Annotated in this window: 49 protein-coding genes and 2 pseudogenes (2 of these 51 cut by a window edge); 29 read left to right on the top strand and 22 right to left on the bottom strand. The window is 60.6% G+C overall.

Features of this window, described 5'->3' with window-relative positions; translation table 11 throughout:
• Both puuE and A8B82_RS08820 read left to right on the top strand, forming a co-directional pair.
• On the top strand, positions 1-906 hold the 3' portion of the coding sequence (puuE, locus tag A8B82_RS08825; protein WP_067290931.1) for an allantoinase PuuE. The gene continues 507 nt to the left of window position 1, outside the view; only the last 906 of its 1,413 coding nucleotides appear in the window; the start codon falls outside the window, past its left edge; its stop codon occupies positions 904-906.
• A complete protein-coding gene (locus A8B82_RS08820; RefSeq protein ID WP_138069715.1) occupies positions 903-1,385 on the top strand; it encodes an ureidoglycolate lyase in 483 nt (160 codons plus the stop codon). The genes puuE and A8B82_RS08820 overlap by 4 nt, the downstream gene beginning before the upstream one ends.
• A gap of 71 nt (positions 1,386-1,456) precedes the next feature.
• On the opposite strand, the gene A8B82_RS08815 is transcribed toward A8B82_RS08820, so the two are convergent.
• From A8B82_RS08815 to A8B82_RS08775, 9 genes are all read right to left on the bottom strand, one after another.
• Positions 1,457-2,485, bottom strand: a complete 1,029-nt coding sequence (locus A8B82_RS08815) for a histone deacetylase family protein (RefSeq protein ID WP_067290928.1) — start codon at positions 2,483-2,485, stop codon at positions 1,457-1,459.
• The gene (locus A8B82_RS08810) at positions 2,482-2,964 is read right to left on the bottom strand and encodes a GNAT family N-acetyltransferase (RefSeq protein WP_067290926.1); all 483 of its coding nucleotides are present in this window, start codon (positions 2,962-2,964) and stop codon (positions 2,482-2,484) included. The genes A8B82_RS08815 and A8B82_RS08810 overlap by 4 nt, the downstream gene beginning before the upstream one ends.
• A complete protein-coding gene (locus A8B82_RS08805; protein ID WP_067290924.1) occupies positions 2,961-3,887 on the bottom strand; it encodes a 3-keto-5-aminohexanoate cleavage protein in 927 nt (308 codons plus the stop codon). Before A8B82_RS08805 ends, A8B82_RS08810 begins: the two co-directional genes overlap by 4 nt.
• A 9-nt stretch (positions 3,888-3,896) precedes the next feature.
• Entirely contained in the window at positions 3,897-5,234 is a 1,338-nt protein-coding gene (locus A8B82_RS08800) for an aminotransferase family protein (RefSeq protein WP_067290921.1), read from the bottom strand.
• Positions 5,235-5,996 (bottom strand): amino acid ABC transporter ATP-binding protein, encoded by a 762-nt coding sequence (locus tag A8B82_RS08795; protein ID WP_067290918.1) that lies wholly within the window; start codon positions 5,994-5,996, stop codon positions 5,235-5,237. It lies immediately after the preceding gene.
• 14 nt (positions 5,997-6,010) lie between these two features.
• Complete coding sequence (locus tag A8B82_RS08790) at positions 6,011-6,667, bottom strand: amino acid ABC transporter permease (RefSeq protein WP_067290917.1); 657 nt, start codon at positions 6,665-6,667, stop codon at positions 6,011-6,013.
• 30 nt (positions 6,668-6,697) lie between these two features.
• The gene (locus A8B82_RS08785; protein WP_067290914.1) at positions 6,698-7,345 is read right to left on the bottom strand and encodes an amino acid ABC transporter permease; all 648 of its coding nucleotides are present in this window, start codon (positions 7,343-7,345) and stop codon (positions 6,698-6,700) included.
• Between the two features lie 12 nt (positions 7,346-7,357).
• Positions 7,358-8,149, bottom strand: a complete 792-nt coding sequence (locus A8B82_RS08780) for a creatininase family protein (protein WP_067290912.1) — start codon at positions 8,147-8,149, stop codon at positions 7,358-7,360.
• Between the two features lie 61 nt (positions 8,150-8,210).
• A complete protein-coding gene (locus A8B82_RS08775) occupies positions 8,211-8,999 on the bottom strand; it encodes a transporter substrate-binding domain-containing protein (protein ID WP_235604649.1) in 789 nt (262 codons plus the stop codon).
• Between the two features lie 144 nt (positions 9,000-9,143).
• Between A8B82_RS08775 and A8B82_RS08770 the strand changes: the two genes are divergently transcribed.
• From A8B82_RS08770 to A8B82_RS08765, 3 genes and pseudogenes are all read left to right on the top strand, one after another.
• Positions 9,144-10,103: a LysR family transcriptional regulator gene (locus A8B82_RS08770; protein WP_067290910.1), complete on the top strand. Its 960-nt coding sequence runs from the start codon at positions 9,144-9,146 to the stop codon at positions 10,101-10,103.
• 92 nt (positions 10,104-10,195) lie between these two features.
• Positions 10,196-10,432 carry a hypothetical protein gene (locus A8B82_RS23920; RefSeq protein WP_138069714.1) on the top strand — a complete coding sequence of 79 codons (237 nt, stop codon included), beginning with the start codon at positions 10,196-10,198 and terminating at the stop codon, positions 10,430-10,432.
• A pseudogene (locus A8B82_RS08765) lies at positions 10,429-10,978 on the top strand (DDE-type integrase/transposase/recombinase). Before A8B82_RS23920 ends, A8B82_RS08765 begins: the two are co-directional and overlap by 4 nt.
• A gap of 53 nt (positions 10,979-11,031) precedes the next feature.
• Here the strand turns inward: A8B82_RS08765 and A8B82_RS08760 are convergent.
• Complete coding sequence (locus A8B82_RS08760; protein WP_067290908.1) at positions 11,032-11,859, bottom strand: DUF305 domain-containing protein; 828 nt, start codon at positions 11,857-11,859, stop codon at positions 11,032-11,034.
• 259 nt (positions 11,860-12,118) lie between these two features.
• Between A8B82_RS08760 and A8B82_RS08755 the strand changes: the two genes are divergently transcribed.
• On the top strand, positions 12,119-12,718 hold the full coding sequence (locus tag A8B82_RS08755; protein WP_067290906.1) for an exopolysaccharide biosynthesis protein: 600 nt from the start codon (positions 12,119-12,121) through the stop codon (positions 12,716-12,718).
• A 37-nt stretch (positions 12,719-12,755) separates the two neighbouring features.
• On the opposite strand, the gene A8B82_RS08750 is transcribed toward A8B82_RS08755, so the two are convergent.
• Positions 12,756-13,784 (bottom strand): sodium:calcium antiporter, encoded by a 1,029-nt coding sequence (locus A8B82_RS08750; RefSeq protein ID WP_067290904.1) that lies wholly within the window; start codon positions 13,782-13,784, stop codon positions 12,756-12,758.
• Between the two features lie 60 nt (positions 13,785-13,844).
• Entirely contained in the window at positions 13,845-14,459 is a 615-nt protein-coding gene (locus A8B82_RS08745; protein WP_235604648.1) for an MgtC/SapB family protein, read from the bottom strand.
• Here A8B82_RS08745 and A8B82_RS08740 point away from each other — a divergent pair.
• The 7 genes from A8B82_RS08740 (at position 14,458) to A8B82_RS08710 (ending at position 23,977) form a co-directional block, all read left to right on the top strand.
• Positions 14,458-16,917 carry a membrane-bound PQQ-dependent dehydrogenase, glucose/quinate/shikimate family gene (locus A8B82_RS08740; protein WP_067290899.1) on the top strand — a complete coding sequence of 820 codons (2,460 nt, stop codon included), beginning with the start codon at positions 14,458-14,460 and terminating at the stop codon, positions 16,915-16,917. The two genes, A8B82_RS08745 and A8B82_RS08740, sit on opposite strands and share 2 nt — an antisense overlap.
• A 67-nt stretch (positions 16,918-16,984) precedes the next feature.
• Positions 16,985-18,385 (top strand): APC family permease, encoded by a 1,401-nt coding sequence (locus tag A8B82_RS08735; protein ID WP_067290897.1) that lies wholly within the window; start codon positions 16,985-16,987, stop codon positions 18,383-18,385.
• A 13-nt stretch (positions 18,386-18,398) separates the two neighbouring features.
• A complete protein-coding gene (locus A8B82_RS08730) occupies positions 18,399-19,400 on the top strand; it encodes a cytochrome c oxidase subunit II (protein WP_235604647.1) in 1,002 nt (333 codons plus the stop codon).
• Positions 19,397-21,961, top strand: a complete 2,565-nt coding sequence (gene ctaD / locus A8B82_RS08725) for a cytochrome c oxidase subunit I (RefSeq protein WP_067290894.1) — start codon at positions 19,397-19,399, stop codon at positions 21,959-21,961. Before A8B82_RS08730 ends, ctaD begins: the two co-directional genes overlap by 4 nt.
• Entirely contained in the window at positions 21,958-22,359 is a 402-nt protein-coding gene (locus A8B82_RS08720; protein WP_067290892.1) for a hypothetical protein, read from the top strand. The genes ctaD and A8B82_RS08720 overlap by 4 nt, the downstream gene beginning before the upstream one ends.
• A complete protein-coding gene (locus A8B82_RS08715; protein ID WP_067290889.1) occupies positions 22,350-22,934 on the top strand; it encodes a cytochrome c oxidase assembly protein in 585 nt (194 codons plus the stop codon). The genes A8B82_RS08720 and A8B82_RS08715 overlap by 10 nt, the downstream gene beginning before the upstream one ends.
• A complete protein-coding gene (locus A8B82_RS08710) occupies positions 22,931-23,977 on the top strand; it encodes a c-type cytochrome (protein WP_067290886.1) in 1,047 nt (348 codons plus the stop codon). The genes A8B82_RS08715 and A8B82_RS08710 overlap by 4 nt, the downstream gene beginning before the upstream one ends.
• 276 nt (positions 23,978-24,253) lie before the next feature.
• On the opposite strand, the gene A8B82_RS08705 is transcribed toward A8B82_RS08710, so the two are convergent.
• Positions 24,254-25,957 carry an ABC transporter ATP-binding protein gene (locus tag A8B82_RS08705; protein ID WP_067290884.1) on the bottom strand — a complete coding sequence of 568 codons (1,704 nt, stop codon included), beginning with the start codon at positions 25,955-25,957 and terminating at the stop codon, positions 24,254-24,256.
• A 190-nt stretch (positions 25,958-26,147) separates the two neighbouring features.
• Here A8B82_RS08705 and A8B82_RS08700 point away from each other — a divergent pair, with 190 nt between their 5' ends.
• The 6 genes and pseudogenes from A8B82_RS08700 to A8B82_RS24485 all read left to right on the top strand — a co-directional run.
• Positions 26,148-28,397: an acyl-CoA dehydrogenase gene (locus A8B82_RS08700; protein WP_067290881.1), complete on the top strand. Its 2,250-nt coding sequence runs from the start codon at positions 26,148-26,150 to the stop codon at positions 28,395-28,397.
• Positions 28,394-29,677: an acetyl-CoA C-acetyltransferase gene (locus tag A8B82_RS08695; protein WP_067290878.1), complete on the top strand. Its 1,284-nt coding sequence runs from the start codon at positions 28,394-28,396 to the stop codon at positions 29,675-29,677. The genes A8B82_RS08700 and A8B82_RS08695 overlap by 4 nt, the downstream gene beginning before the upstream one ends.
• Positions 29,677-31,737, top strand: coding sequence for a 3-hydroxyacyl-CoA dehydrogenase NAD-binding domain-containing protein (locus tag A8B82_RS08690; protein WP_201120772.1), 2,061 nt, complete (start codon positions 29,677-29,679; stop codon positions 31,735-31,737). The genes A8B82_RS08695 and A8B82_RS08690 overlap by 1 nt, the downstream gene beginning before the upstream one ends.
• Positions 31,730-33,541 (top strand): acetyl-CoA hydrolase/transferase C-terminal domain-containing protein, encoded by a 1,812-nt coding sequence (locus A8B82_RS08685; protein ID WP_067290874.1) that lies wholly within the window; start codon positions 31,730-31,732, stop codon positions 33,539-33,541. The genes A8B82_RS08690 and A8B82_RS08685 overlap by 8 nt, the downstream gene beginning before the upstream one ends.
• Before the next feature lie 107 nt (positions 33,542-33,648).
• Positions 33,649-35,295, top strand: coding sequence for an FAD/NAD(P)-binding protein (locus A8B82_RS24770; protein WP_067290872.1), 1,647 nt, complete (start codon positions 33,649-33,651; stop codon positions 35,293-35,295).
• Positions 35,296-35,298: 3 nt separating this feature from the next.
• A pseudogene (locus tag A8B82_RS24485) lies at positions 35,299-35,545 on the top strand (IS3 family transposase); the annotation flags it as partial.
• A 123-nt stretch (positions 35,546-35,668) separates the two neighbouring features.
• Here the strand turns inward: A8B82_RS24485 and A8B82_RS08670 are convergent.
• The gene (locus A8B82_RS08670; RefSeq protein WP_067290867.1) at positions 35,669-36,577 is read right to left on the bottom strand and encodes a LysR family transcriptional regulator; all 909 of its coding nucleotides are present in this window, start codon (positions 36,575-36,577) and stop codon (positions 35,669-35,671) included.
• A gap of 169 nt (positions 36,578-36,746) precedes the next feature.
• On the opposite strand from A8B82_RS08670, the gene wrbA reads away from it, so the two are divergent.
• The 5 genes from wrbA (at position 36,747) to A8B82_RS08645 (ending at position 41,511) form a co-directional block, all read left to right on the top strand.
• The gene (wrbA, locus tag A8B82_RS08665; RefSeq protein ID WP_067290864.1) at positions 36,747-37,358 is read left to right on the top strand and encodes an NAD(P)H:quinone oxidoreductase; all 612 of its coding nucleotides are present in this window, start codon (positions 36,747-36,749) and stop codon (positions 37,356-37,358) included.
• Between the two features lie 55 nt (positions 37,359-37,413).
• Positions 37,414-38,265, top strand: coding sequence for a pirin family protein (locus tag A8B82_RS08660; protein WP_067290863.1), 852 nt, complete (start codon positions 37,414-37,416; stop codon positions 38,263-38,265).
• A 141-nt stretch (positions 38,266-38,406) separates the two neighbouring features.
• Complete coding sequence (locus tag A8B82_RS08655) at positions 38,407-40,011, top strand: GMC family oxidoreductase (RefSeq protein ID WP_067290860.1); 1,605 nt, start codon at positions 38,407-38,409, stop codon at positions 40,009-40,011.
• Positions 40,012-40,075: 64 nt separating this feature from the next.
• A complete protein-coding gene (locus A8B82_RS08650) occupies positions 40,076-40,852 on the top strand; it encodes an SDR family NAD(P)-dependent oxidoreductase (protein ID WP_067290859.1) in 777 nt (258 codons plus the stop codon).
• A 56-nt stretch (positions 40,853-40,908) separates the two neighbouring features.
• Positions 40,909-41,511, top strand: coding sequence for an NAD(P)H-dependent oxidoreductase (locus A8B82_RS08645; protein WP_067290856.1), 603 nt, complete (start codon positions 40,909-40,911; stop codon positions 41,509-41,511).
• 394 nt (positions 41,512-41,905) lie between these two features.
• On the opposite strand, the gene A8B82_RS08640 is transcribed toward A8B82_RS08645, so the two are convergent.
• From A8B82_RS08640 to araD, 4 genes are read right to left on the bottom strand one after another with little or no spacing between them, the layout of a single operon-like run.
• Positions 41,906-43,432 carry an aldehyde dehydrogenase (NADP(+)) gene (locus A8B82_RS08640; protein WP_067291122.1) on the bottom strand — a complete coding sequence of 509 codons (1,527 nt, stop codon included), beginning with the start codon at positions 43,430-43,432 and terminating at the stop codon, positions 41,906-41,908.
• Positions 43,433-43,446: 14 nt separating this feature from the next.
• Positions 43,447-44,172: a ribonuclease activity regulator RraA gene (locus A8B82_RS08635; protein WP_067290854.1), complete on the bottom strand. Its 726-nt coding sequence runs from the start codon at positions 44,170-44,172 to the stop codon at positions 43,447-43,449.
• A gap of 10 nt (positions 44,173-44,182) precedes the next feature.
• Entirely contained in the window at positions 44,183-45,082 is a 900-nt protein-coding gene (locus A8B82_RS08630; RefSeq protein ID WP_067290851.1) for a dihydrodipicolinate synthase family protein, read from the bottom strand.
• On the bottom strand, positions 45,082-46,824 hold the full coding sequence (araD, locus tag A8B82_RS08625) for an L-arabinonate dehydratase (RefSeq protein ID WP_067290848.1): 1,743 nt from the start codon (positions 46,822-46,824) through the stop codon (positions 45,082-45,084). The genes A8B82_RS08630 and araD overlap by 1 nt, the downstream gene beginning before the upstream one ends.
• 124 nt (positions 46,825-46,948) lie before the next feature.
• Between araD and A8B82_RS08620 the strand changes: the two genes are divergently transcribed.
• From A8B82_RS08620 to A8B82_RS08600, 5 genes are all read left to right on the top strand, one after another.
• The gene (locus tag A8B82_RS08620; protein WP_201120770.1) at positions 46,949-48,103 is read left to right on the top strand and encodes a hypothetical protein; all 1,155 of its coding nucleotides are present in this window, start codon (positions 46,949-46,951) and stop codon (positions 48,101-48,103) included.
• A gap of 61 nt (positions 48,104-48,164) precedes the next feature.
• Entirely contained in the window at positions 48,165-48,584 is a 420-nt protein-coding gene (locus tag A8B82_RS08615; protein ID WP_067290843.1) for a tripartite tricarboxylate transporter TctB family protein, read from the top strand.
• 11 nt (positions 48,585-48,595) lie between these two features.
• A complete protein-coding gene (locus A8B82_RS08610) occupies positions 48,596-50,098 on the top strand; it encodes a tripartite tricarboxylate transporter permease (protein WP_067290840.1) in 1,503 nt (500 codons plus the stop codon).
• A 31-nt stretch (positions 50,099-50,129) separates the two neighbouring features.
• On the top strand, positions 50,130-51,167 hold the full coding sequence (locus A8B82_RS08605; RefSeq protein ID WP_235604646.1) for a LacI family DNA-binding transcriptional regulator: 1,038 nt from the start codon (positions 50,130-50,132) through the stop codon (positions 51,165-51,167).
• Positions 51,130-51,534, top strand: a complete 405-nt coding sequence (locus A8B82_RS08600; RefSeq protein ID WP_138069711.1) for a hypothetical protein — start codon at positions 51,130-51,132, stop codon at positions 51,532-51,534. Before A8B82_RS08605 ends, A8B82_RS08600 begins: the two co-directional genes overlap by 38 nt.
• A 169-nt stretch (positions 51,535-51,703) precedes the next feature.
• On the opposite strand, the gene A8B82_RS08595 is transcribed toward A8B82_RS08600, so the two are convergent.
• The 4 genes from A8B82_RS08595 to A8B82_RS08580 all read right to left on the bottom strand — a co-directional run.
• Complete coding sequence (locus A8B82_RS08595) at positions 51,704-54,808, bottom strand: efflux RND transporter permease subunit (protein WP_067290836.1); 3,105 nt, start codon at positions 54,806-54,808, stop codon at positions 51,704-51,706.
• Between the two features lie 18 nt (positions 54,809-54,826).
• Positions 54,827-56,032, bottom strand: a complete 1,206-nt coding sequence (locus tag A8B82_RS08590; protein ID WP_082899201.1) for an efflux RND transporter periplasmic adaptor subunit — start codon at positions 56,030-56,032, stop codon at positions 54,827-54,829.
• 90 nt (positions 56,033-56,122) lie between these two features.
• Positions 56,123-57,391 carry a multidrug effflux MFS transporter gene (locus A8B82_RS08585; RefSeq protein WP_235604645.1) on the bottom strand — a complete coding sequence of 423 codons (1,269 nt, stop codon included), beginning with the start codon at positions 57,389-57,391 and terminating at the stop codon, positions 56,123-56,125.
• A protein-coding gene (locus A8B82_RS08580; protein ID WP_067290834.1) for a MarR family winged helix-turn-helix transcriptional regulator crosses the window boundary here: on the bottom strand, positions 57,388-57,671 show its 3' portion. Its footprint extends 190 nt past the window's final position; 284 of the gene's 474 nt are visible here — the last part of the coding sequence; its start codon lies off the right edge, out of view; its stop codon occupies positions 57,388-57,390. The genes A8B82_RS08585 and A8B82_RS08580 overlap by 4 nt, the downstream gene beginning before the upstream one ends.

The following is a 57,671-nucleotide window of genomic DNA, read 5'->3' as shown; positions in this document are numbered from 1 at the left end:
GTGCGACTGGCCGCTGAAACGGGGCAGTTCGATTACGTTGCCGACAGCTATGCAGACGATCTTCCATACTGGATGACCTTCGCAGGCCGACACCAGCTGATCGTCCCCTATACGATGGACTGCAACGACATGCGGTTTGCCATACAGGCCGGTTTCACCAACGGAGATCAATTTGAATCCTATCTGAAGGACAGCTTTGACATCCTCTACGAAGAGGGTGAAAGCGGTGCGCCGAAAATGCTGTCCATCGGCCTGCACTGCCGGTTGATCGGACGGCCTGGGCGTGCCGCTGCTTTGCGCCGTGTCATTGAATACATGAAATCGCACGACGGCGTCTGGTTCGCGACACGCCATCAAATTGCACAACACTGGATCAAGGAGAACCCTCCTGTGATATTCAACAGACCGTCAGAGATGGACCGCGCCACCTTTATCTCTGAGTTCGGGGGCATTTACGAACATTCCGCATGGATCGCCGAAGCTGCCTTTGACGGTGAGCTTGGTCCGACCCATGACACAGCGCAAGGTGTGCATCAGGCCCTTTCCAGTGTGTTTCGTGGTGCATCCGAGCAGCAGCGCCTGAGCGTGCTCACGGCGCACCCTGATCTTGCCGGGAAACTTGCAGCAGCGGGACGGTTGACGCCCGAAAGCACTGCCGAACAAGCGGGCGCAGGTCTTGACAAGCTCACGGATCAGGAACGCGCCAATTTTACGGAACTGAACGAAACATACACCGCCAGGTTCGAATTTCCATTCATCATTGCGGTCAGGGACAATACCAAGGCCAGCATCGAGGATGCCTTCAAACGGCGCATCGGCAACGACTGGGAGACGGAATTTGGAGAAGCCTGCAGCCAGGTTGAACGCATTGCGGAATTGCGGCTTCTTGAGTGGTTCGGATCATGACCATTCACCTCAAACTCGAGAAGCTGTCAGCAGTTTCCTTTGAACCCTATGGTGACCTCTTGGATGCTTCCGGCGCGCCTGACAAGATCATCAACCGAGGCAAGTGTGGACGCTACCATGACAGGGCGCACCTCGATTTTTCCGACGGGCGCGCGGGCATAAGCATCTTCAAGGGCGAAATGGAATCCTTGCCCCTGAAACTGAAGATGGTCGAACGCCACCCGAAGGGCAGCCAGGCCTTCGTACCGATGTCAGCCAATTCCTTTCTGGTCGTGGTCTGCCAGGATGACAATGGCATTCCGGTGGACCCAAAGGCGTTTTTGACCGAGCCAGGCCAAGCCATCAATTTTCACAGGGGGATTTGGCATGGCGTTCTGGCCCCGCTATCGGAAACCGGTCTTTTTGCTGTCATTGACCGTATCGGTGAGGGCACGAACCTGGAAGAATACTGGTTCGAGCAAGATTATCTGATCGAATAACCGCCAGGCTCCGACGTCGTGAAAGTCCAGGTTCCCTTGGTTATCTCCACTCCCGTCGGGGGCTGACCCGGTCAGTGGGATTTTTCGCTGAAACCGCCAAGAGTAGCGGTCAGGTTGTCACCCAATTCATCACACAGATAACCGCCTTCCTGCACAAAGAGGGTGGGCAGGCCCAACCGGGCGATGGCCCCGCCGATTTGGGCAAACCCTTGGGTTGTCACGGCAAACCCCTTGAACGGGTCACCTTTGAAGGCATCAAGGCCAAGCGCCACAACCACCACATCGGCCCCAAAGGATTTGATCCGTTGCAGGGCGATGTCGAGGGTGGACAGAAACTCTGCGTCAGTGGTGCCGCGGGGCAGGGGCAGGTTGAGGTTATAGCCCAGCCCGGCACCTGCGCCACGTTCATGCGCCTGCCCCCAGAAGAAGGGGTAGAACCGTTCAGGATCGGCGTGCAGGGAAAGAGTCAGCACGTCATCGCGGTGGTAAAAGATACCTTGGGTGCCATTGCCATGGTGTACGTCCACATCCAGAATCGCAGACCGCAGCCCTTGGGCGCGCAGGCGTTCGGCACCGATGCCGGAGTTGTTCAGAAAGCAAAATCCCCCGGCCATATCACCAAAGGCATGGTGCCCCGGCGGGCGGCAAAGTGCATAGGCGGCCCCGGCACCCGCAGCCACGGCATCGGCGGCGGTGATGGCGGATTGGGCGGACCAATAGGCGGCCTCCCATGTACCGGCGGCGATGGGGCAGGCGGTGTCGGCCTGGTGAAACCCTGCCTGGCCAACGGCGGATTTTGGATAGCTGTCGGTGCGATTGGCCGGGTGGATATTGGGGATCACCTCTTCGCCGCCGCCCTCTATCCGCATCCAGCGGGGGTGGATGTTTTCCAGAAAGGTCAGGTATTCGGGGGAATGGATCGCCGCGATGGGGCCTGTACCTGCGTCTATGGGGGCGGCCACATCACAACCAGCGGAGCGTGCTCCTGCCAACAGGCGGTCGATGCGTTCGGCCTGTTCGGGGTTTGGCATTACGGTGCCATTGGCCATGAAGTGACGCGGCTGGTGTTTCCATTGGCGGTCGTCAAAAAACGCTTTCAAGACTGTCCTTTCAGCTGATCCAGGGGCGGTCCCGTGATCAACATGGCTGTTTCGCTGTCCTGCGCGGCAAAGCCCATGCGCAGATAGGCGGCGTGGGCTGCCGCGTTGTATTTATAGACCGCCAGGCGGATGAACTGCACGTGCCCCCACGCCGGTTTGGCGTGCAGGGCTTCGGCCAGCAGGCGACGCCCCAACCCTTGGCCGCCCGCGGGTTCGGCAACCCAGAGATCAGAGACGAAAAGCCCCGGCCCACCGCGTGATGTCGAAAAATACGGGGCGGCCAGCAGTGCGCCAAGCGGTTGGCCGTCGTCCTGTGCAAGCAGGGCAAGACACCAACTGTCCGCGGTTGTGATCGCCAATTTCAGCCCTTCGGGATCGGCGCGGTAGGGGTCGCCCAAATGTTCGGCCAAAGCACGCAGGCCATGTTCGAACATCGGCAAGGTATCGGGGGTGACGGGGGCGATGGTGATATTGCTCATATCGAGGTGCAGTCCGCGCCCTTGAGGTGCAGCATCTCTCGCGCCTCGGCAGGGGTGGCGACGGTGCGTCCCAGATCCTCGACGATGCGGCGAATCTTGGCGACCTGTTCGGCGTTGTCGCGGGCCAGTGTCCCGCGCGAGATCATCAGACTGTCCTCAAGTCCGACGCGCACATGACCGCCCATGATCGCAGACATGGTAATCAAGGGCATCTGGTGGCGTCCTGCGGCCAGCACGGAAAAGGTGTAACCATCGCCAAAGAGCTTATCTGCGATCCGTTTCATATGGGTCAGGTTTTCCGGGTCCGGCCCGATACCTCCAAGCACACCAAAGACAAACTGGATGAACAGCGGTGCCTGCACCAGACCGCGATCCATGAAATGGCGCAGCATGTAGAGGTGGCTGACATCGTAGCATTCAAATTCAAAACGTGCGCCGCGTTTGTCGCCCATTTCGTGCAACACATGCGCCATGTCGCGCGGCGTGTTTTTGAACACCAGATCATCGGACCCTTCGAGAAAAGGTTTTTCCCAGTCGTATTTCCAGTCGCCGATCCGCTCCGCCGCCGGGTAAAGCGCAAAGTTCATTGTGCCCATGTTCAGCGAACACATCTCCGGTTCGGCCAGTTTCGGCGCGGCCAGGCGGGCTTCAAGCGTCATTGTGGCGCTGCCGCCTGTGGTCAGGTTCAGCACCGCATCGCTGCGTTGTTTGATCTGTGGCAGGAAGGCCATGAAGTGATCGGGCTGCGCCGAGGGCCGCCCATCGTCGGGATCACGCGCGTGCAAGTGCAGGATGGCGGCCCCGGCTGCGGCGGCGTCTATGGCGTTGTCGGTGATTTGCGTGGCTGTCACGGGCAGATGGGGCGACATCGACGGCGTGTGGATTGACCCGGTGATGGCGCAGGTGATGATGATTTTGGACATGAAGCCTCCTCAGCTTGCGCGTGACAGGTCGGGGATTTCGGCCATGTAGGTGGCGAGCGAGCGGTCGAGGATGTCTGCCATTTCGTCCAGTTGATCGGTGGTCACAAGCATCGGAGGGCAGATCATGAAATGATCCCCCGATGTACCGCCGCGCGTGCGCCGGGAATATATGATCAAGCCGTTGTCATAGGCGATGTCGACCAGCCGTGCATGGGCGTTCAAAGTGGCGGGCAGGGGATTTTTGCTGGTGCGGTCGGCCATCAGTTCAAACGCCATAAGCAGCCCTTTGCCGCGCACATCGCCTATCATGGGATAGCGTTGCATCAGGCCACGGAGGCGGTCCGCCAGCGCATCACCCAAACGTGCGGCGTTGCCCGTGAGGTCGTGTTGTTCGATCTGGTCCAGCACCGCACAACCAGCGGCACAGGCCAGCGGGTTGCCGGCATAGGTAAAGCCGTGAATGAACCCCCCTGCGTTCATCACCGCCTCGACAATGTCATCCCGTGCGATCATCGCCCCCAGCGGCACGTAACCGCCGCCGAAACCCTTGGACAAGGCGATTAGATCGGGGGTGACATCCCAGTGCTCCGCCCCGAAAAAGCGCCCGGTGCGTCCGCCACCTGTCATCACCTCGTCGTGGATCAGCAGCACCTCGTATCGGGTGCAAATCTCGCGGATGCGTTGCATATAGCCCGCAGGCGGCACCAGCGCGCCAGTCGATGCCCCGCCGACAGGTTCGACGATAAAGGCCAGCACGGTATCGGGGCCTTCCTCCAGTATCTTGGCCTCAAGCATATCTGCATAGTGGTGGCCCGTGGCCGGGTCATCGGCATCCAGCCCATCCAGATAGGCACGCGGTGCCGGGATTTTGGGCATGGCGCGCATCATCGGGTCGAAGGGTGCGGTCATCGTTGCGGTGCCGGTCAGGGCCAGCGCGCCCAGGGTGCAGCCATGATAGCTGGGAAAGCGCGAGATCACCTTGCTGCGCTGCGCCTGACCCTGGGTCAGGGCGTATTGGCGGGCCATCTTGATGGCGCTTTCAACCGCCTCTGATCCGCCGGAGACAAAGAAGACCTTGTTCAGGCCAGCAGGGGCCAGGGCCGCCGTGCGTGCCGCTAGCTCTTCGGAGGGTTGGGTTTGGAAATGCAGGCGATACCCGAAGGTGGATTTGTCCATCTGGGCCCGCATCGCGTCCAGAACGGCGGGATTGGAATGGCCGATATTGCTGACCATCGCGCCGGATGATCCGTCGATGTAGCGTTTGCCGGAGGTGTCCCACATGTAAATCCCGTCTGCCCGCTCCAACACGGGGCGCGGGGATTTGGTCTGATAGAACAGGTTCGACATTCAGCGGCTCAGGTGTTTGCGCAGAAAGTTGCGGGTGCGTTCGTGTTCGGGTTTTTCAAAGATCACTGAAGGCGGGCCTTCTTCAACCACCACGCCCTGATCCATGAACAACACTCGGTCGCAGACAGAGGCGGCAAAATCCATCTCATGGGTGACGATGATCATGGTCATGTGTTCTTCGGCCAGTTGTTTCATCACGAGGTTCACTTCGTCGACCAGTTCCGGGTCGAGGGCCGATGTGGCCTCGTCGAACAGCATGACCTTGGGTTTCATCGCCAGCGCACGGGCGATGGCGACGCGCTGTTTCTGGCCACCGGACAGGCGCGATGGGTATTCGTCAATCTTTTCCGACAGCCCCACCTTGGCGAGTTGTTCCTCGGCCAGCGCATTGGCATCGGCGTCGGACAGCCCTTTGAGCATCGTGGGGGCCAGCGTGATGTTGCCGCGCACGGTAAGATGCGGGAACAGGTTGAAGTGTTGGAACACCATGCCGATGTCCTGGCGCACTTGGTTCACATGGGCCTCGTACTGGCGGTGGGGCAGCTTCTTGTTAATCTGCACCCCTTCGAGCCAGACCTCGCCCGAGGTCAGCGGGTCAAGTTCGTTGATCGCGCGCAGCAGCGTTGATTTGCCAGACCCCGACGGGCCGATGATGGCAACGATCTGGCCGCGTTCGACGGTCAGGTTGATGTCACGCAAGACCTCCAGTTTGCCAAAGCTTTTGGCGGCGTTCTTGATGGTGACAAAGGCTTGGTCAGTCATGGTATTCTCCCGGCTCAGCGCGATGCGGCGATGCGGCGTTCCAGACGGCGCAATCCCGCCTCGAGCGCGAGGTTGATGATGTAATAGCAAAAGGCGGCCGCGAGGTAGAATTCGAACGGCCGGTAGGTGCGGCTGATGGCCTGCTGCGCGGCGAGCGTCAGTTCCATCACCCCAATCACGGAGACCAGCGCGGAATCCTTGAGCAGCGCAATCATGTTGTTGCCCATCGGCGGGATCACGGCGCGCACCGCCTGCGGGATCACGATGCGGCGCAGGGTCTGGCCGCGCGACAGGCCAAGGGTGCGCGCGCCCTCGTACTGCCCCTTGTCCACAGCAAGGATCGACGCCTGGATCAGTTCGGAATTATAGACCGCAAAGTGCAAACCCAGCCCGATCACCCCCGCTACAAAGGCGGGCAGGTCGATGCCGATCTGGATCAGGCCAAAGTAGATCAGGAACAGTTGCAACAGCAGCGGCGTGCCCATGAACAGAAAGGCAAATCCACGCACCGGCAGGCGCAATGTCCAATGGCCATAAAGGGCGATCACCGCAAAAATGATGCCACCGAAAAAGCTGAGCAAACCGGCGCAGACGGTGATGGAAATGGTCCAGCCCATCCCCATCAAAAGGATGCCGAAGTAGCCGGGGACCACGGTGAAATCAAGACCCATGTGGACCTCCTGTTATGATGCGCGCGCCGCTCATGTGATCCGCGCCCGGCGGTCCAGCCAGTTGATGCCATGGCCCACCACATAGATGATCACCATGTAAAGCAGCCCCGCGATGAGGAACATTTCAAACGGTTTGTAGGTCGATCCGATAAAGCGCTGCGCGGTATAGGTCAGTTCAACGACCGAGATCGGCGCAACCAGTGCCGTGCCTTTGATCAGCGCGTTTATGTTGACGCCAAGCGGGCGGATCATCAGGCGTGCAGCCTGAGGCAGGATGACCTTTCGCATGGTTTCCCAGCGGCTCATGCCCAGGGTGCGGGCGGCCTCGGTCTGGCCCTTGTCCACCGACAGGATCGCGCCGCGGATGGTTTCGGTCATATAGGCCCCGATGTTGACGCCAAGGGCGATTGTCCCCGCCTCGAAACTATCAAGCTGGATACCGATCTGGGGCCCGCCAAAGTAGAGAATGAAAATCTGGATCAGCGCCGGGGTGCCGCGCCAAAGGCTGACGTAGACCGCACCGATCCAACGGAATACCGCCAGGCGAGACATGCGCGCGGCGGCCCCCAGGGCACCACAACACAGTCCCAGCAGCGCCGTAAGAACGGAAAGTTGGATTGTCACCCATGCCGCTTCGAGGAAGAACGGATAGACGCGCAGGATTAGATCAGTGTCCAAATCGGCTGCCTTTCAGTGATGATCTTGTCGCTTGCCGATCGGCAGCGCGCGGATTTCGTGGACGAGGGCGGTGGTCTCTTCGATTGCGGCCTCAAGGAACCGCTTGCCGGTTTCGGGGGTGGCCAGGGTCGGGTCACCCATGGTGCCATCCGGCGACACTTCGGACCACCAGCGCATCAGCATGGCCCCGCCACCGCCACCTGCCAGATCGAGGTTGAAGAATTTGCTTTTCGGGTCGTGGATATTCTGGGTAGATGATCTTTCCAGACTTACCCGATTGGGGTGCAGGTACATGTACATCGCCGCCTCAAACTCACCCGCATGTGCAATGCCGCCGATGTCCGATTTACGGATCTCGTTGATCCGCGCAGAACACAGGTTCCAGTAAGATGCCGAAACACAGATGATACCGGTTTCAATCACGGTCTTGCGCGCTGCCAGATCCAGAACCGGGTGGTTTGACCCGTGGCTGTTCAGCAGCAGGATGCGGCGAAAGCCGTGGTGCGCCAGTGATTTGGTGATGTCGGTGACGAAGGCGATCAGCGTTTCGGGCTGTATCCAGATGACACCGGGAAAGTCCTTGTGGTGTTCATTGAACCCATAGGGGACCGGGGGCATGACAAAGACCTCTTCTGGGGCTGCGGCGGCCACACCGTTGGCCACGGCCATGCCCAGAACCGTATCGGTGTCCAGCGGCATATGGGGCCCGTGGTCTTCGGTGGCAGAGACATTGAGGATGACCACGCGATCCTTGTCGGCGTCGCGCACATCCTCCCATGTCAGATGACCATAGGTCGTTGTCACTGGCGCAATCCTTGGCAAGTGGTGACCAGCCAGGCACGGGGCCCGGCTGACAACAGAGGGGTTAGCGGATGTCGCCGCCTACCCATTCCTCAGCAATGGAGAGATAGGTGCCATCTTCCATCATTGCGTCCAGCGCCTCTTGCATGGCGGCGGACAGATCAGGGTTGCCTTCGCGGATCGCAATGCCTGCGCCAAAGGGTTCTGCCGACGGATCATCAATCACGGCAAGCTCATATTGGCCGGCCTTCATGGCAAGCATGACGGGGATGGAATCGTTCACAATGGCATCGACCCGGCCATTGTTCAGCTCAAGCAGTAGTTCGGGCAGACCTTTGTAGGTGCTGACGTTATAACCCTGCGCGCGCGCCCATTCTTCGTGGGTTTCACCCAATGTCACGCCGACTTTCACATCGTCGAGTTGTGAGACATCGGTGAGGTCAGACCCCGATTTGGTAAAAATGGCGCGTTTGGTGCGGTAGTAGGGGCCAACAAAATCAATCACCTTGTCGCGTTCCTCGGTGATGGTCATGGAGCCGACAACGGCGTCATATTTATTGGCCAGCAACCCGCCGATGATCCCGTCCCAGGCGGTTGTCACGATTTCGACCTCAAGGCCCATGCGTTTGGCAATTTCTGTGCCGATGGCCGGGTCAAAGCCGACGACCTTGTTTTCTTCGTTCACAAAGTTGAAAGGCGGGTATTGGCCGCTCATCGCGATCTTAAGTACACCACGTTCCTTGATTTCCGCCAGTTCATCCGCGCTGGCGGCCACAGGGGACAAACCAACCCCCATGAGGGCGATCGAGCCCGCCAGAAAGCCGCGTCGCAGCACGTTCATCGATTTCATCATTTAATATACTCCCGTTTTTGTCGTCAGGCGTGCGTTCTACCCCGCCAAAGGCGCAGCGGGGCATGTGCCTGCTCAGGGGCAGGTTGCAACTTGCTCGGTCATAGGGCAAATAGATATTCCGAATAGCTGTGATTGATCATATCTATGCTTAAATCTTATCAACTGCGCTTTCCCTGGAATCTGGATTGGAACCTTCTGCGCACCTTCATGGTGATAGTGGACGAGGGCGGGATCACAGCGGCCGCACATTTTCTGGGTCTGAAACAGCCCACCATCAGCGCGGCGCTGATGCGGTTAGAAGATGCGACTGGGCACAAACTGGTCAATCGGTCGCCCAAGCATTTCAGCGTCACTCCGGCAGGTAAGGTGCTCTATGCCGAGGCCAGTTCAATTTTCGGCGCGGTGGCGCAATTGCCCGACCTTGTGAGCGGGCTGGAAGACCAGGTCACGGGCCAAATCAGCATCGCGGCGGCAAGCCATGTTGTGTCGCCTCATTTCGACGCGGTGCTGGAGCGGTTCAATGGGCTGTATCCAGAGGTGACATATGTCATTTCAACCATGGACAGCCCGGATATCATCGCGCATTTGCAGCAGAACCGCGCGACATTTGGAATTTGTTTGCTGAATGGCATCCCAGATGGGTTGGACACGCGGGTGATCTACCGGGAATATTTTGGCTTCTTCTGCGGCCCTTCGCACCGTCTATTTGGCTGCGATGACATCGACCTTTCGGAACTGAAAGATGAAAACACCGTCTCTTTCCAGACCGATGAGCTTGGCGGACCATTGTCGGATGTCGCGCGGTTGCGCCGACGTTTGCGGATGCGGGTTGTTTCAAAGGGGATATCGCCGAACCTGCCCGAAGTCCGTCGCATGATCATGTCCAACATCGGGATCGGGGCCTTGCCGGTGCATGTGGCACTAAAGGATGTGCATCTGGGCCGATTGTGGCAACTGCCGCCCTATAAATCACTGCCTGCGGTGGATATTCACATGTTGACCAACCCCAAGCGCAGCATGAACCGGGCGGAACTGACGCTATTGGATATGCTCAATGCTGAGATGGACAATGTGTCGATTGCAGACCGCACATATAGCGTTTGACCGACGGCATTTATTTGATCCTTTCGTAAACTGGGTACTGCCAAGTTGGTGCCCGCATCTGATCTGGCTTTGGGAGTCTGATGGGGACGGCCATGCCCGATGCCAAACCGCCGGATCAGGAGCAGAAAATCCACCAAACTCAACTGTTCAGACTTCCCGGACCACCTCTTTTTTTCGATCAAGGTGGAAAGCGTACGCGATCTGCAGAGAGCATTCACGATACTCACGAGTTTTCTGGCGACGGCGGTAACGACGACCTCGTGAGGCTTTTGGATCTGTCGCGGTTCGATGCCGCTTCTTCGAACTGCCGGCTGCGTCCCAGATCGTGACGATTAGCTTCAAAGGCAGCCACTATCGCAAATCCATCATCCTTTACGCGGTATTTTCTATTTTCGATATGCCGTTTCCTACCGTTATCTGGAGGAGATCATGGCCGCACGGGGAGCCAAGGTGGACGATGCTACCCTGAACCGTGGGGTAGTAAAGTATACGCCACTGATCGTCGCGGCAAGGCTGCGGCGCTGCGGCGCTGCGGTTTTTCAAGGGCGCGATCGGGACCAATGGCGTGCCAAATTGAGTTGTCATCGACAAGAGCGGCGCTAATCTGGCAGCACTGAAATGTGTCAACATCTTCCTGCAGTTCACGAATTCTGGTAGCAAAATCAAGATCTTTCAGCTCAAATACATCAATCATCTTATGGAACAGGAACACCGCTTCATACCGCGGCTCACGCGGCCTTTGCTTGGCTTCAAGGCCTTTCATTCAGCCGACGCAGGCGCTGGCTGGGATCGAGACCGCCCACATGATCCAAGTGGGCCAACGCGACGGCAACGAATTCTCCGCATTCCAGCAGTTTGCGGCACTCGCAGGATAAACGTGTCCAGAGAAAGGTCGTATTCGACCGTCAAATAGTTTGCGACAGAACCGTCAGCAAGACCAGAAGCCCCGATAAATACCCACTGGACCCGGCTCAAGCGTGAAGGTCAAAACACTGTCTGCGCGCCAATCGTCGACCGGAGCAACCGTTACGCTCAGCCCGTCCGTGCCATAGCCCCCATCTTCGGCTTCCAGCGGCAAGATCACCCCATTCAGGCTGGTAACAGCAGAGCTGCCATCGGCTGCGGCGATCAGGATCGGAATTTCGGTGCGAGTCCGGCGAAAAACACAGATGTCCCCCTCGGGAGCCAAGCTGCCTGCCTGATCCGCCGTCAGCGGCGCAAGGTCAAGTTTGGACAGAAGAGTATTGTTTAGCGCATCCTCCAGCGTGCCGACTTGCGGCGCAGGGTCTTCGTAAACCTGGGCGACAGTGCGACCGGCGTCCAGCTCCGCGATCAGCGCCCGCATCTCGGAAATTTCCTTTTTCTGCGCGCCACTGATGCTGCGTGCCAGCTTGGCAACGCGCGCATCCTCTATATGCGCACGCTCCGAGGTCATGATGGCGATGGAATGGTGCGGAATCATCGCCCGCATATAGCTCTCCCCGCCCACTGTGATCTGGCTGCGCACCAACCACAACGAAATACAGAAGATCACGATGCTGCCTGCGAAAATCCCGATATTGACCCTGCGGCTTGGATACTTCGGTGCCATAAAAGCAAGCATGACAAAAGCCATTGTGGCCCCCATCAGAAGAGCCATGAAAACTCTGGTTTCGCTGAAGAAGATATGTTCGGCTGCGTAAGTGTTCAGATACATCAACACGAACATGACCACGGTAGAGGTAAGGATCATTAACGTAAAACGGGCATAGGTCATCACTTTCTCCTTTGTCATGCGATATTGGAACAACAGTCCATCAGAACTGCTGGTCGCATTTCGCGCAAATCTGGGGTGGGAACGGGGAAGCCCCCCGATTGTTCCGGCGCGCAGGCCTGGAAGACCGACTTTGTCTTCGGCAAGCCGCCGGGGTTGCCATTGCGCGGCGCCTTCACATCGCCGCGTCTTATGGAACAATTTTGCACCGGCGCTGTTCCAGTTTCATGTGCACACGGAGGAACAACAAGGACCCCCACACATGGCAAAACACGATGCAACGGTGAATGCGATTTTCGACGAATTGTGCGAGGCTGGCGAAACCGGCGACAGCGTGACCCTGGGACAACTTATGGAGGCAATGAGGCATAGGGGGTTCGGCCCGTTCCTGATCATCCCTGCGCTTATCGAAATGTCGCCGATCGGCGGGATACCGGGGGTTCCGACCCTGTTGGCCTGTATCATTGCGCTTTTCGCGGCGCAGATCGCAATGGGCCGTCGCCACATGTGGTCGCCGCAGATACTCAAAAATCAGGCCATTCGGTCCAAGACTTTGCACACTGCACTGTCAAAGATGCGCCCTGTGGCAAACTGGCTGGACAAATGGTTCCACGGCAGGCTGACGCGCTTTGCCGGACCCGTTGCCACACGCATGGCCGCTTTTTTCGTCATGGCCCTGTGCCTGACGGTTCCCTTTCTGGAGCTTGTTCCGTTTGCCAGCACGGCACCCATGGCTGCCATCGCCCTCGTGGGGCTGGCAATTTCGGTCCGGGATGGCGCATTGATGCTGGCGGCCCTAACGACGGCGGTTGTCGGACTGGGTGTTGCGGTGAGCATATCGTTTGGCGGACCGTTGGGCTGACCCCAAAGATTGCGCGTTGTTGCATCTCGGCCGCGGATCACAGGATAACCAGCGCGACCGATAAACAATAAAGTCCAAGGACGATGACGCTTTCAAAACCGATGTTGCCCGGCCCGTGCTTCTGACGGCGCAGCATTCCCAAAAGCAGAACGCCGGTCATGGTCATAGCGATCAGCGCGGTGCCGCGCTGGGTGGCATCGATCTCATGGTAGATTGCTCCGTCATAGACCAGATCGGCGGCCGCCAGAAACATGACCTCGAACGCATTGCCACCAATGATGTTGCCCATTGCTAGGCTGACGGCTCCGATGCGAACGGCTGCGATGGCGGTCACAAGCTCGGGCAACGAATTGGCCACGCCCGCGAAAATCGTACCAACGCCCGTGCCGTCAAGCGGGGTCAGTTCAACCAGGCCGATCGCACTTTCGCCAATCGTGTATCCCGCCACCGCCGTGATGGACGCAAAACCGACAAACCGCAGCCAGAGCCCGCGCATGTGCCCGGTTGGCTTGTCTTCGATGTCGGAGATTTCTTCGCGGGTTTCGTCTGTCTGTACCGGGTTCCACATTGGAGTATCCTGAATTTGCCCCAACAGGCGCAACCCGAAACCGTAGGTTACAGGAATTACCAGCGTGGCGGGGTGGATACCCCAGAACGTCCAATCCGGAGCAGAGGCGGCGATCAGCGGGACCGTCAGCAAGGTGATGAGCAACGCCCCCTGAGCCAGACCCGTGGGGCTGGCTGCGGCATGTTCCAGATTGGCGCGGCGGTAAAATAGATCGGCCACCGCGATGAAAGCGGTCTGCGCGGTCAGCCCTCCAAACGCGTTGCCGACAGCCAGGTCCGCGGCCCCCTGCGCCGCGGTCGAGACGGATGTGACCGCACCGGGAAGAGAGGTAGCGGCACCCACAAACAGCGCACCTGCCACCACCTCACCCATGGCGGTACGATCGGCCAGTTCATCCGCCACGCCGGACAGCCGCCAGCCTGCGATCCCGATAGCAAGAGTCGAGGCCAGAAAAATTAGCGTTGTGGGCCATAAGGAGAGGGATGACAGATCAGGCATTCGGATAAGTCCTTGGTTCTGTGCCGTGAAATTAGGGCGCTCTCTCCGGCCCGGGCGGGCTCACTCTGTCCGTTTTTCCAGAGACTTGAGCACACCCACAATGAAAAGAGCGAGACCGGTGGCCAGCAAGGCGATCAACCATACCCCCAGGCCTGCTGCCGTACCGATGGCCGCAACCAGCCAGAGGCTGGCACCGGTTGTGAGACCTTTGACCTCGCCGCGTGTAAATACGATCAAACCCGCTGCCAGAAACGCCACGCCACCTGTCACGGCTTCGATCATGCGGATCGGGTCGAGGCGCACGTTGTCCCCGAAATCTCTGCCGACAAGATCAAGTGCCAGCAGGCAGTAACATGACGCCGCAAGGCCGACCAACATGTGCGTCCTAAGGCCGGCCGCATGATCCTTGCTTTCGCGTTCAAACCCGATGAGGGATGACAATATCACAGCGCCGATGATCCGAAAAACCACGACAGGCCATGCCAGCAAGCTGTGACCCGCGATTTCGGTTGAAAGTTCATTCAAGATTTCCGCCATGGCGAAGCAACACTCCAGCACCGCTTTCAGTTCCCCACCACACGCCACAGGGGAACCAAACGCAAAGCCGTGCGTTCCGGAAAAGAGAGAGGATGGGCCCCTGCGCCCTGATTTTTTTAGTTTAGGGAGAGATGACATGTCTGGCGACCGCACACCGCGCACCCGATCCGGATTCGAATGGTACGTTGTGTTTATAGGCATTGTCGTGCTGGCAATCGGACTGGTTTTGGCCGCGGGCGGTGTCTGGCTAATTTCTCTCGGAGGTTCTTGGTATTATGCGATCACGGGCGTGTTGTTGGTTGTTTCCGGTGCCTCGCTGACTAAGAAACGCCGCAGCGGGGTGCTGCTGTTTGTTGCGGTCTGGGTTGGTACGTTGATCTGGGGAATTTGGGAAGTGACCCTGGACGGGTGGCAACCTGCTTCGGATTGGTGGGCGCTGGAGCCAAGATTGGTTGCGCCCACGGTGTTGCTGTTTTTCGTATTGATCACGCTGCCCGTGCTGCATTCTCGCAGGTTGAACGGGCTAACGGCGGCGGTGGCAACGGCTTGGCTGGGGCTCTCACTTGTGACGGGTAGCGCAGTGCCGCTGCATGCGCAGGAAGATACACCTCAAATCTCCCAGGACACATCGGGTGGGGCGGACGGGTCACAGGTACCTGACGACGCAACCGTAACCGAGGCATTGCGCGCGCAGGGCAGGTCGCTGGAAGCGGGTGAGGATTGGCCGGTCTACGGTGGCAACATTCATGGCGAACGGCATTCCCCGCTGACACAGATCAGCACCGAGAACGTAGGACAGTTGCAGGTGGCTTGGTCGGTTCACACAGGCGATATGCCGACCGAAGCGGCAGACGGAGAATATTCACCGGAAAACACACCCCTGAAAGTTGGCGATACGCTTTTTGTCTGCACGCCAATGAACCAAGTCTTGGCGCTGGACGCCGCCACCGGGCTTGAGGAATGGCGCTATGACTCGCAGGTCTCGGAAGATGCGATTCCCTACGGGGCCACCTGCCGTGGTCTGGCCTATCATGCGCGGGACGATGTGGACCCTGACACGCTGTGTGCGGCCCGCGTTCTTGTCGGCACGCTGGATGCGCGATTGATTGCGGTTGATGCAGACACCGGCCAGCTTTGTCCCGAATTTGGCAACGCCGGCATGGTCGATCTAAACAATGGCATCGGTGACACGGTTCCCGGTTGGTATGCGGTGACCGCCCCGCCGACAATTGTGCGCGGCGTGGCGGTGATTGGCGCGCAGGTCAGTGACAATGAAGCCAACGATGCGCCCTCGGGCGTGATCCGCGGCTATGACGTGGTCACGGGCGACATGCTGTGGGCGTGGGATCTGGGGCAGGGGGGTGCCATCGACGCCCCTGCCGAAGGCGAGACCTATACCCGTGGCACGCCGAATATGTGGACGATGGCCTCAGGTGATCAGGAGTTGGGCCATGTCTATTTGCCGTTGGGCAATTCCTCCAGCGACTATTACGGCAGCGACCGCAGCGCCGCAGAGAATGAATATGCAACCTCGCTGGTGGCGTTGGATGCGAGCACCGGCGAGGAGATTTGGCATTTCCAGACCGTACATAACGACGTGTGGGACTACGATCTGGGCAGTCAGGTGACGCTGGTCGATTTCCCGACTGACGGCGGCACGGTTCCAGCGTTGATCCTGCCCTCGAAACAGGGTCAGATCTATGTGCTGAACCGAAAAACCGGAGAAAGCCTGTTTCCGGTGGAAGAACGCCCCGTGCCCAAGCTGGGCAGTGTCGAGCCAGCGTATATCTCTGACACCCAGCCCTATTCCGGCTATGCGAACCTGAACAAGCCGCCACTGACTGAAAAGGATATGTGGGGCATGAGCCCGATTGACCAGCTATGGTGCCGCATCCAGTTCCATCGTGCCAACTATGCTGGGCAATACACACCGCCATCGGCAGACAAACCCTTCATCCAGTACCCCGGCTATAACGGCGGATCTGACTGGGGCAGTGTGTCTGTCGACCCCGAGCGCGGCATTCTGATTGCCAACTACAACGACATGCCGAACTACAACCGACTGATCCCGCGCGAAGAGGCTGACCGGCGCGGTGTCAAACCGTTCAGTGATGCAGGTGGCGAGGCGGGGCCGATGCAAGGCGTGCCCTATGCCATCGAAGTGAATGCGGGCTGGCGGGTGCCCTTCACCGGCATGCTGTGTTCCGAACCGCCTTATGGCTGGATCAGGGGCATTGATCTGGCCACAGGCGAAACCCTGTGGGACCAGCCGTTCGGCTCAGCCGAAAACAACGGGCCGTTCGGCATTCCGTCGATGCTGCCGCTGACCATCGGGACACCGAACAATGGCGGTCCGATCACCACGGCGGGCGGGGTGACCTTTGTGGCCGCCACCACAGACGACAAGCTGCGCGCCTTTGCGACCGAAACCGGTAAAGAGCTGTGGCAGGTCGATCTGCCCGCGGGCGGTCAAACCACCCCGATGACCTATGAGGTCGACGGACGCCAATATGTCGTGATCTATCCCGGCGGGCATCACTTTATGGAAACCGAGGTGGGCGACCAGATCATCGCCTATGCGCTTCCCGAAGAATAAAATCTGACCCCCCTGCTATCCGGCGGGGGGGCCTTTTTGGTCCTGTATCGTCGGAGGAGGGGTGGATATGTCGGACACAGAGTCAGGGTCATCAACAAGGGATGGCGACACCAAGCTGAAGCGCGTGATGGGGCCCGGACTGTTGCTGTTGTTCATCGTGGGCGACGTGCTGGGCACGGGCATTTACGCGCTGACGGGCAAGGTGGCCGGAGAGGTGGGCGGCGTGGTCTGGTTACCCTTCCTTGTGGCCTTTGTTCTGGCGACGGTAACGGCGTGCAGCTATCTTGAAGTGGTTACGAAATACCCCCGCGCAGCGGGGGCGGCGCTGTATACGCACAAGGCCTTTGGCGTACATTTCCTCACCTTTCTGGTGGCTTTTGCCGTGATGTCATCGGGCATCACCTCGGCGTCGACGGCGTCGCGCGCCTTTTCCGAGAACTTTACCCAGACGGCGGGAATGGGCAGCGGCGCATTTGGCGTGACCGTGGTTTCGCTGGCCTTTATGGCGCTGATCGCGGCGGTGAATGTGCGCGGGGTGGGCGAAAGCGTGAAGATGAACGTGGTGTTTACCTGCATTGAACTGACCGGTCTGGTCATCATCATCCTGATCGGCGCGTGGGCCCTGGCAGGCGGGCAGGGGGATTTTGGCCGTGCCTTTGATTTCAGCAGCGGTGAAGGTGACAAGGGTTTGTTCTGGCCGGTGATCGCCGCCACCACGCTGGCGTTTTTCGCGATGGTGGGGTTTGAGGATTCGGTCAACATGGCAGAGGAATCCAAGAATCCGTCGCGGATATTTCCCAAGGTGCTGCTGTCGGGCCTGCTGATTACGGGGGTGATTTACCTGCTGGTGTCGGTGACCGCGATCGCGCTGGTGGATGCCGATGAGCTGAGCGAAGGTGCCACGCCTTTGCTGAAGGTCGTCGAGGCCGGCGCGCCGTGGTTCCCGCTGGGCGTATTCGGGGTGATCACCATGTGCGCGGTGGCCAATTCCGCGCTGATCAACATGCTGATGGCGTCGCGGTTGTTGTACGGTATGGCCGAGGAAAAAGTGCTGCCCAATGTGTTGGGGCGGGTGTTGCCAAACCGTCAGACGCCGTGGGTGGCCATCCTGTTCACCACGGCATTGGCAGCGGGGTTGATCACCTTTGTGGGGGCGGTGCCCGATCTGGGCGGGACCACAGCGCTTTTGTTGCTGGCCGTGTTTGCGGTGGTCAACGTGGCGGTGTTGGTGCTGCGCAGTGACAAGGTCGATCATGACCATTTCACCGCGCCGCTGGGGCTGCCCTATCTTGGCGCGGCAAGCTGTGCGTTTTTTGTCGGGCCTTGGACGGGGCGCGATCCGGTGCAGTATTTGATTGCGGGCATTCTGCTGGGAATCGGTGTGGTGCTTTGGGGGGCGACCGTTTTTTACATGCGATCAAAAGGACAGACACCCGGAGGAGATGATATGAGCGAGTTGGCACAGTGATGCGGGGGTGTTCTTGACCCGTCGTACCTGGCCCTTGCGGGCATGGACGCTGGTCGCTTTGGCCGGCGTTCTGCTGTTGTCTGCCTGTGGCGAGGGGCGGCAATCGGTGCTGAACCCGTCGGGGCGCGATGCGCTGCTGCTCTATGATCTGGCGCGGGTGATGTTTGTCGGCGCGCTGGTGCTGTGGCTACTGGTGGGCGGGCTGTTCGTCTATGTGACGCGGATCAACCCGCGCGAGATGTCGCGGCGGTTGGCCGAGGGGCTGATTGTTGGCGGCGGCGTGTTGTTTCCTGTCGTGTTGCTGGGCGGGTTGCTGGTGTACAGCCTGCCGCTGATGCAGGCCCCGCGCGAGGCGGATGAAGGCTTGCGGGTGCACATCACCGCCGAGCAATGGTGGTGGCGGGTCGAGTACGAGCTGCCCGATGGCGGCCGTGTCACGTCAGCCAACGAATTGCGTTTACCGGTGGGCGCGCGCACCGGGCTGGTGCTGAATGCGCACAGGGTGATCCACGCCTTCTGGGTGCCCGCACTTGGCGGCAAGGCGGACATGATTCCGGGCCGCGAGACTTATCTGTCGCTGTTGCCCGAGGCGGCGGGCACCTATCGCGGGCAATGCGCAGAATTTTGCGGTGCGTCCCATGCGCTGATGGCATTTGAGACCGTGGCGATGGCCCCTGCGGATTTCGAGGCCTGGCTGGCCGCCGAGGCGCAGGATGCCGCCGCGCCCCAGGGCGAGGACGCCACACGCGGTGCCCAGGTGTTTGCACGCGAAGGTTGCGGCGGTTGCCACACCGTGCGCGGCACGCAGGCCGTGGGGCAGGTGGGGCCGGATCTGACCCATGTGGGCAGCCGCCTGTCGCTGGGGGCCGGTATCCTTGGCGTGGAGGCCCCCGATTTTGCCAGTTGGATTGCCCATACCGAGACCCTGAAACCAGAGGTTGCCATGCCCAGCTATGACCACCTGCCGCCCGACGATCTGACTGCGCTTGCCGCCTATCTGGGAGGGTTGGAATGACACGACCTGCACCGCTTCCCGTGGCCGAGGGGACCTATCCTCCGACCGAGGACATGCTGAACGAACCGGTGACGTCCGAAGAGCAGGACCGCGGCAAGGCCGAGCTGCGCGCGGCATGGAAAACACCGCAGGGGTGGCGTTACATCTCGGCGGTGAACAACACCGAGGTGGGCGTCTGGTACGCCCTGACCGCTTTTGGGTTTATGCTGCTTGCCGGGCTTTTGGCGCTGGCGATGCGGGTGCAACTGGCCTTTCCGGGCAACACGTTTCTGGATGCGGACCGGTTCAACCAGTTCTTTACCATGCACGGATCGGCGATGATGTTCCTGTTCGCCGTCCCGATGTTCGAGGCGATCAGTATCCTGTTGCTGCCTGCCTTCCTCGGCGCGCGCGACATGCCGTTTCCACGCCTGTCTGCCTACGGTTACTGGTGTTTCCTGATCGGCGGCTGTTTCGTCATGGGCTCGCTTCTGTTCGACGCAGGGCCAAAGGCGGGGTGGTTCATGTACCCACCACTCGCCACCAAAGAGGAAGGCGTCGGCCCCGACATCTGGCTGTTGGGCCTGTCGTTCATCGAGGTCGCCAGCATCGCTGCTGCGGTCGAGCTGATCGTGGGCGCGCTGAAATGCCGTCCGCCCGGAATGCGGGTGAACATCATGCCGCTTTATGCGTGGTATGTGACAGTGGTGGGCGGCATGATCCTGTTTGCCTTTCCGCCGCTGATTGCGGGCGATTTCCTGTTCGAATTGCAGCGGTCGTTCGACTGGCCATTCTTTGACCCCGAACGCGGTGGCGATCCGATCCTGTGGCAACACCTGTTCTGGATTTTCGGCCACCCCGAGGTCTACATCGTTTTCCTGCCGTCCATCGCCATTGCGGCGATGATCGTGCCAACCGTCGCCCGGCGGCCGATTGTGGGGTATTCGTGGATCGTGCTGTCGGCGGTGGGCACCGGGTTCCTCAGCTTCGGGCTGTGGGTCCACCATATGTTCACCACTGGCTTGCCGCAGATGTCACTGGGGTTCTTTTCCGCCGCTTCCGAGGCGGTGGTGATCCCCACCGGCATCCAGTTGTTCGCCTTTATCGCCACGTTGATGGTCGGGCGGGTCAAGATGACCCTGCCAATGCTGTGGATCGCGGGTGCGTTGGCCATCTTTGTGGCGGGAGGGCTGACGGGCGTGATGCTGGCCATCGTACCGTTCAACTGGCAGGCGCATGACACTTATTTCATCGTGGCGCATCTGCATTACACATTGTTCGGAGGCATGGTCTTTCCGGTGATAGCGGGGGTCTATTACTTTTACCCGTTCTTTGCCAAAAAGCTGTTGTCAGAACGTTTGGGCCGCTGGGCCTTCTGGCTGATCTTTACTGGCTTCAACGTGACCTTCCTGCCGATGCATCTGACCGGACTGATGGGCATGCCGCGGCGGGTATTCACCTATCCCGAAAGCGCGGGATGGGGGACGCTGAATCTGATTTCGACGCTTGGTGCCTTTGTCATTGCCGCGGGTTTTGCGGTGTTCGTCTATGACATGCTGCGGCCCAAGTCGCGGCAGGGGCAAATCCCGCGCAATCCGTGGGGCGCAGGGACGCTGGAATTTGCCCATGACATCCCCGAAGAGGCCTGGGGTGTGCGGTCGGTGCCCTATATCACGTCACGCTACCCGTTGTGGGACCAGACCGATCTGGTCGCGCGCATGGACGCGGGCCGCTATTACCTGGCCGATGCGCCGGACCACCAGCGCGAAACGATCATAACATCGGTGATTGATGCCAAACCGATCTATGTGCAGCGGGTCACCGGCCCGGCGTGGATCACCATTTGGGCCGCGATCTTTACCGGCGGCGCGTTCATCTTTCCGACGTTCCATATCTACAAACCCGCGATTGTCTGCGGTGCCTTTGCCGTTGTCTGCGTGATGTACTGGCTGTGGACCAGCACCGCGCGCCCGCCGAAGGACGAGATGCGCGCGGCCGGATTGGGCCTGCGTCTGCCGAATTATGTGTCGGGACCGGATGCGGTGGGCTGGTGGGGCATGTGGATTACCATGCTGGGCGATGCAACGGCCTTTGCCAGTATTGTGTTCGGGTTCTTTTTCTACTGGACCGCGCGCCCCGATTTCCCGCCTGTCGATGCGGGTCATGCGGTGGGAACATGGGTGGCGGCGGCGGCAGTGCTGGGGGTTCTGGCCTGGGCTGCAACCTTGCTGGCCCGCGAGGTCAACCGGCGTGGCAAAGTGATGCTGGCGCGGCTGGCGCTGGTGATTGCGCCATTGAGCGCGGCAGCGGCGGGCGGGGCCGCCTGGCTGGCGGTGCGTGATCTGGATCCGGTATCGCATGTCTATCCGGCGATCCTGTGGGCGCTGATGGTCTGGCTGACGGTGCATCTGTGCGCGGGCATCATCATGCAGTGCTATTGCTTGGCAGGCTGCATCTTTGGCAAGGTCACGCCGCGCCATGATGCGGATCTGCGCAATGTCACGCTGTACTGGCACTTTGTTGCGCTGAAGGTTGTGGTGACCACGGCCCTGCTGGGGCTGGTGCCGGGGTGGTTGCCATGACCAGGATCACCGAGAACGAAGACGCCCGCGAATTCCGCTCCGAGGCGGGCAGCCTGTGGCGGATCACCTTTGGCCCGTTGATCTGGGCGGTCCATTTCGCCGCCTCCTACGGTGCGACGGCGTTGATCTGCGCCAAGGGCGGCACCGGGTTTGTGGAGGGCTTGCGGCTGGGCATCGGGATCGGGACGGGGGTGGCGCTTGTCGCGATTGCGTGGCTGGGCTGGCAGTCGTGGCGCCAGTGGGATCTGTTGCGTGACCGCGACTGGGAAAACGATCAGGGCACCGGCGAGGACCGCCACCAGTTTCTGGGACATGCGGCGTTTCTGCTGGCGGTGATTTCGTTCATCGGGGTGTCCTATGTCGCCCTGCCGGTTCTGCTGATCGGGACATGTCGTTGAGGGCCGTGTTGGGATACGTGGGCCTGCTGGTTCTGGCTGTGCTGTGGCTGTTGCCGCTGGGTGCCTGGGCGGGAGCGGATTTTCCGCATCACATGCTGCGGCATATGGGGCTGGTGGCCATCGTCACGCCGCTGCTGGTGGTGGGCTTTCCCCAGGCCACACGACTCTTTGCCCTGTCGCCGCTGGCCGGGGCGGCGGTGGAATTTGTGGTGGTCTGGGGCTGGCATCTGCCGGGCTTGCACGGCTGGGCCGACGGCGGCGGCGCGGGTCTGGTGCTGGAGCAGGGCAGCTTTGCCATCGCGGGCCTTCTGGTCTGGGCCGGTGCCCTGCGTGCGGACCAGCCGCTGGCGGGGGCGGGTGGCTTGCTGCTGACGTCGATGCACATGACGTTGCTTGGCGCGCTGATCATTCTGGCGCCGCGCGATCTTTATGCGGAAATCTGCGGGCGTGCGCCTGATCTGGATGCGCAGCAACTGGGCGGGCTGCTGATGCTGGGGATCGGTACGCCGGTCTATCTGGTGGCGGGGCTGGTGTTGGTGGCGCGGGCATTGGATGACGAAAGGGGGCTGGCATGAGACTGGTGCTTCTGACACTGGCGGCGCTGGCGGTCTGTGGCGTGATCGCCACCGCGGCGGTTGTGGGCTTTGGCCTGTATAACGTGTCGGCACGGCAGGGGCATTTGCCCGGTGTGGGCTGGGTATTGCACACCACGTTCAAACAATCGGTGCGTTTGCGCGCGCCGGAGGCCAAAGAGGTGCCGGACGACATCACATCCCCAGACCGCATCAAGCTGGGCGCGCTGCATTTTCAGAGCGCCTGTGCCTTTTGCCACGCGGCACCGGGCCAGCCGCGCAGCGCAACGGCACTGTCGATGAACCCGCCGCCGCCCCATATCTCCGAGGCTGTGTTGCAGTGGGAGCCGCAGCACATGTTCTGGATCGTCGAACAAGGTGTGAAGATGAGCGGAATGCCCCATTGGCCCGCAGACGGACGCGGCGATGAGATCTGGTCGGTTGTGGCCTATTTGAACGCGGTGCCAGACATGACGGCGCAAGACCAGACCGCGTTGGCGGGGGACGGATCGGGTGCGGTCCGTTGCTCTGCCTGTCACGGCGAGGAGGGCAAAAGCGTCAATACCTATGTGCCAAGGCTGGACATCCTGACGCCCGACCAGATCACGCAGGCGCTGGTCCAATACCGCGACGGCACGCGCCGCAGCGGCATCATGCAAGAGGCCGCATCGGGGTTGAGCGATGCGCAGATCGACCGCATCGCGGGCCGGTATGGCGTGGCACAGGTGGCCAGCGCGCAGGCCGCAGACGCAGCCGAAACCGATCATGCAGGTGCGCGGCTGGCGATGCGCGGCACCGACGCTGTGCCCGCCTGCACACAATGTCACGGCCCCGGACGTGCAGCGGATGCGCCGATTGCGCCGGTGCTGGCGGGGCAAAGTCGTGCCTATATGGAAAGCCAGCTGAAGCTGTGGCGCGACGGCCAGCGTGGCGGCGGGGTGCGCGCCAAGCTGATGACCAAGGCCGCCCAGAACCTGAGCGACGCCGAGATCACCACACTGGCAGACTGGTTCGCGGGGCTGGCACCCGCAGGGGATGGTAAATGAATGTCCACAGGCCTAGGCTCTGGACCCATTAATCAAATATGCTCAGCGGCGATTTCACGAAATTTCAAGGGTTTGAGGCGTTCCGCCAATAGTGGTTCTATTTGCAAACGACTCAAGACGTTGAAATGAAGTGAAATCGCCGCCCTTCGGGTTTGACGGATTTTCCCGCAGCCTGCGTCACATCTGCTTGAAATAGAACCACTATTCACGCGCAGATGCTCCTGATCTACGAAAAAATCTGTCAAACTGAGCATGTAAGATTAATGGGTCCGGAGCCTAGGAGTTCGCAAGCCGCGTATAATGGCCAAAGGATTGGCTGAGGTCAGCATGCGAGCCCATCTCAACGATCTGGCCGTCCTGCATCACGGCAATGCGGTCTGCGTTGCGGATGGTGTCCAGGCGGTGCGCGATGACAAGTGTCGTGCGGTTTTCTGACAGGGCATCCAAAGCGTCCTGAATCTGGCGTTCGGTCTGGGTGTCGAGCGCCGAGGTGGCCTCGTCCAATATCAGGATCGGCGGGTTTTTCAGGAAGATCCGCGCAATGGCGACCCGTTGCTTTTGCCCGCCCGACAGGCTGACGCCACGTTCGCCCACGATAGTGTCCAGACCGTCGGGCATCTGCGCGATCAAATCGCCGAGTTGCGCCTTGGCGGCGGCGTCAAGAATTTCATCTTCGCGCGCGTTCAGACGACCATAGGCGATGTTTTCGCGCAGGGTGCCGCCGAAGAGGAACACATCCTGACTGACAATCCCGATCTGGCTGCGCAGGGAATTCAGCTTCATGCCCGCCACATCCAACCCGTCGATTGTGATCCGCCCCGCTTGCGGGTCGTAGAACCGTGGCACCAGCGCCAGCAAGGTGGTCTTGCCCGCGCCGGACTGTCCGACAAAGGCCATCTTTTCACCCGCACGCACATCCAGGTTGATGCCCTTGAGCACTGGCCGCCCCGCTCCGTAGTCGAATGCGATGTCTTCAAACCGCACGGCCCCCTTGAACGCAGGGGCATCCTGCGCGTCTTTGGCGTCGGCCACATCGGGCTCGGTCTCCATCAGTTCCAGATAGCGGCGAAAGCCTGCGATCCCGCGCGGATAGGTTTCGATCACGGCGGCAATCTTGTCGAGGGGACGGAAGAACACCGTCACCAGCAGCAGAAACGCGACAAAGCCGCCGGTGCTCAGCGATCCGTCCAGCACAAAGCCCGCACCGGCCACCATCACAACCACTTGGATCAAACGCATCCCCATGTAGTTCAGCGCTGATGACCCCGCCATCAGCTTGTAGGCCGACAACTTGGTCTCGCGGTAGCGGTTGTTGTCTGCGGCGAACAGGGCCGCTTCGTGGTCTTCATTGGCAAAGGCCTGCACCACACGGATGCCGCCGATGTTCTCCTCAAGCCGCACGTTGAAATCGGCCACGCGTGCATAGATGGACCGCCATGTGCGGGTCATACGCCCGCCGAACACAACCACGATAGCGACGCAGGCCGGAACGATCACCGCCGTGATCAGCGCCAGTTTGACATTGATCGTCATCATCAGGGCAAAGGCCCCGACAAAGGTCATGATTGCAATGAACAGATCCTCCGGCCCATGGTGGGCGACCTCGCCGATCTCTTCAAGGTCGCGGGTGACGCGGGCGACCAGTTTGCCGGTGCGCATCTTGTCGAAAAAGGAAAAGGACAGCCGCTGGAAATGAGCGAAGGCACGGCGTCGCATTTCGGTTTCGATGTTGATGCCCAGCATGTGACCCCAATAGATCACAATGGTCATCAGGCCCGAGTTCAAGACATAGATGACCAGCAACCCAAAAGCGGCCAGAAGGGTCAGCCCCAGATCACCGGCGGGCAAGAGCACATCAATGAACCCCTTGATCGCCAGCGGAAACGCAAGTTCCAGCAGACCCGAGAGCACAGCACATCCGAAATCAAGCCAGAACAGAGCCTTCCAGGGCCGATAGTATTCAAAGAACTGCCGAAGCATGGAACGCATCTTTCTGCTGTGGGACGCCTGCGGGTTGGGTATCTGAACGGTCTGTGTTTTCCCAGACCGAAGTGTCGCGGCGGTGTCAGGGGACCGGCAAGCGGCCCCGGTTGTGCGGGTGACGATACGGAACACGTCCAAAGGGAACTGCGGGCGCGGTCAGTGCGTTCTTTATTCGGAGGATCACATCATGTCATTTCGTCGCGACTACATCACCAAGCCCATTTTCAAATGGGCCAAGACCGCGTTGCCTGCCCTGTCCGACACCGAAGCCGAGGCGATTTCGGCGGGGGATGTCCATTTTGAAGGCGAATTGTTTTCGGGCAAACCCGACTGGTCGGTGTTGCGCAATATGAAGGCCCCGACGCTGACAGCGGACGAACAGGCCTTTGTCGACGGGCCGTGCCGGGAGTTCTGCGATATGCTGGACAGCTGGCAGATTGACCATGTTGCCGGTGATCTGCCGAAAGACGCGTGGGATTATCTGCGCGATAACGGGTTCTTTGGCATGATCATCCCAAAGGAGTATGGCGGCCTGGGCTTCTCCGCCTACGCCCATTCAGAAGTGGTGCGCTATATCTCAAGCCGGTCTGTCGCCGGGGCAGTGACCGTGATGGTGCCAAACTCGCTTGGCCCCGGAGAGCTGATTTTGCAGTTCGGCACCCAGGCGCAGCGCGACGACTGGTTGCCGCGTCTGGCCTCGGGTAAGGAATTGCCCGCCTTTGGCCTGACCAGCGAAGACGCCGGATCGGACGCGTCGGCCATGGTGGATGAAGGCGTGATCTGCAAGCAGAAATGGCAAGGCGAGGAGGTTCTGGGCATCCGTCTGAACTGGGCCAAGCGTTACATCACACTGGCACCCGTCTGCACGGTTCTGGGGCTGGCGTTCCAGCTGCGCGATCCGGACGGATTGCTGGGCGATGCGCCCGACATCGGCATCACCTGCGCACTTGTGCCTACCGATCTGGACGGCGTTGAAACAGGCCGTCGCCACTTGCCGTCGGGAACGATGTTCATGAACGGGCCGACCACCGGTAAGGATGTGTTCATTCCGTTGGACCACATCATCGGCGGGCCGGAATACGCGGGCAAGGGTTGGATGATGCTGATGAGCGCACTGGCCGCAGGACGCGGGATTTCGCTGCCGTCGCTGTCGGCGGCAGGAACCGCGCTGGCGGCACATACGACAGGGGCCTATGCCCGCGTGCGCAAGCAGTTCAACATGCCCATTGGCCTGTTCGGCGGCGTCCAGGAACCGATGGCGCGGATCGCGGCCAATGCCTATACCATCGACGCCGGCCGTCGATTGACCACAGCGGCGCTGGACGAGGGGCACAAGCTGGCGGTGATTTCGGCCATCATGAAATACCATGCGACCACCCGAATGCGCGAAAGCATCAACGACGCGATGGATGTGCATTCAGGCAAGGCGGTGATCGACGGTCCGCTGAATTATCTGCAACCGCATTACCGCGCCATCCCCATCGGGATCACCGTCGAGGGGGCCAACATCGTCACCCGCAACCTGATCATTTTTGGTCAGGGGGCGATCCGCGCGCATCCGCATCTGCTGGATGAAATGCAGGCCTTGCAGGAACCGGACCCCGAAAAATCACTGACGGAATTCGACAGGCATTTCTGGGCGCATGTGGGCCATTCGACCCGCAACTTCTTTCGCGCCTGGTGGTCAGGCTGGACCGGACGCGGCGCGGTGCCGGACAATGCGGGCGACATCGCGCCGCTTTATGCACGGCTTTCGCGCTGGTCTGCCGCCTTTGCCGTGACGGCTGACATGGCGTTTCTGACGCTGGGCGGGGAGTTGAAGCGCAAAGAGATGATCTCGGCGCGTTTGGGCGATGCGCTGTCGGAAATGTTTCTTGTGGCTGCTGCGCTGAAACGTTGGGAAGACGACGGGCGACACGAAGGGGATTTGCCGCTGGTGCAATACTCTGCCGAAGTGTCCTTCAAGCGTATCGGACGTGCGCTGGACGAAACCATTGCAAATTTTCCCGCGCGGTGGGTTGGATGGCTGCTGCGTCCGACGCTGTTGCCGCAATCACGGTCGCGCGGGCCGTCGGACAAGCTGGCCGAGCAGTGCGCGATGATCCTGTACCACCCGTCGCAAACCCGTGACCGTCTGGTTGGTGAGCTGCATCCGGGGGAATCCGACAGCGGGCCGGGCTTGCTCGACACCGCCTTCAGGATGGTGATCGAGGCAGAGCCGCTGACCAAACGCCTGCGCAAACTCAAACAGTCGCCTGCCGCCGCGCTGAAGGCCGGGGCGCTGACCGATGCCGAATTCGCGCAGTTGGAGCGCCTGGACGCCGCCGTGCAAAAGGTTGTGGCGGTGGACGAATACAGCCCCGAGGAAATTGCAGCCATGTTCCCCGATGCGCCTCAGAATTCTGACAGCTTGACCCCCAGAGAGGCCGCAGAATGACCCGTCCCGTTTATCTTGTCGATGGTGCCCGCACCCCGTTTCTAAAGGCGCGTGGTGGTCCGGGACCGTTCACGCCGGTGGATCTGGCGGTGCAATGCGGCAGGCCGCTGTTGATGCGCCAGCCGATGCCGCGCAGTGCTTTTGATCTGGTTATTCTGGGCTGTGTGAACGTCATTCAGGACGAAATGAACCCTGCCCGCGTGGCGGCGCTGCGGCTGGGAATGGGTGATGAACAGGTGGCCTTTACCATGCAGATCAACTGTGGTTCGGGCATGCAGAGCATCGACACCGCCTTTCGCTATATCCGCGATGGCAGTCATGAAATGATCCTTGCCGGCGGCACCGAGGCGCTGAGCCATGCGCCGCTGGTCTATAACCGCAAGGCGACAGAGTGGTTCGGCGGCATGGCGCAGGCCAGGGGCGCGATGGACAAGGCCGCCAAATTGACCGAACTGCGCCCCGATTTCTTCAGCCCGGTGATTGGGCTGGAGCGTGGGCTGACCGATCCGATTACGTCCCTCAACATGGGCCAGACTGCCGAAGTGCTGGCGCATCGTTTCGGCATCGACCGCGAAACCGCAGATGCCTATGCGGTGGACAGCCACAAACGGCTGGCGGCAGCGCAGGCCGGTGGACGGCTGGACCGCGAGGTGCTGCCTGCCTTTGACCGTGACGGGGTACCCCATGCGGCAGATGACGGCGTGCGTCCCGACAATTCAATGGCGCATCTGGCCAAGCTGAACCCCGCATTCGAAAAGCCCTACGGCAAGGTCACGGCAGGTAATTCCAGCCAGATCACAGATGGCGCATCCTGGGTGATCCTTGCATCGGAAACGGCGGTCGAGGCACATGGGCTGGAGCCGATCGCGCGGCTGGTCGACAGCGAATGGGCGGCGTTGGATCCGTCGATCATGGGGCTTGGTCCGGTGCTGGCGTCGACCCCGCTGGCGCAGCGGCATGGCCTGAATGTTGACGACATCGACCTGTGGGAAATCAACGAAGCCTTTGCCGCACAGGTGCTGTCCTGTCTGGCGGCATGGCAGGATGATGATTTTTGCCGCGAAGTGCTGGGCTATGACGCCGCTTTTGGGCGGATCGACCGTGGCCGTCTGAATGTGGATGGCGGCGCGATCAGCCTTGGCCACCCTGTCGGGGCCAGCGGCAACAAGATCGTGCTGCATCTGGCCAATGCAATGAAAACCAAAGGTGTCCGTCGCGGCATCGCCACCGAATGCATCGGTGGCGGGCTGGGCGGTGCCATGCTGTTGGAGGCCGCGTGATGGATGTTCTGGAACACATTCCCCGCACGCCCAGGCCTGAAGATACGCCAAGACCGGCAGGCGTGGACAACTGGCGTTATGCCAAGGGCGAGATTGCCCAACTGTGGCTGGACTGTGCTAACACCGGCACCAATGTGATATCGGAAGCGGTGTTGCGCGAACTGGACAGATTGCTGGACCAGATCAAAACCGATCAACCCCGCGCATTGGCGATCCGCTCGGCCAAGGCAGGCGGCTTCGCGGCAGGCGCCGACATTGACGGCTTTGCCAATCTGCGCGGTGAAAGCGCCGTGAAGATGCTGGAACAGGGCCATGCCGTGTTGGACAAATTGTCAGACCTGCCTTTCACGACCATCGCCGTGGTGCATGGCAACACGCTGGGCGGCGGGCTGGAACTGGCGCTGGCCTGCGATCACCGCATCGGGGTTGATGGCGTCAAGGTCGGCTTTCCCGAGGTGCAGTTGGGCTTGCATCCGGGCCTGGGCGGAACCTTTCGGCTGACACGGCTGATTGATCCGGTGGCCGCGATGCAGATGATGCTGACGGGCAGTTCCGCCCATGACCGCAAGGCGCGCAAGCTGGGCATACTGGACGCGTTGGTGCCGATCCGCCATGTCGATGCAGCGATCAGCGCCGCCGCAGCTGGCAAACTGGAGCACGACACCGGCGGGCTGCGCGCCACGGCGCTGCGCACCCGCGCGGGCCGGTCGCTGGCCGCCACGCGGATGCGGTCCGAAGCCGAAAAGAAGGCCCCGAACCAGCATTACCCCGCGCCCTATGCGCTGATAAACCTGTGGGAAGACCATGGCGGCGATCCTTCCGCGATGCAAAAGGCCGAAATCGCATCCTTTGCCAAACTCCTAGACAGCGCCACGGCGCAAAATCTGATCCGCGTGTTTTTCCTGCGCCGCAAACTGAAGTCAGAGGGCAAAGGCAACGACGGCATCCAGCATGTTCACGTGATCGGTGCCGGTGCCATGGGTGCCGAGATTGCCGCATGGTCCGCGATGCAGGGCAAGCGCGTCACGCTGGAAGACGTGGCGCTGGAGCCACTGGGCGAGGCGGTGAAAAGGGCCGTGGGCATTTATGACAAGAAGCACCTCAGCGGGATTGACGCACGCGATGCGCTGGACCGGATGATGCCCGACCCCGAGGGGCTGGGCCGCGCCCGTGCCGATCTGGTGATCGAGGCCGCACCCGAAAAGCTGGAGATCAAGGAAAAGATCTATGCATCGCTTGACGGCGTGATGAAGCCGGATGCGATACTGGCCAGCAACACCTCAAGCCTGCGATTGGCCGATCTGGTGGCGGCCACGCCCGATGCGGGCCGGTTTGCGGGGCTGCATTTCTTTAACCCCGTTTCGCAAATGCCCCTGGTCGAAGTTGTCTCGCATGATGCGGCCGAAGCCAAGACGCTGGACCGTCTGGCAGCCTTTGCCGAAGGTATTGACCGTCTGCCTGCGCGCGTCACCGATTACCCTGGGTTTCTGGTGAACCGCATCCTTGGCCCCTATCTGATGGAGGCGATGGTGATGCTGGAGGAAGGCAAAACCAAGGAAGACATCGACCGCGCAGCGCTGGCATTCGGCATGCCGATGGGGCCTGTGACACTGGCCGATCAGGTGGGGCTGGATATCTGTCTGGAGGTGGCAAAGTCGCTGCGTCACAGTCTTGACCGACCGATGGCGGACACGCCGGACTGGCTGGCAGAAATGGTCGCGCAGGGGCACGTGGGCCGCAAGTCAGGGCGGGGATTGTACAACTATGACACCCGGGAAACGCCCCCCGACACGCCCGCCGATGATCCGCCCGACGAGATCATCGACCGGCTGATCCTGCCGATGTGCGACGCCGGAGTGGAATGCCTGCGCAAGGGTGTGGCGCAGGATGCCGATACCGTGGACGCCGCCGTGATCTTTGGCACTGGATGGGCCCCGTTCCGTGGCGGACCGATGCATTATGCCAAAGTACGCCGCGAAGTGCCGCGCAGGCTGGAAGCGCTGGCCGCAGACCACGGGGCGCGGTTTGACCCTGACAAGGGATGGGCCTCTTTTGGCTGAGAATACCGCCGACCGGATCGCAACCGAGATCATTGAACGCACAGGCGGCGAGATACGGCTGGCCTTGCCAATGGGGCTGGGAAAGCCGGTAACGCTACTGAATGCGTTGACCCGCGCGGTGGCCAAACGCCCCGATGTGCAGCTGTCGATCCTGACCGCATTGACGCTGGAACGGCCCGAGATGGGGCAGGGCATGGCGCGCCGCCTGCTGGAACCGGCCGCAGACCGCCTGTTCGGGGCCTATCCGCAGATCGAATACGCGCAGATGATGCGCGACGGCACCCTGCCCGAGAACATCGAAGTGTCCGAATTCTTTATGCAGGCGGGGCGCTGGTTGTCGCAGCCCGTGGTGCAGCGGCGCTATATCGCGGCGAACTATACCCATGCGCTGGACGTGCTGCGGGACTGGCGGCCCAACGTGATGATGCAACTGCTGGCTCCCGTTGATGCTGACAGCTTCAGCCTGTCGTGCAACACCGACATTTCGTCCGATCTGCTGAGGGACCGGCAGGCGGGACGGCAGGATTTCATCCTCGCAGCCGAGGTGAACGACACATTGCCCGCAATGACCGGCCCGCAGGCGAGGGTGGCCCGTGATGAGGTGCAATTGCTGATGGACGAGGGGCCGCAGTTTGAGCTGTTTTCCGTGGTCAAACGACCTGTCGGCGCTGTGGAACACGCCATCGGGCTGCATGTGGCGCGTCTGATCCGCGATGGCGGGACGCTGCAAATCGGGATCGGCGCAATTGGCGACGCGGTGGCCCATGCGCTGCTGTTGCGCCACGCGGGCAGGGCGCTGGACGTCCAGCGTAACAGCCCCTTTGCCATGGACGGATTTGACGAAAGCGGGGCCTTTGACGCAGGCCTGTATGTGGTGACGGAAATGCTGGTGGATGGCCTGCTGCAACTGTTCAAGGCCGGTATCGTGCGCCGCGAGGTTGATGGCGTTGCGATTCACGCGGGGTTCTTTGTGGATTGCCGCGCCTTTTACGAGGCTTTGCGGGGGCTTTCTGACGCGGAACAAGCGCGCATCCGAATGATGCCGGTGTCGTTTACCAACCAGCTTTACGGTGATGAGGACGCCAAACGCGCCGCCCGCACCGATGCGCGCTTTGTGAATGCGGCGATGAAGGTGACGCTGCTTGGTGGTGTGACCAGTGATGTGACAAGGGACGGGCAAGAGGTGAGCGGTATCGGGGGCCAGTTCAATTTCATCGAACAAGCCTTTGCGCTGGACGGGGCGCGGTCCGTCATCACCTTGCCCGCCACACGGACCAAGGCCGGGCAGACCACGTCGAACATCGTCTGGTCGCATCCGCACGAAAGCGTGCCGCGCGCCTATCGTGATATCGTGGTGACGGAATATGGCATTGCCGATCTGCGTGGAGTGCGCGACGAGGTAGCAGTTGCCCGTATGGTGCGTATTGCCGACAGCCGGTTTCAGGATGATCTGGTCGCTCAGGCCAAAAAGGCAGGCAAACTCGCGGCAGATTTTGAGGTCCCGGCCGGCTGCCGCCGCAACACACCGCAGTATCTGAACGGCTGGCTAGTCCCATTTGCACTGCCGGAATTTCCCTTTGGCACCGACTTTGATGCCGTCGAACAGCGGCTGTTGCCCGCGCTGGATCTATTGTCGAAAACCCAAGGTCACCGCATCGGCATGGCGCGGCTGGTTCTGGAGGGTCTGCGGGCAAGGGGTGCCAATCGCGTCTGTATGGAACGCATGGCGTTGACGGCCCCGCGCGGGTTTCGCAACCGGCTGGAAGCACTGGCGCTGAAAGGCGCGCTGCGGAAGGTTCGATAGCGGTGCTGCCGGTCTCAGGGGAACCTTTTCCCGATGCGGTATGTTGAATGACATATGTTTGATGACACAGGCCGGTGCGCGGGTGCCCGTCACGGAAAGGTTCCACAATGAGGGCAGGCGCGGGTTTGGCACGGATTGCAATTGTCGCTCTCGGGCCGCGGAGTTTGGGCGCTCTTGAAGCTTTGGTGACGCATCTGGCGGACAGCGGGTGCCGTGTGTCGGTCGATGTGTTCGAGCCTTCCGACGCACCGGGTGCAGGGCCGAATTTTCACCCCGACGAAAGCCCTCTGTGCTTGTTGAACATTCCGTGTCGCGACATCGCCATTCGCCCGCCCGTGTTTTCGCGCTGTGGCAACTTTGTCGAGTGGTTCGCCAAGCGAACAGGCGAGCAGGCAGACCCCGACAGTTTCCCCCCACGGGCTGATCTGGGGCGGTATCTGCAGGCACGGCTGGATGATCTGCTGGACGCGGCCCAGGGGGCGATCACTGTCATTCGCGAACAGGTCACACGGATTGAACGCAGTGGCGCGGGCTGGCGGGTGCGAACAGGTGGCACATTGCATGCGCCCTACGACGAGGTGCTGTTGACCCCCGGCCAGCCCAGGGTGACGCCCGATGCACAACTGGCCGAATGGCATACGCATGCCAACAGCAGTCAGGGGCAACTGGCACCGGCCTATCCGGCAAGGCAACTGGCAGACTGTGCGCTGGGTTGGACAGGCCGGTCTGTCGCGATCCGCGGTTTGGGACTGTCGACCTTTGACGTGTTACGGGTGCTGACATGCGGGTTGGGCGGGCGGTTTGATGCGCAGGGCTATCATCCTTCGGGGCGCGAACCCGCGTGCATCCATCCGTTTTCGCTGAACGGCCATCCGCCCTTTCCCAAACCTGCGACAAAGGCACTGGATGCGCGGTTTGACCTGCACAGGTCGGAGGTGGATCGGTTTTCGCAAGCGCTGGCACAGGCCGCTGTGGTCGATCCGGACAGTGCAGCGGCGGTGATCAACGCAGCGCTGATCCCTGTTGTGGCCCGCATCCTGTCTGCCTGTGGCGCGGCGGTGCCGGAGGGTGCCGTTGACGAATGGCTGCAGACCGAATGGACCAACCCCGGATCGCAGGAAAATTACTCCCCGCCTGAGGCACTGCGCATCGGCATCGCTCTGGCTGATGGCAGCTATGTGCCGACCATCGGATATGCGATGGGGCAGGTCTGGCGCAAGGTGCAGGACGCCCTGCGCGCGGGTTATAACCCTGCCGACGCGCCCGCCGCTACCGCTCAGGCGATGGTTGGTTTCGATGAAGGGCTCAAACGGTACAGCTATGGCCCGCCGCTGTCAGCTGCTCGCGAATTGATGGCGCTGATTGATGCGGGCATTGTGGTGCTGAACCTTGCTGCCGATCCTGATGTCATCCTGACAGACAGCGGTTGGACGCTGGAAGCCTCTGGCCACACCGCCCGCGTTTCGGTCATGATCGACGCAGTGCTGCCCTCGCCCGATCTGTCGGCCATCGACAAGCCACCCGTTTCCCCGCTGGTGGAAGACGGCGTGTTGGCCCCATTTGCCCAAGGGCTGGCGGCACGTACAGCACCCGATGGGCAGGTTCTGGATGAAGAGGGTCGTGTGGTGCCGCGCTTGTGCCTGTTGGGCCGACTTGCCCTGGGCAGTGTGATCGCGGTCGATTCCTTGCACGACTGTTTCGGAAAATCTTCGGACCGCTGGGCCAAGGGGGTGTGCGCGCGCCAAAATCTCTAGATCAGCGTAAGCAGGCGCGGGTACTGGCATGACAATGCCGCCGCCGAAAGCTTCTTTCAGCTATCGATCCGAGAACGCGTCAGGCGGCAAGGCGACCCGACCCGCAAGGAAGGAAGGAAGGAAGGACGTGTTCGAATACGTCGAGTTCTTCTTCAACCCGAAACGCAAGCACACGAACTACGGCATGCAGTCGCCCGTTGAATTCGAAATCAGACAGCAGAAACCGAACGAGGCACGGGTCAGTGTCTAGGAAACTAGCGGCACCGCAAGTCGTCCTGACGGCCATCATGCGAAAGCTCCTCATCCTCGCAAACTCGCCCGTCAAAGAGGACCGGAAATGGTAAGAAGTCAGAGCTTGACCAATAGGGGTATATTAGGAAGGGGCCGAACGATTGGGCACTTCGACCGCAAGGTGGTCGATCAACGCCCTGACAGCGGGCACGAGGCCCTTGCGGGAAGAGAACACGGCATGGATTATTCCAAAGGGGGAATGCCAGTCGGGCAAAAGATGCACGAGGTGCCCCGCGTCTATCTCGCTCCGACCGACATGTTCGGGGAGCAGCGCCACGCCCAGCCCTTCCAGCGCGGACCGGCGAAGGACATCGGAACTAGCACAAAGAAGTCGTGGTTGATGCGAGAGAGTCTGCGTCGCGCCATCGGGACCAACAAGTGTCCATGTGACCTCGTCGGTCTCATGGTCCATCGACAGCGTCGGCAATTCGGTCAGTCGCTGGAGAGTGATCGCGCCGCCCGTGGCGCGCAAAAACTCGGGACTTGCGGCAAGGATCAGACGAGACCGGCCAAGTTTCCGCATGAACAGATTGGGATCGGTATCGAAAGTGCTCCGGATGCGCAGGGCCACATCCACCCGATCTTCCACGAGGTCGGCGGGCCGATTGAGAATCTTGAGTTGCACCCTGACTTTCGGGTATCGGCGCAGGAACTCCGGCAGAATGTCGATGAGGAGATCCTGAAGCATCCCCTGTGGACAGCTCACGCGGACCATCCCGTTGGGATCCAGCTGCGCGTTCGCCGCCACGGCCTCTGCGGCTTCCGCGCCTGCCAGCATTGCGACGCAGGCCTCGTAGAAGGTTTCTCCCACGTCTGTCAGGCGTAGACTGCGGGTCGTGCGTTCCAACAATCGCACGCCGAGTCGATCCTCCAATTGCGCCACGCGCTTGCTCAGGGTGGCCTTGGGAACCCCTGTCGCCCGTGTGGCAGCCGAGAAGCCCTTATATGTCGCAACAGCATGGAAATAGTAGAAATCGTTCAGATCCTGCATCCAAAACCCCGTGGCCCTTCGCTGCACATGGGACATGGATGATTGTTTCACTGGGGAGATGCAACGTCTTTCAGGGGCCCCCTAATGCCCGGATGCCGCACCCCTAGATATCAAGGGCAACGACGGGGATCACACCTCGCATCGTCTGGAAATACTGGAGGAGAGCCCCATGGCCAAAATCGCCATCATTTATTACTCGAGCACCGGTCACACTCACAAGATCGCGGAAACCGCCGCGGAAGGCGCCCGCGCCGCGGGTGCCGAGGTACGCCTGCGCAAGGCGGCAGAGCTTGCCCCCGATGCCGCCATAGACAGCAATCCCGCCTGGCGCACCCACATCGAGGCAACCCGCGATGTGCCGGAGGCGACTCCGGAAGACCTCGAATGGGCGGATGGTTTCCTGCTGGGCAGCCCCACACGTTTCGGCCTGCCCGCCGCACAATTGAAGCAATTCGTAGACCAGTGCGGTGGCATGTGGTTCACGGGCAAGCTGCAGAACAAGGCGGCCGGTGCCTTCACCGGGGCTGGCAATCCGCACGGCGGTCAGGAATCGACCCTGCTGGCCCTTCAGAACGTCTTCTATCACTGGGGATCCGTGATCGTACCGGTCGGCTACACGGACCCGCTTCTCGGCGAGGCTGGTGGCAACCCTTACGGTGTAAGCTACACCGACACCGGACAAGAGCCGCTGCCCGACACCGTGCTGGCTGCCGCCAAATACCAAGGTCAGCGCATCGCCCGTTTTGCTGACGTTCTGGCCCGCAACATCGACGACCTTTAAATCCGGAACGCGTAGCAATCGACGCGGCCCGATACGTATCAAAGGAGGACCGTTCATGACCACCGAACATCAGCGGGACGTCGCCCGCGTCGACAGCCCCCAGGTCGGTCGGGGTATGACGGACGAACACCTGGTCCGTCCGCTCGTGCCGCCGGATGACTTTGCGGCGAGCGATCCCTTCCTCCTCTTGATGGAGGACACGTTCCCCCTCGGGGTTTTTGATCGCCACCCGCATCAGGGAATCGAAACAGTCACTTATGTGATCGACGGGGCCGTGGAACACTTCGACAACCACGGCAATACCGGGCTCTTCGAGGCGGGCGACGCATTGTGGCTGACGTCGGGGCGGGGCATCGTTCACAATGAACAGCCCGCAAGGGGCGAGCCCGTTCATCTTCTCCAACTGTGGGTGAACCTGCCCGCCGCAAGCAAGCGCGTACCGGCGAACTTTCAGGAACTTCGGGCCGCCGATCTTCCTGTCCGGCGCGAACCGGGGGCGGAAATCCGGGTCTTTTCCGGATCATCCGGGACGGTCACTGCGCCGACCACAAATCACGCCGCGGTCACGATGGTTGAAGCCCGTCTTGAGCCGGGCGCAAGTATCGAACAGGACTTGCCTGCCGATTATACCGCATTCGTCGTGGTGCTGGAGGGCTCCGGTTCGATCGGAATGTCCCGGACAAAGGTGACGGCGAGCGAAGTCGCCTGGCTTACGAAGGGTGATGACCAAAGCGCCGTTCGTCTGACTGGCGGTGCAGAAGGTCTGCGGGCCATCCTGTTTGCAGGCAGGCCGATTGGCGAACCCATCGCGGCCCGTGGCCCGTTCGTCCTGAATACAGATGCCGAACTCGACGCGGGTTTCCGGGAATATCGCCGCAGCGGCGAGCGCTTCGGTCTCGAAGGGTAAGGGAAGGAAATCGTCCAGAATACCGCAAGATCGGCCGATCCGCAGAGCAGACGAGCTCGGGTCGGCCTGAAGCATCGCTCGAAGGACCGCGAAAAAGCGATCTTCCCTGCGACGGGACGGTGGCGTCGAAAGGAGAGTAGCATGACAAAAGAGACCTCAAATTACGACTATATCGTCGTGGGAGCCGGATCGGCAGGCGCAATCGTCGCCACGCGGCTGACCGAAGATCCTTCGACAAGGGTTTTGCTGATCGAAGCGGGACCAGAAGACAGTAGCTATTGGTCTAAGGTGCCAATCGGTTTCGCCAAGATCCTGATCGACGATCGTTACATGTGGAACTATGAGACCCAGCCCGAGCCGGAATTGAAAGGCCGCAGCTTTCCGCTACCGCATGGCAAGGTCGTCGGAGGATCGAGCGCAGTCAACGGATTGGTTTTCACTCGCGGGCTGCCCTACGATTACGATAGCTGGGTCAAGATGGGCGCCAAGGGCTGGGGTGCCGATGACACCTTGCCGTACTTCAGGAAGCTGGAAAGTTGGGCGGGCGGGTCCGACGCGTTTCATGGTGGCGATGGCCCGACCGGCGTCGAGAATGCACGCTGGCAGACCCCGCTGGCAGATGCCTTCATCGCCGCGGCGATGAACACCGGGTTGCCGCGCAATGATGACTTCAACGGGGCAAAGCGCGATGGCGTAGGCTACGCGCCGTTGGACACGCGTCGGGGGCGTCGATCCTCCACGTCTGAAGCGTATATCAAGCCCAATCGCAACCGGACAAATCTTCACATCATCACGGAGGCCCTGGTCACGCGCATCCTGTTGGAGGGTCGACGCGCCGTCGGCGTGGCCTACGAACGCGGCAATCAGGAACATGAGGCGCGCGCCAACGCGGAAGTCATCCTGAGCGCCGGTGCCCTCCATACGCCCCATCTGCTGCAAATCTCCGGCATCGGGCCGGGCGCACTTCTACAGGCGAATGGCGTGCCGGTGATCCGGGACCTGAAAGGAGTGGGTGAAAACCTGATGGATCACGTCCAGACCGGACGGACCTACATCACGAACAGTCCCCATACCTTCAATCGCGCTGTCGGTAATCCGGTCTCGCAGCTGAAAGCGGGCATCAATTACTACATGGGTCCGCGCAACGGTGCGCTCACCAACGGGCCGTCCTCCGTCATTGCATATCTCCGCTCGAGTGATGGTTTGGAGGAAGCCGACGTCTTGATGCACTTCCTCCCGTTTCTGCCCGACGATACCGGGTGGGGCTTGAACAAGCAGTCGGGGTTCCGGATCGCGATGTTCAAATCTCGCCCCGAAAGCCGTGGCTTCGTGAGGCTCTCGTCGCCTGATCCAAAAGCGGCACCGTCGATCGTGTTCAACCATCTTTCGACGCAAAGTGACGTCGATACCCTGCTGTATGGTATGCGATTTGCGAAGCAAATGAGCGAAACGGCCCCGCTTTCGCAGCATGTCATCAAGGAGCTCGATCCCGGACAGCAAGGCGAGAGCGAAGAAGGTCTGCTCTCCTTTATCCGAGGAAACGCGAATACCAGCTTCCACTACGCCGGTACGGCCCGGATGGGCGACGACGACTTGGCAGTGCTCGACCCCAGTTTGCGTGTGCGTGGAATCGATCGCCTGCGGGTGATTGATGCATCGGCAATGCCCACGATCACGTCAGGCAACATCAATCCGGCTGTGTTGATGATCGGTGAAAAGGGGGCCGATCTGATCCGGTCCACTTGATCCGAACCTACAAGCACACAAGGCCGTGCCACGGCGGAAAAACTAATTCAAAATGGAGACACACATGAACATCGACCTTACAGGAAAGACCGCACTCGTCACGGGATCGACGGCAGGCATCGGCTTTGGCATCGTTCAGGGGCTGGCGGCTGCGGGCGCGACGGTCTTCCTGAATGGCCGGACCGCCGAAGAAGTCGATGAAGCGCTCGCCAAGCTCAGCGGTTCCGTGCGCGGCGTTGTCGCCGAACTCGGGACGCAAGAAGGCCATGAGGCTCTGCTCGACGCCGTGCCGGAAGCGGATATCGTAGTCAGCAATCTCGGCATTATCCAGATGGCCGAATTTTTCGAAACCGACGACGACATCTGGAACCGGCACTGGAACACCAACGTCATGACCGGCGTGCGGCTCGCCCGTTCCTATCTGCCGAAGATGGAGAAGAAGGGGTGGGGACGTTTCGTGCTGCTGGGATCGGAATCGGGTTTCACCATTCCGGTCAACATGATCCATTACGGCGTGAGCAAGGCTGCCGATATCGCGCTGGCGCGTGGTCTGGCCAAGCGCATGGCAGGAACCGGCGTGACAGTGAACTCCGTGCTGCCCGGACTGACCTTGACCGAGAGCGTCACGAACCTGCTCAATGAGCTGCATGGCGACAGCGACAAATCCATCGAGGAGCTGGCGAACGAGATGGTGAGATCGGAGTATCCCGCCTCGCTCATCCAGCGCGTTGCTACCGTCGAGGAAGTCGCAAACATGGTGGTTTATCTCGCCTCGCCGCAGGCATCTGCCACGACGGGGGCGGCGCTGCGTGTGGATGGCGGCGTGATTGATACCGTCTAACGCATGCAGCCGCCATCCACACGTTGTTCATTTCAGCCAGCTTAAGGAAACCTACCATGGCAAAGATTTTCATCATCAACGGTCATCAACCGCACCCTGTTTCACCGGGCAACCTCAACGAGGCGTTCGTGGAGCGAGCCGAAGCCTTTTTTCACAAGAGGGGTGATGACGTCCGCAAGACTGCGGTTTCCGAGGGATATGATGTGCCCGCGGAGATCGAGAAACTGAAATGGGCCGACATCGTGTTTTTCCAATCACCGATCAACTGGATGGGTGTGAGCTGGGTCATGAAGAAGTATATCGACGACGTATGGACGGCGGGCATGGCAGGCGATTTGTCGGTTGGCGATGGTCGCAGTTCAAAGAACCCGAAGTCGGGCTACGGCCTGGGGCCGAAGCTTTCCGGGAAATACATGATGTCGTTCACGGCAAACGCGCCACGCGAGGCATTCAATGACCCCGAGCAGAAATTCTTTGAGGGCCTGAGCGAGGATGAGCTGATGCGCCCGATGCATCTCAACTTCAAATGGACCGGGCTGGAGCCATTGGCCACATACGTCATCTATGACGTGCTCAAGAACCCCGACATCGATGCTGATTTCGCCCGTTTTGAAAAGCATCTTTCGAATGAATTCGCTGAAATGGAAGATGCCGCTTAGGGCGAGCACAGGCTTTGCCATCCTGCCAGAGGTGGTGACAGGAGTTGGCCCAAGGTAGATGCAGAATGTCGTGCTGCGCGATGATCTGCCAAGAAGCGAGATCGGAAAGGTTCTGAAAAAAGATCTGCGCATGCCCTATTGGGCTGATTGATCTATCGAAAATCGGACAAGCCATTCGAATGGCAAAGACGCCCTGACAGGCAACTGTGGTGTCGCGGTTCTTGCACAGCTATTGCGCTTGCCTTGAGGCACCCCTTATCGCCGACAGCGTTGAAATCTATGACTTCAGGCAGCGTTAGGGGTTTCAGGTCTAACGCTGAACGCTGTTTCCGCCAAAGCCTGTTATCAACTTCGGCGCAAGAACCTGCCACTCGGGCGGATCAAATTTGCGCGTTTATTTCAGATCCCCTGGCAGCAGATCGACTGGCATGTTCTGATAGCAGACCGGTCGCAGAAAGCGTCGGATTGCAAGCGTGCCCACGGAAGTGGCACCGAAGTTGGTCGACGCCGGGTAGGGGCCTCCATGCACCATGCTGTCGCAGACTTCCACACCGGTCGGGAACCCGTTGGCAAGCACGCGGCCCGCCTTGCGTTCCAGAACCGGCATCAGCTGTTGCCCGATTTCGGTGTCGCCTGTGTCCATATGCAATGTGCACGTCAACTGGCCCTCCAGGGATTTGGCCGTTGTCAGCATCTGGTCGAAGTCCTTTACCCGAACGACCAGACCAAGCGGCCCGAACACCTCTTCACCCAGCGCCTCGTCGGCCAGCCACGCGTCTCCAGTGGTTGCGTAGAGGTAAGGCGTCGCGTTGCGCAGGTCGCACATGGAGGAGACCACTTCCTGCACGCCCGTGGTGCCTGCGATGCGGTCGCGGCCTTGACGGTAGGCTGTCGCGATGCCGTCCGTCAGCATGGTCTGCGCCCCGACGGGCTCAAGCGCCTTGGCCGCGGCTTCGATGAAGGCATCTGCGTCCGGGCCGTCGATCACGACGGCGATGCCCGGATTGGTGCAGAACTGCCCGGCACCCATGGTCAGCGATCCGGCCCAACCTTCGGCAAGGGCTTGCCCGCGTGCCTTCATTGCTTGGGGCAGGAGAAACATCGGATTGACCGAGCCCAACTCGCCGAAGAACGGGATCGGCGACGGGCGCTGCGCGCACAGATCGAACAGGGCGCGACCACCGCCAAGGGAGCCGGTAAAGCCGACAGCGTTGATCAGCGGATGCCGGACAAGCGCCTGTCCCACGTCACGCTTGCCTCCCTGGATCAGTGAAAACACACCAGGATGCACGCCGCATGTCGCGATGGCGGCCTTGATGGCCTCTGCCACGATTTCGCTTGTTCCGGGATGGGCCGAGTGGCCTTTGACGACAACAGGGCACCCTGCGGCCAGTGCGCTTGCGGTATCGCCACCGGCGGTGGAAAACGCCAGCGGGAAGTTGGAGGCACCAAAAACAGCCACCGGGCCGATCGGGCGCTGCACCATCTTCAGGTCCGGCCGGGGCAGGAGGGCCCGATCGGGCAGTGCCTCGTCGTGGCGGCGGTCAAGGTAGTCACCCTTGAGGATATGATCCGCGAAAAGCCGCAGTTGCCCGATGGTGCGTCCGCGTTCGCCCTCAAGCCGGGCTTCGGGAAGACCGGACTCGCGGCTGCCGACCTCGGAGATCTCTTCGGCGCGCGCGTCGATTTCATCCGCGATGGTGTTCAGGAAAACCGCCCGCTCTTCGCAGGTCGAATAGCCGTAAGTCCAGAACGCCTCTTCCGCAGCGCGGCAGGCCCGATCGACAAGCGCCGGTGTACCAACGGCAAACTCATGCGCCGGGCCGCTCGCCGGTTCGTTCTGAAAAGTGGTCTCTCCGGCGACCCATGCGCCGGCAATCAGATGCTTGCCGTGTGGCGTGAATGTGGTTTCGTCGAGCATGGGATCCTCCTGTTTCATCGGTTGTTCTGTTTCCGCCATGCGGCGAATTTCTCCAGGTTTTCCTCTTTCGTCGCCGGATAGAGCCCGATGATCGTCGCACCGTTCTGTACCTGTTCGAGCGCGAAATCCTCATAGGCCGTCATCTCGATCGCCTCGTCCGCGACCTCATCCGCGAGATGCGCGGGAATGATGATGATGCTGTCATCGTCTCCGACGACGATATCGCCCGGAAACACCGGAGCGTCACCGCATCCGATGGGTTCATTGATGGCGATGGCTTCGTTGGTGGTCAGGTTGGTCGGGCTCGACGGGCGGTTGTGATAGGCTGGCATGTCAAGCTTGGCGATATTCATGGCGTCGCGGAACCCGCCATCGGTCACCACGCCGGCACCGCCGCGCATCATCAGCCGGGTGATCAGGATGTCGCCCGCGCTTGCCGCATAGGCGGATTTGCGGCTGTCCATGACCATGACATGTCCCGGTGGGCAGTCTTCGATCGCCTTTCGCTGCGGATGCTCGGGGTTGCGGAATTCTACCAACTGGTTGCGATCTTCTCGGGCGGGCATGTAGCGCAAGGTAAACGCCGGGCCGACCATGTTCTTGCCCTTTTGCGAAATCGGACGCACGTCCTGAATGACCTGGTGCCGCAAGCCGCGCTTGTAGAGGGCCGTTGCCAAGGTCGCCACCGACACATGCTCCAGCTTTTGCTTGGTTTCGGGTTTCAGCGGATGATCCGTCATCTTTGGGTCCTCAGATAAGGCCGTTCGCGGCCATGAAAGTGTTGAGTTGATGCTGCTGCGCCGGCGTCAGAGGCCAGGCAGAGGGCGGGCGCGCCGGGCCGCAGTCCAGCCCTAGCGCCAGAAGCGCTGCCTTGACACCGGTCACGTTGGTGCCGTTCAGTTCTTCGGCGCGGATGTCTTCGAACGCGCGCATCCCGGCAATCAGTCGGTTTGCCTCGGGATAGTCCCCGGCGTCCAGGGCGGTGTGAATTGCCATGGAACGTTCCGGCCAGACATTGATCAGGCCACTTGTGAAGCCACGCGCGCCGACCGCGTAGAGCGGCGGCGCCCAGACCTCGGCCAGCCCGCCGACCCAGGTGATGCCGGGATCGCAGGCGCCTATAGCGGCGGCCAGTTTCAGCGGGTTCGGCGTGGCCCATTTCACACCCTTCACGCCCGGAAGGGCGCACAGGTCTGCAATTGCCTGAGTGCCGATGGCGTCGTTGCGCAGATAGAGCATCACCGGCATTCCGCCGCTTGCGTCGATGATGGCCCGAACGTAGTCCAGCGTGCCGCGCGGGCTGACGAAGGGGTCGGGGGGCTGGTGCACCATAAGTGCCGCGGCACCTGCCTCGGCGGAGGCTTTGGCCAGATGGCAAGCGTCCCGCAGTCCGCGACCGACCCCGGCCAACACCGGCGCACGCCCGTCGACCAGCGCGGTCACCTCGCGCACCATCGTGCAGGCTTCGTCCGTGGTCAGCGCGTAGAACTCGCCCGTATTGCCGTTGACCACCGGCATGTGCACCCCGGCATTCAGCGCCCGGTCGAGGATCGGCGACAGCTTGTCCGGCGCGATGTCGCCTTTGTCATCGTATGGTGTGACCAGAATTCCGGAAATACCAGCCAGGGCTGTATCAAGATCATGTGTCATCAGAAAATATCCGGTTCACCTGCCGCGGGGCCATGCTCGCGGGTCAGGTAGTCAAAATCGCAGCCGGTATCGGCCTGGCCGACGTGCTTGGAGAACATCCAGCCCCAGCCTCGCTGGAACCGCGGTTCCGGGGCGACCCATGCGGTGCGGCGAGCCTCCAGTTCCTCGTCGGACACCAGCATGTCCAGCGAACGGTTCGGCAGATCCAGCCGTATGATGTCCCCGGTCCTGAGCAGGGCAAGCGGCCCGCCGACAAAGCTCTCGGGGGCGACGTGCAGGACACAGGCGCCGTAGGAGGTGCCCGACATCCGCGCATCCGAGATCCGCAGCATGTCACGGTGTCCTTGTTTCAAGAGCGCCTTTGGCATCGGCAACATGCCCCATTCGGGGAATCCGGGTCCGCCCTGCGGGCCTGCGTTGCGCAGCACCATCACGTGATCCGGCGTGATATCGAGCGTCTCGTCATCCACCGCCTTCTTCATCTCTGGATAGCTGTCGAAGACAATCGCGGGGCCTTCATGCACGTGGTATTTCGGATCGCAGGCGGCCGGTTTGATCACGGCCCCCAGGGGCGCGAGATTGCCCCGCAATACCGCGAGTGATCCCTGGTGATAGACCGGGTTCGACAGCGGTCGGATCACGTCGTCGTTGTAGACCTGCGCAGTGGCGATGTTATCGCCCACGGTCTTGCCGTTGACGGTGATGCACGATGTATCGAGCCGATCCTCAAGCTGTTTCGCCATCGCGAGCAGGCCACCGGCGTAGTAGAAATCCTCCATCAGGTAATCCTTGCCGGACGGACGGATATTGGCGAGCAGCGGGGTGTCGCGACCCAGCGCGTCGAGGTCGTCAAGCGTCAACGACACACCGGCGCGTCTGGCCATCGCGATCAGGTGCACCACGGCGTTCGTCGAGCATCCGGTCGCCATCGCCACAATCGCCGCATTCTTCACCGCACTGTCGGTCACGATCTTGTCGGGTGTCAGGTCTTCCCACACCATGTCCACCACGCGCCGACCGCATTCGCTGGCCATCCGGCTGTGGTTTGCATCGACGGCCGGGATCGACGACGCACCGGGCAGGGTGAGCCCGAGAGAATCCGCAATCGCGGTCATCGTTGAGGCAGTGCCCATCGTCATGCAGACCCCGTGGCTGCGCGCGATGCCGCCCTGTACGCCGCGCCATTCCTCTGCCGAAATATTGCCCGCACGGCGCTCGTCCCAGTATTTCCACGCATCGGCCCCGGAGCCAAGAACCTTGCCGGCATAATTGCCGCGTAGCATCGGACCGGCAGGCAGGAAGATGAAGGGAACGCCAGCGCTTAACGCACCCATGATCAGCGCGGGCGTCGTCTTGTCACAGCCGCCCATGAGGACGATGCCGTCGAACGGATGAGACCGGATGACCTCTTCGGTCTCCATCGCCAGCATGTTGCGATAGAGCATGGAACTGGGCTTGGTGAATTGCTCGTCCACCGACAGCACCGGCATTTCGATAGGAAAGCCACCCGCCTGAAGAACGCCGCGCTTCACTTCCTTGGCCCGTTCCGGAAAATGGCCGTGGCAAGAGTTGATCTCGGACCAGGTGTTTAGAACTCCGATGATCGGTTTGCCGCAGAATTCCTCCTCGGCATAGCCCAGTTGCATCATCCTGGACCGGTGCCCGAAACTACGCAGGTCATCGGGCGCAAACCAGCGCGCGCTGCGCAGGTCATCAGGGGTCTTGATCTGCGAATCCTTCATGCTTTCCTCCCGACAGATTTCCTAGACTGTATGCGCATACATTATCGGATCGTCAACGCAGATGGTAAATAATGAGAGAATTAATTTGCTGGGTTGACACGTTGTGCAGCGTTGTGGTCATACAATGTATGCGCATTCATCATTGCGTGAGTCGTCTGACGCACCATTCGAAGCGTGTGAACCAAATGGAGCCAAACGCCGCCACCCGGCGGTTCATGGGAGGAAAACAATGCCCTTTACCCGGAGAACACTTCTTGCCGCAGCCAGCACCGCTGCGCTGTTGGTCCAACCGATCAGCGCAGCTGCTCAGGATCTGCCACGCAATGTCCGCATGGTTATCGGTTCAACATCGACCGGCGGTGACACCTATCAGAACTCGGCGATTGTCGCAGACGCTCTGGCGGAGCATCTGGGCATCAACATCAAAGTTGATGCTGTTGGCGCGACCGAGGCGTTCAAGGCGCTTGGCCGTGACAGCCGCGGCACCACGCTGATGATCTTCCACGACCAATCCTATCTCGGGAACCTCTATGGCGTGACCGGATACGACAACCCGTTCGAAAGTTACACCGTCGGCCAGACCGTCGCGATCAATCCTGGCAATGCCTATCTGGTGACCTGCAACAGCCCTTACCAGTCGATGGAAGACATCCTGAGCGCTGCTGAAGGCGGCGAGCGCGTGCGCGTCGCCATCCAGCCGGGTGGGGTATCAGAAGTCGGCTTCTCGGCCATGAAGAACGCCGCTTCGGTTCGTGCGCCCGGCTCCGAGGAGAACATCGTCGCCGTCAACACCGGATCGCAATCCGACAAGAACCAGGCAATGTGGGACGATCTGGCCGATGTGATCAATGGGTCCATTCAGGCCAACGAGCAGTTCACCCAACTGCCGCAGGACGATCAGAAGTGCATGCGCTTCGTCTGGATCACCGCGCGCGCCGAAACGCTTGCTCAGGCCCCGGCCGAAGGCATGGGCAACACCACACGCGACGAGCTGCTGCAATACGCATCGCCCGAAACAAGCGTGACGCTGGACGGCGAAGAAGACTTCACCTTCGACAAGGAATTCTTCTTCCTCTACAATCCGAACATGGACCCGGCAATCATCGACCAGATCGACACGGCCCTGACAGCGATCTTCGAAGCAGGTGAGATCCAGGAACGTCAGAAGGCGTCCTTCTTCATTCCAAACTTCCTGCCGGCCGAAGATGCCCGTCAGCACCTGATGGACAAGCGCGACACCTATTCCAAGGTGATCGAGCAGATTTCCGGCGACAGCTGAGTGCCATCCGGCCCGGACGACTCGCGTCCGGGCCTTTGCTGTTCTTCCATGGGAGGAAAGAATGGACAGCCTGACACAGGTCACCATTGACTTCGATCGCTCGCATCTGATCTTTCCGACGCTGATCGGAGGCATCCTTGTGCTGCTGGGCCTCGCCATCATCGCCAAGCGGCGCCATAAGCTTGCCGAGGCAGGTGCCTATTGGGGGCAGATTGCTAGCCACATGGACAAGCCGCGCTTCCTCGGAACGCTGGTTCTGACGGTGCTCTATTTCTCTTTGATGGTTCCCGTCGGGGATATCTGGCCGAATACCGGACTGGGATTCCTGATCTGCTCGATTCCCTATGTCTTCGCGACAGGCGTGCTTTTCATGCATGAACGGACATTGAAACAGATGCTTTTGATGCTTGTCATTTCTGTCGTTGCGCCCGCGCTGGTCTGGTGGCTCTTCACCGAGATCTTTTTCCTGACCCTTCCCTGAAGGATACGCCCATGGAATTCCTGTCGCTCATCACCCCTCTGTTCCTAGCCCTCGTTGTCGGGGGAACCTTCGTCGGGATCATCTTCGGTGCCATACCGGGAATGACCGCGACAATGGCCGTGGCCGTCTGCCTTCCGTTGACGTATTCGCTTGGCTTGGAAAACGGTCTGGCGCTGCTGCTCGGGCTATACGTCGGCGGCATCTCGGGGGGTCTCGTTCCGGCGGTCCTGCTGGGCATTCCAGGCACCCCGTCTTCGATCACGACCACGTTCGACGGCTATCCGATGGCCCAACGCGGCGAGGGCGAAAAGGCCCTGCGCATCGGGATCACCTCGTCCTTCATCGGCGGGATCATCAGCCTGTTTGCGCTATACTTCTTTGCGCCGACGCTTGCGGATTTCGCCATCGAGTTTTCTTATGTCGAGAAATTCCTGATCATTCTCTTCGCCCTGACAGTCATGGCGGCGCTGTCAAAAGACATGCTGATGGGCATCTTCTCGGGGTTCCTGGGGATATTCATCGCGCTTATCGGGACCTATGACATTTCCGACGGCGGCAACGGCAAACTGCGTCTCATTCCGCCGGGCACAGAATACTGGCTGGACAGCGGCTTTTCCCTTTTGCCGGTCCTGATCGGTATGTTCGGCCTGGCCGCGATCCTCGACGAGGCCGAGCTTGGCGTGCCAAAGGGCCAAAGCAAAGAAGATGTGAAGATCGGCTCCGGATCGACTTTTTCCTTTTCCGTCTTCAAGGGCCAAGCCGTCAATCTGATCCGCTCATCAGGAATCGGCACATTCGTTGGTATTCTTCCCGGTGTCGGTGGCTCGGCAGCGTCCATCCTCGCATATTCCAACGCCAAGACATTCTCCAAGACGCCGGAAAACTTTGGTAAGGGTGAACCTGCCGGGCTCATCGCCTCCGAGTCCGGCAATAACGGCCTGACCGGTGGCGCACTGGTGCCGCTTTTGTCGCTCGGCATTCCCGGTGACAGCACGACGGCGCTCCTGATCGGTGCCTTTACCCTTCAGGGCATCCAGATGGGCCCGCTCTTCATCGGCAACAACCCCGACACCTGGAACGCCATGATCTTTGCCATGCTGATCGCGAATGTCGCCATGTTCACCATGATGTATGTGGCGATCCGCTATTTCGCGCTGGTCGTGACAATCCCGAAACATGTGCTGTTCCCGATCATCCTGATGATGTGCGTGATCGGTGCCTATACGATCAACTATGGCATCATGTTCGATGTCTGGACGTTGCTGATCTTCGGCCTGTTCGGCTGGGTCGCGGTCAAGCTCCGGCTCGAGGTCGCGCCGTTCATCATCGGTTTCATCCTGGGCCCCTCGGCAGAGATCTATTTTGTGAAGAGCATTGAAAGTTTTGGTGACCTGACGATTTTCTTCACAAAGAGCTGGATTGCCGTGATTTTGTGGGTGCTGATCATCGGATCCCTAATCGCATCGGTCTATATGTCAAAGCGGCAGCGAAAACTGGAAGCTCGCTTGTTATAGCGCTTGCGTGTCGCCGGGAGGGCGTCAAAATATGCCACAGATGACACAGGAAAAGATCAGACAGAACGGAGCGTCTTCCAAGCGCGTGACCATGGCAGCCGTGGGCCGGATGGCCGGCGTGAGCCAGGTCACCGTATCGCGGGCATTGTCCGATCCCTCCAAGGTGTCTCCGGATGCGCTACGCCGCATTCGCGAGGCCATCGAGGTGACCGGGTTTGTGCCCAACGCCATAGCGGGGGCGCTTGCGTCCAATAAGTCACGGCTGGTCACAGCCCTGATTCCGTCGATCACGAATATTGTCTATTCCTCTTTCGTTCGCAGTTTCAGCGAACGCATCCGAAATGCGGGGTATCAAATTCTCCTGTCCGAAACCGGTTTCGACCCGGCAGAGGAAGAAACGCTGATCGCGGCGCATCTGTCTCGTCGGCCGGATGCCATGCTTCTGACCGGGATCCACCACAACGCACAGGCCCGCCGCCTGCTTTTGGGGGCCAATATCCCGGTGGTGGAAGTTTGGGACCTGACGAGCTCTCCAATCGACCTGTGCGTCGGGTTCAGTCACGCCGACGCAGGCCGCAGCGTTGCCGAGTTCGCCCGCAACAAGGGCTATGCACGGGCGGCGACCGTGACGGCGGCGGACGAACGCGCCGACCGTCGCCGCGCTGCCTTTGCCACCCGGTTCGAGGCACTTGGCGGTCAGCCGGTCGCGCGCGCCGATATTGGAGGGGCTGCGCGCTTTGGCGCCGGACGTTCCGCGCTCGGACAGCTGTTGGAAGACCATGGGTTTACGCGCGGCGTGATCTTTTGCAGTTCGGACGTGTTGGCCCATGGCGTGCTGGTCGAGGCACAGGTTCGCGGACTTGACGTTCCTGGCGAAATTGCCGTGATCGGTTTTGGCGATCAGGAATTCGCTTCTGACGTTTATCCATCGCTCACCACTGTCCGGGTCGATCGCGATGCACTTGGCACGCGCGCAGCAGATCAATTGCTGGCACGTCTGGATGACAGTGACAACGTCGAGGCCGTGACAGATGTCGGCTTTGAAGTACAACAGCGTGAATCCGGCTAATGGCATCAACTTGATGGAAAACTATCAAAGATGCCAAAGCCAATATGGATATTTATTACATAAATCGGATTATAGGAAAATTGGCTGTAGCCGGTTGGAAGACGACGGCCATGACGAAATGTTCATTCGCAAAGCACTGCGGGTTCACTGGGACATGGAACTCAGCGAATTTGGTGTCTTCTTTGAGGGTTATCCAGAGGCAAGAATGCGACATGTAGAGGTGCTTCATAAAATGCGCCCTGCCCGGACGGACTATGCGCTCGCTCTGAAACTCAGCAAAAACCTTGGGATATCTCAGAGCCAAGCGACAGTCTGGATTGAACGTGTTCACAACCACCGCAAGGCCAGCCAGGGCTCCGATATCTGAGGTCTACGCCCTGTCAGGCTTTGCTACCATTGGTGCCCTTGATGACATTTCTGCTTTGCGCAAATGGTGACATTTCTGAATGGTGTTTACACGGCTACCGTGGGGTCTCATTCTAAACTGGGTTGCAACATCTAACCTAACAGCGTTCCCCCGTTTCCCAACACCTGGATCACGACGCGGCCTTCTTGCCGCGGGTGAAACGTGCGATGATCACAAAGAAAAACGGCACGAAGAGCACCCCGAAAATCGTTGCCGCAATGGTCCCGGCCAAAACGCCGCTGCCGATGGCTGTGCGCCCGCCCGACCCCGCGCCGCTGCTCAGCACCAGTGGCAGCACGCCCAGCGAGAACGCCATCGACGTCATGATAATCGGTCTGAACCGCTGCCTTGCGGCGTCAAGGGCGGCTTCGATGATGCTCTCGCCCGCCTCGCGCAGATCGCGGGCGAATTCCACGATCAGGATGGCGTTCTTGCCGGTCAGGCCGATCACCGTCAGCAGGCCGACCTGAAAGAACACACCGTTTTCAAACCCGCCCAACCAGGCCCCGGTCAGCGCCCCAAGAACCCCGATTGGCATCGCCAGCATCACCGCAAACGGGATTGACCAGCTTTCGTAGAGTGCTGCCAGCGCGAGGAAAATCGCGGCAAGAGAGAGCGCATACAAAAGCGGTGCCTGGTTTCCGGATTCCTGTTCTTCCAGCGACAGACCCGTGGGCGAGATGGCAAAGCCGGGGGGAAGCTGGCTTGCCAGCCGCTCCAGTTCCGCCAGCCCGTCGCCGGTGCTGGTGCCGGGTGCGGGCGATCCCTGCATCTGCATGGAAGGGACACCGTTGTAACGGCTTACACCCTGCGGCCCGTAGCTCCAGCTGGCATCGGTAAAATTCGAAAAGGGAACCAGACCGCCGCTGGAGTTGCGGACCCGCCATTTTTTCAAATCCGACGGCTGCGCCCGCGCTTCGGCCTCGCCCTGCACATAGACCCGCTTGATCCGGCCTTCGTCGATGAAATCATTCACATAACGTCCCGCCCAGGCAATCGTCAGCAGGTTTCCGACGTCGGTTGCCGTCACACCCATCGCCCCGGCGCGCCGCCAGTCGATGTCCAGGTTGAATTGTGCCGCGTCTTCCAACCCGCTTGGGCGCAGCGAGGCGATCAGCGGGCTTTGCGCGGCCATGCCCAGCAATTGGTTTCGCGCGTCCAGAAGCTGTTCATGGGTCTGTCCGCCGCGCGCCTGAAGGTAGAAGTCAAACCCCGACACGTTCCCCAGTTCGATCACCGAAGGTGGCACGACGGGAAAGACCATAGCATCCCTGATCTGGCTGAACGCGCCGAATGCCCGCCCTGCCAGCGCTTGCGCGCTGAGGTTTGGCGTTGTGCGTTCTTCCCAGTCCTTGAGCCGGACAAAGACAAGGCCCATGTTCTGCCCCTGCCCGCCAAAGCTGAACCCGACAACGCCAAAGACCGATTCAACCATCTCGCTTTCCTGGGTGAGATAATAGTCCTCAACCTGCTTGATCACATCAAGAGTACGGTCTGCCGTTGCCCCGGTCGGTGCCTGCACAAGCGTAAAGAGAATGCCCTGATCCTCATCCGGCAAAAAGCCCTGTGGCGTCCGCAGGAACAATGCGCCCATCGCCGCGATGATCGCCAGATAGACCATTCCGCTGAGGAACGGATGCCGGACAATGCCCCCGACCAGCCCGGTATATCCGCCGCGCAGCCGGTCAAAGCCGATGTTGAACCATTTGAAGGGGCCACGCTTTGTGCTGTGACCGTTGGGTTTGAGCAGCGTTGCGCACAACGCAGGCGTCAGCGTCAGGGCTACGATGACAGAAAGTGACATGGCCGAAATGAGGGTGACCGCGAACTGCTTGTAGATCACACCGGTTGAGCCGGGAAAGAACGCCACGGGGACAAAGACCGCCGACAACACCACCGCAATGCCGATCAGCGCGCCGGTGATCTGATCCATTGACTTTCGGGTCGCCTCGACGGGGCCGAGGCCCTCCTGTTCCATGATCCGCTCGACGTTCTCGACCACGACAATCGCATCATCCACCAGCAAACCGATGGCCAACACCATCGCAAGCATCGTCAAGGTGTTGATCGAAAAGCCCAGCACCGCCATCACACCAAAGGTGCCCAGCAGCACCACCGGCACGGCCAGCGTCGGGATCAGCGTTGCGCGGAAGTTCTGAAGGAACAGGTACATGACGAGGAACACCAGCACGATGGCTTCCACCAGCGTCTTGATCACCTCTTCGATAGAGATGGTGACAAAGGGCGTGGTGTCGAAGGGCACCACATAGGTGACCCCTTCGGGGAAAAACTCCGCCAGTTCCTGCATGCGCGATTCCACCGCATTTGCGGTTTCAAGCGCATTGGCACCGGGTGCCAGGCTCAGCGCCATGCCGGTGGAGGGGTTGCGGTTGTAGCGCGAAATGGTGGCATAGCTTTCCGCGCCGATCTCGACCCGTGCCACATCATTGACCAGCACGAGGCCGCCATCGGTTTCGGCACGCAGCACGATCTGGCGGAAATCCTCGGGCGTGCGCAGCAGCGATTGCGCGGTGATCGTCGCGTTCAGCTGCTGCCCCTCGACCGTGGGCAGCGATCCGAAGGCCCCGGCAGAAATCTGGGCGTTCTCGGCAGAGACAGCAGCAACAACGTCGCCAGGTGTCAGCTCGAATGCGGCCAGTTTGGCCGGGTCCAGCCAGATCCGCATGGCATATTGCGCGCCAAAGACCTGGACACTGCCGACGCCCTCGACCCGGCTGAGTTCATTGACCAGATTGGTGCTCAGGTAATCGCCAAGATCGGTGGCATCGAGCTTTCCATCCTCCGAAATCAACCCGATCACCATCAGAAAGCCGGACGCGGATTTCTGCACCGTCACACCCTGCCGCTGCACGATCTCCGGCAGCAATGCGGTGGCTTGCGCCAGCTTGTTCTGGACCTGCACCTGCGCGATATCCGGGTCGGTTCCGGTCTCGAATGTCAGGGTCACACTGGAAGTGCCGGAAGATGTGGAATTGGATGATATGTACCGCAGCCCGTCCAGCCCGGTCATCTGCTGTTCAACCACCTGGGTGACAGTATTGGCCACTGTTTCGGCAGAGGCCCCCGGATAGGCGGCATTGACCGACACCGTGGGCGGCGCGATCTGCGGATATTGCGCGACCGGCAGTGTCAGGATGGACAGGATGCCGACGCCCATGATGAAAATCGCGATGACCCAGGCAAAAATCGGTCGGTCAATAAAAAAACGTGCCATGGGTTTCCCGGTTCTTGATTATTCGGATTGTGTTGCTGCGGGTTCTGCCGCAGCGGGCGCTTCGCCAGATGAAGCCGGTTCAGCCTGACCCTGCGGCGTTCCGGCAGTGGCCTCTTCAGGGTTGACCGTGGCACCAGCGCTCGCCATTTGCAGCCCGACCGTCACGATCCTGTCACCCGCGTTCAACCCGTCCGTGACAACCCAGTCACTGCCCAGATCCTGCACGACGGTCAGTTGCCGCGCTTCCACCACGTTTTCGGCCCCCACGACCATGGCAACGGGCTGGCCCCGTCGGTCCCGGCTCACGGCCTCTTGCGGCACCAGGAAAACCGCCTTGGCAATGCGGGTCGGCATTTCTACCTGGACATACATACCCGGCAACAGCAGCTTGTCGGGATTGTCGAATGACATCCGCAGAACCACGACGCCGGTCTGCTCGTTCACGTCGGGCTCGGCCGCTGTCAATCTGCCCTTTTGGTCATAGACGCTGCCGTCGGCCAGGGTCAGACTGACCTCGGGCATGCTGTCGGCCATCCGCGCGCCGGCATTCCCGCGCCGCCATTCGATGATCTCGGCGGCGGATTGGGTCACGTCGACATAGACGGTATCAATATTGCGGATCACCGCCAGCGGGCTGGCCTGGCTTGCCGTCACCAATGCGCCCTGGCTGGTCAGCGACCGCCCGATTTCACCCGACAGGCGGGCCTTGATCTCTGTTCTGTCCAACTCGATCTGCGTCGCATTCAACTGCGCGCGTGCGGCCTGCAATCCGGCCAGCGCTGAATCCCGCGCCGCAATCGCTGTATCAAGAGCCGCAGTGCTGGACACATTGCGCGAGGCAAGCTCCCGCTGGCGGGCTTCTTCCTTTTGCGCCGCATTCAACTGCGCCTGCGCCTGAGCAACCGCCGCGTCGGCCTGGGCCACAGCCGCCTGATAACTAGCCGGGTCGATTGTAAACAGCACATCACCCGCTTCAACTCGTCCACCTTCCTGAAACAGCCGATCTGTCACAATCCCGGCGACTTGCGGACGTACCTCCGCCATGGCAGAGGCCACAACCCGCCCCGGCAGTGTGGTGGTCAGGGTGACATCCTGTGGCTTGGCTGTTTGTACCGTGACAGTGGGGGGTGGCCTGCCCTGCTGTTGCGCGGCCAGCGGAAAGCCGACCAAAGCCAGCGTCACGAACAATGGCATCAAGAGCCGCAAAATATGGATCGAAGGCATGATATGAAGGTCCAGTCAGGCATCTATTTGGATGACTTATGATATAACTAGCGCCCTGCTGCAATGCGGCAAAGCATGGGTGATGCAGGCTTAGCGGTCCGGCCCGGTAACCGGGGCCGTTCCAGGGCCCAACGGTCCGGAACTGCCAGGCGGGTGATTGGGTGCAGCGTATACGATGACATTTGTACGCCGATGCAGGAAATATGCGATACAGGCCCCCGCCCCCATCATCGGAATAAGCAGCGCCATAGCCAGTACCGCATCCCCCAAGAATGCCCCCAAGGTTCCCACAAAAAGGCCAGAACCCATCTGGATAAAGCCCAGCATCGCCGCCGCCGCGCCCGCTTCGCGCCGGAAAGGGGCCAGTGCGACAGTGGACATATCGGGCATCACAAATGCGATGCCAAAGGCATAGATCGCAACCGGGATCATGACATGCAGGAAACTGGGCGACCAGATCAGCAGGCTCATGGTTCCAAGACTGCCCAGGGCGATCAGCCCAAGTCCAACCGGAACAAGGCGTTTGGCGCTGAACCTGCTCATCAGCGCACGCATCAACAGCGATGCCGCGAAAAAGCTGCCCGATTGCGCCAGCATCGCCAGGCCAAACTGCTGCGGCGTCAACCCGACGGTGTCGATCAGGATGAAGGGCAGGAAGGTCGCCTGCGCATAGATCGCACCCAACGCGCCACCGATCACCCCTGCCGCCGTCAGAAACTGGCGGTTGCCAAGCAGCATCCGGTAGCTGCGCCCCAATTCGCCAAGGTTCAGGCGCGACAGGTCCCGTTCAACGGTTTCCTTCATCCACAAGTACACCGCCACAATTGCGCCAATGCCGATCAGGGTCATCATGACAAACAACGACCGCCAGCCAAACACCAGCAGCATCAGCCCGCCCATAGTCGGAGACAGCGCAGGCCCAAGCGCCAGAATAATCCCGATCAGATTCATGATCCGCGAGGATTTTTCATCGGTGAACAGATCGCGCACCAGCGCACGCGATATCGCGATACCCACTGATGCGCCGACACCTTGGGCAAACCGGGCAAGGATCAACACCTCGACCGTGGGTGCCAGCATCGCCAGGATGCTGGCGACACAGTAGAGCAGCAGAAACGCAATTGTGACCGGTCTGCGCCCCAGCGCATCTGACAAGGGCCCAGCAACCAACTGCGCACAGGCGAACCCCCCGAAATAGAGCGTCAGCGTCAGCTTGATCACGGATTCAGTGGAGCCGAAAGCCGCCACCAATTCGGTCATAGCGGGCGTGTAGAGCGCCATCGAAATCGGGCCGATGGCCACGAGGAAAGCACCGATGAAGCTGACGCGCCTCTCGCTCATGATCGGCGCGGCGGTCATTCCGTCACCATTTCGGGGTCACGGGCGCTGCGCGGCTCGTCCAGGTTGCTGCGTACTTGTCGGCAAACGGATTTGAAGGCCTCGAAATCGTCCTTTTGCACCCCGGCAAAGGCAACCTTTCGCGACCGTTCACCGGCAGTCTGTATCTGTTCGAGGATCGGCCCCGCCGCCGGTGTCAGACGGGCGATCTTGGCGCGCCTGTCCTTGGGATCGGCGCTGCGCTCGATCAGCCCGGCCCGTTCGAGCCTGTCCAGAAATGCGGTGACGCTCATCGGGGCGC

Origin of the sequence: Sulfitobacter sp. EhC04, from assembly GCF_001650875.1 — a bacterium.
Taxonomy (GTDB): domain Bacteria; phylum Pseudomonadota; class Alphaproteobacteria; order Rhodobacterales; family Rhodobacteraceae; genus Sulfitobacter.
This window is presented reverse-complemented; position numbering and strand designations above follow the sequence as displayed.

Coding starts and splice junctions, on each gene's coding strand:
- A8B82_RS08760 (WP_067290908.1), bottom strand. CDS start 11,859: ATGACCTATGCCCGTTTTACGTTAATGATCCTTACCTCTACCGTGGTC.
- A8B82_RS08790 (WP_067290917.1), bottom strand. CDS start 6,667: ATGGGTCTTGATTTCACCGTGGTCCCCGGCTACTTCGGCATCCTTTTG.
- A8B82_RS08615 (WP_067290843.1), top strand. CDS start 48,165: ATGGACAGCCTGACACAGGTCACCATTGACTTCGATCGCTCGCATCTG.
- A8B82_RS08745 (WP_235604648.1), bottom strand. CDS start 14,459: ATGTCATCTCTCCCTAAACTAAAAAAATCAGGGCGCAGGGGCCCATCC.
- A8B82_RS08770 (WP_067290910.1), top strand. CDS start 9,144: ATGCTTAAATCTTATCAACTGCGCTTTCCCTGGAATCTGGATTGGAAC.
- A8B82_RS08645 (WP_067290856.1), top strand. CDS start 40,909: ATGGCAAAGATTTTCATCATCAACGGTCATCAACCGCACCCTGTTTCA.
- A8B82_RS08740 (WP_067290899.1), top strand. CDS start 14,458: ATGTCTGGCGACCGCACACCGCGCACCCGATCCGGATTCGAATGGTAC.
- A8B82_RS24770 (WP_067290872.1), top strand. CDS start 33,649: ATGAGGGCAGGCGCGGGTTTGGCACGGATTGCAATTGTCGCTCTCGGG.
- A8B82_RS08705 (WP_067290884.1), bottom strand. CDS start 25,957: ATGCTTCGGCAGTTCTTTGAATACTATCGGCCCTGGAAGGCTCTGTTC.
- A8B82_RS08775 (WP_235604649.1), bottom strand. CDS start 8,999: ATGATGAAATCGATGAACGTGCTGCGACGCGGCTTTCTGGCGGGCTCG.
- A8B82_RS08590 (WP_082899201.1), bottom strand. CDS start 56,032: ATGCCTTCGATCCATATTTTGCGGCTCTTGATGCCATTGTTCGTGACG.
- A8B82_RS08620 (WP_201120770.1), top strand. CDS start 46,949: ATGTATGCGCATTCATCATTGCGTGAGTCGTCTGACGCACCATTCGAA.
- A8B82_RS08595 (WP_067290836.1), bottom strand. CDS start 54,808: ATGGCACGTTTTTTTATTGACCGACCGATTTTTGCCTGGGTCATCGCG.
- A8B82_RS23920 (WP_138069714.1), top strand. CDS start 10,196: ATGCCCGATGCCAAACCGCCGGATCAGGAGCAGAAAATCCACCAAACT.
- A8B82_RS08630 (WP_067290851.1), bottom strand. CDS start 45,082: ATGACACATGATCTTGATACAGCCCTGGCTGGTATTTCCGGAATTCTG.
- A8B82_RS08735 (WP_067290897.1), top strand. CDS start 16,985: ATGTCGGACACAGAGTCAGGGTCATCAACAAGGGATGGCGACACCAAG.
- A8B82_RS08795 (WP_067290918.1), bottom strand. CDS start 5,996: ATGACTGACCAAGCCTTTGTCACCATCAAGAACGCCGCCAAAAGCTTT.
- araD (WP_067290848.1), bottom strand. CDS start 46,824: ATGAAGGATTCGCAGATCAAGACCCCTGATGACCTGCGCAGCGCGCGC.
- A8B82_RS08715 (WP_067290889.1), top strand. CDS start 22,350: ATGTCGTTGAGGGCCGTGTTGGGATACGTGGGCCTGCTGGTTCTGGCT.
- A8B82_RS08650 (WP_067290859.1), top strand. CDS start 40,076: ATGAACATCGACCTTACAGGAAAGACCGCACTCGTCACGGGATCGACG.
- A8B82_RS08690 (WP_201120772.1), top strand. CDS start 29,677: ATGGATGTTCTGGAACACATTCCCCGCACGCCCAGGCCTGAAGATACG.
- A8B82_RS08605 (WP_235604646.1), top strand. CDS start 50,130: ATGCCACAGATGACACAGGAAAAGATCAGACAGAACGGAGCGTCTTCC.
- A8B82_RS08670 (WP_067290867.1), bottom strand. CDS start 36,577: ATGCAGGATCTGAACGATTTCTACTATTTCCATGCTGTTGCGACATAT.
- ctaD (WP_067290894.1), top strand. CDS start 19,397: ATGACACGACCTGCACCGCTTCCCGTGGCCGAGGGGACCTATCCTCCG.
- wrbA (WP_067290864.1), top strand. CDS start 36,747: ATGGCCAAAATCGCCATCATTTATTACTCGAGCACCGGTCACACTCAC.
- A8B82_RS08610 (WP_067290840.1), top strand. CDS start 48,596: ATGGAATTCCTGTCGCTCATCACCCCTCTGTTCCTAGCCCTCGTTGTC.
- A8B82_RS08720 (WP_067290892.1), top strand. CDS start 21,958: ATGACCAGGATCACCGAGAACGAAGACGCCCGCGAATTCCGCTCCGAG.
- A8B82_RS08640 (WP_067291122.1), bottom strand. CDS start 43,432: ATGCTCGACGAAACCACATTCACGCCACACGGCAAGCATCTGATTGCC.
- A8B82_RS08800 (WP_067290921.1), bottom strand. CDS start 5,234: ATGTCGAACCTGTTCTATCAGACCAAATCCCCGCGCCCCGTGTTGGAG.
- A8B82_RS08805 (WP_067290924.1), bottom strand. CDS start 3,887: ATGTCCAAAATCATCATCACCTGCGCCATCACCGGGTCAATCCACACG.
- A8B82_RS08700 (WP_067290881.1), top strand. CDS start 26,148: ATGTCATTTCGTCGCGACTACATCACCAAGCCCATTTTCAAATGGGCC.
- A8B82_RS08710 (WP_067290886.1), top strand. CDS start 22,931: ATGAGACTGGTGCTTCTGACACTGGCGGCGCTGGCGGTCTGTGGCGTG.
- A8B82_RS08585 (WP_235604645.1), bottom strand. CDS start 57,391: ATGACCGCCGCGCCGATCATGAGCGAGAGGCGCGTCAGCTTCATCGGT.
- A8B82_RS08660 (WP_067290863.1), top strand. CDS start 37,414: ATGACCACCGAACATCAGCGGGACGTCGCCCGCGTCGACAGCCCCCAG.
- A8B82_RS08635 (WP_067290854.1), bottom strand. CDS start 44,172: ATGACGGATCATCCGCTGAAACCCGAAACCAAGCAAAAGCTGGAGCAT.
- A8B82_RS08820 (WP_138069715.1), top strand. CDS start 903: ATGACCATTCACCTCAAACTCGAGAAGCTGTCAGCAGTTTCCTTTGAA.
- A8B82_RS08750 (WP_067290904.1), bottom strand. CDS start 13,784: ATGCCTGATCTGTCATCCCTCTCCTTATGGCCCACAACGCTAATTTTT.
- A8B82_RS08600 (WP_138069711.1), top strand. CDS start 51,130: ATGTCGGCTTTGAAGTACAACAGCGTGAATCCGGCTAATGGCATCAAC.
- A8B82_RS08755 (WP_067290906.1), top strand. CDS start 12,119: ATGGCAAAACACGATGCAACGGTGAATGCGATTTTCGACGAATTGTGC.
- A8B82_RS08695 (WP_067290878.1), top strand. CDS start 28,394: ATGACCCGTCCCGTTTATCTTGTCGATGGTGCCCGCACCCCGTTTCTA.
- A8B82_RS08655 (WP_067290860.1), top strand. CDS start 38,407: ATGACAAAAGAGACCTCAAATTACGACTATATCGTCGTGGGAGCCGGA.
- A8B82_RS08810 (WP_067290926.1), bottom strand. CDS start 2,964: ATGAGCAATATCACCATCGCCCCCGTCACCCCCGATACCTTGCCGATG.